This window comes from Candidatus Poribacteria bacterium, assembly GCA_028820845.1.
Taxonomy (GTDB): Bacteria; Poribacteria; WGA-4E; order WGA-4E; family WGA-3G; genus WGA-3G.
In genome coordinates this window covers 7,647-50,088 of sequence record JAPPII010000040.1, presented here as the reverse complement: position 1 = coordinate 50,088, position 42,442 = coordinate 7,647, and the positions used below count along the sequence as shown (strand labels likewise).

The 42,442-nt window shown below is 46.9% G+C and carries 39 protein-coding genes and 1 pseudogene; 28 read left to right on the top strand and 12 right to left on the bottom strand.

Translation table 11 applies throughout. From position 1 onward, the window contains the following. Window positions 1-76: 76 nt before the first annotated feature. From OXN25_10105 to OXN25_10000, 22 genes are all read left to right on the top strand, one after another. Window positions 77-889, top strand: coding sequence for a DUF5694 domain-containing protein (locus tag OXN25_10105; protein MDE0425210.1), 813 nt, complete (start codon window positions 77-79; stop codon window positions 887-889). A 170-nt stretch (window positions 890-1,059) separates the two neighbouring features. After that, window positions 1,060-1,278: a DUF433 domain-containing protein gene (locus OXN25_10100; GenBank protein MDE0425209.1), complete on the top strand. Its 219-nt coding sequence runs from the start codon at window positions 1,060-1,062 to the stop codon at window positions 1,276-1,278. A gap of 105 nt (window positions 1,279-1,383) precedes the next feature. Beyond that, window positions 1,384-1,710, top strand: a complete 327-nt coding sequence (locus tag OXN25_10095; GenBank protein MDE0425208.1) for a DUF5615 family PIN-like protein — start codon at window positions 1,384-1,386, stop codon at window positions 1,708-1,710. A 145-nt stretch (window positions 1,711-1,855) separates the two neighbouring features. Beyond that, window positions 1,856-3,061 (top strand): sigma-70 family RNA polymerase sigma factor, encoded by a 1,206-nt coding sequence (locus tag OXN25_10090; GenBank protein MDE0425207.1) that lies wholly within the window; start codon window positions 1,856-1,858, stop codon window positions 3,059-3,061. A 207-nt stretch (window positions 3,062-3,268) separates the two neighbouring features. Continuing rightward, the gene (locus OXN25_10085; GenBank protein MDE0425206.1) at window positions 3,269-5,239 is read left to right on the top strand and encodes a DUF5916 domain-containing protein; all 1,971 of its coding nucleotides are present in this window, start codon (window positions 3,269-3,271) and stop codon (window positions 5,237-5,239) included. Between the two features lie 433 nt (window positions 5,240-5,672). After that, on the top strand, window positions 5,673-5,867 hold the full coding sequence (locus OXN25_10080; protein ID MDE0425205.1) for a hypothetical protein: 195 nt from the start codon (window positions 5,673-5,675) through the stop codon (window positions 5,865-5,867). Window positions 5,868-5,958: 91 nt separating this feature from the next. Further along, entirely contained in the window at window positions 5,959-6,300 is a 342-nt protein-coding gene (locus tag OXN25_10075) for an STAS domain-containing protein (GenBank protein ID MDE0425204.1), read from the top strand. A 264-nt stretch (window positions 6,301-6,564) separates the two neighbouring features. Beyond that, window positions 6,565-8,262 (top strand): RNA polymerase sigma factor, encoded by a 1,698-nt coding sequence (locus tag OXN25_10070; GenBank protein MDE0425203.1) that lies wholly within the window; start codon window positions 6,565-6,567, stop codon window positions 8,260-8,262. Between the two features lie 25 nt (window positions 8,263-8,287). After that, complete coding sequence (locus OXN25_10065) at window positions 8,288-9,553, top strand: ABC transporter permease (protein MDE0425202.1); 1,266 nt, start codon at window positions 8,288-8,290, stop codon at window positions 9,551-9,553. A 93-nt stretch (window positions 9,554-9,646) separates the two neighbouring features. Further along, the gene (locus OXN25_10060) at window positions 9,647-10,447 is read left to right on the top strand and encodes a LamG domain-containing protein (GenBank protein MDE0425201.1); all 801 of its coding nucleotides are present in this window, start codon (window positions 9,647-9,649) and stop codon (window positions 10,445-10,447) included. A gap of 168 nt (window positions 10,448-10,615) precedes the next feature. Beyond that, a complete protein-coding gene (locus tag OXN25_10055; GenBank protein ID MDE0425200.1) occupies window positions 10,616-10,906 on the top strand; it encodes an AtpZ/AtpI family protein in 291 nt (96 codons plus the stop codon). A gap of 198 nt (window positions 10,907-11,104) precedes the next feature. After that, a complete protein-coding gene (locus OXN25_10050; protein MDE0425199.1) occupies window positions 11,105-11,512 on the top strand; it encodes an ATP synthase subunit I in 408 nt (135 codons plus the stop codon). A gap of 74 nt (window positions 11,513-11,586) precedes the next feature. Then, window positions 11,587-12,417, top strand: a complete 831-nt coding sequence (gene atpB, locus OXN25_10045; protein MDE0425198.1) for a F0F1 ATP synthase subunit A — start codon at window positions 11,587-11,589, stop codon at window positions 12,415-12,417. A 51-nt stretch (window positions 12,418-12,468) separates the two neighbouring features. Beyond that, entirely contained in the window at window positions 12,469-12,774 is a 306-nt protein-coding gene (gene atpE / locus OXN25_10040) for an ATP synthase F0 subunit C (protein MDE0425197.1), read from the top strand. 131 nt (window positions 12,775-12,905) lie between these two features. Then, window positions 12,906-13,514 (top strand): F0F1 ATP synthase subunit B, encoded by a 609-nt coding sequence (gene atpF, locus OXN25_10035; protein ID MDE0425196.1) that lies wholly within the window; start codon window positions 12,906-12,908, stop codon window positions 13,512-13,514. A 165-nt stretch (window positions 13,515-13,679) separates the two neighbouring features. Next, a complete protein-coding gene (atpH, locus tag OXN25_10030; protein MDE0425195.1) occupies window positions 13,680-14,222 on the top strand; it encodes an ATP synthase F1 subunit delta in 543 nt (180 codons plus the stop codon). 156 nt (window positions 14,223-14,378) lie between these two features. Further along, the gene (gene atpA, locus OXN25_10025; GenBank protein ID MDE0425194.1) at window positions 14,379-15,902 is read left to right on the top strand and encodes a F0F1 ATP synthase subunit alpha; all 1,524 of its coding nucleotides are present in this window, start codon (window positions 14,379-14,381) and stop codon (window positions 15,900-15,902) included. A 20-nt stretch (window positions 15,903-15,922) separates the two neighbouring features. Further along, window positions 15,923-16,801, top strand: a complete 879-nt coding sequence (gene atpG / locus OXN25_10020) for an ATP synthase F1 subunit gamma (GenBank protein ID MDE0425193.1) — start codon at window positions 15,923-15,925, stop codon at window positions 16,799-16,801. Window positions 16,802-16,842: 41 nt separating this feature from the next. Continuing rightward, window positions 16,843-17,316 carry a DUF1992 domain-containing protein gene (locus OXN25_10015; protein MDE0425192.1) on the top strand — a complete coding sequence of 158 codons (474 nt, stop codon included), beginning with the start codon at window positions 16,843-16,845 and terminating at the stop codon, window positions 17,314-17,316. A gap of 119 nt (window positions 17,317-17,435) precedes the next feature. Further along, window positions 17,436-18,842: a F0F1 ATP synthase subunit beta gene (gene atpD / locus OXN25_10010; protein ID MDE0425191.1), complete on the top strand. Its 1,407-nt coding sequence runs from the start codon at window positions 17,436-17,438 to the stop codon at window positions 18,840-18,842. A 216-nt stretch (window positions 18,843-19,058) separates the two neighbouring features. Further along, window positions 19,059-19,466, top strand: coding sequence for a F0F1 ATP synthase subunit epsilon (locus tag OXN25_10005; GenBank protein ID MDE0425190.1), 408 nt, complete (start codon window positions 19,059-19,061; stop codon window positions 19,464-19,466). A 130-nt stretch (window positions 19,467-19,596) separates the two neighbouring features. After that, window positions 19,597-21,204: an AAA-like domain-containing protein gene (locus tag OXN25_10000; protein ID MDE0425189.1), complete on the top strand. Its 1,608-nt coding sequence runs from the start codon at window positions 19,597-19,599 to the stop codon at window positions 21,202-21,204. A 7-nt stretch (window positions 21,205-21,211) separates the two neighbouring features. Here the strand turns inward: OXN25_10000 and OXN25_09995 are convergent, their stop codons facing one another. Together OXN25_09995 and OXN25_09990 are read right to left on the bottom strand one after the other, a co-directional pair. After that, entirely contained in the window at window positions 21,212-21,427 is a 216-nt protein-coding gene (locus OXN25_09995) for a DUF433 domain-containing protein (GenBank protein MDE0425188.1), read from the bottom strand. 101 nt (window positions 21,428-21,528) lie between these two features. Then, window positions 21,529-22,410 (bottom strand): phytanoyl-CoA dioxygenase family protein, encoded by an 882-nt coding sequence (locus OXN25_09990; GenBank protein ID MDE0425187.1) that lies wholly within the window; start codon window positions 22,408-22,410, stop codon window positions 21,529-21,531. Window positions 22,411-22,539: 129 nt separating this feature from the next. On the opposite strand from OXN25_09990, the gene OXN25_09985 reads away from it, so the two are divergent. Then, the gene (locus OXN25_09985; GenBank protein ID MDE0425186.1) at window positions 22,540-23,544 is read left to right on the top strand and encodes a zinc-binding alcohol dehydrogenase; all 1,005 of its coding nucleotides are present in this window, start codon (window positions 22,540-22,542) and stop codon (window positions 23,542-23,544) included. 106 nt (window positions 23,545-23,650) lie between these two features. Here OXN25_09985 and OXN25_09980 read toward each other — a convergent pair whose 3' ends face one another. The 4 genes from OXN25_09980 to OXN25_09965 form a co-directional block, all read right to left on the bottom strand. Further along, the gene (locus OXN25_09980) at window positions 23,651-25,009 is read right to left on the bottom strand and encodes a sulfatase (GenBank protein MDE0425185.1); all 1,359 of its coding nucleotides are present in this window, start codon (window positions 25,007-25,009) and stop codon (window positions 23,651-23,653) included. A gap of 112 nt (window positions 25,010-25,121) precedes the next feature. Beyond that, window positions 25,122-26,546 (bottom strand): O-antigen ligase family protein, encoded by a 1,425-nt coding sequence (locus OXN25_09975; protein MDE0425184.1) that lies wholly within the window; start codon window positions 26,544-26,546, stop codon window positions 25,122-25,124. A 23-nt stretch (window positions 26,547-26,569) separates the two neighbouring features. Continuing rightward, complete coding sequence (locus OXN25_09970; protein MDE0425183.1) at window positions 26,570-27,253, bottom strand: hypothetical protein; 684 nt, start codon at window positions 27,251-27,253, stop codon at window positions 26,570-26,572. 152 nt (window positions 27,254-27,405) lie between these two features. Further along, the gene (locus OXN25_09965; GenBank protein ID MDE0425182.1) at window positions 27,406-28,290 is read right to left on the bottom strand and encodes an OmpA family protein; all 885 of its coding nucleotides are present in this window, start codon (window positions 28,288-28,290) and stop codon (window positions 27,406-27,408) included. 482 nt (window positions 28,291-28,772) lie between these two features. Here OXN25_09965 and OXN25_09960 point away from each other — a divergent pair, with 482 nt between their 5' ends. After that, window positions 28,773-30,125, top strand: coding sequence for a M48 family metallopeptidase (locus OXN25_09960; protein ID MDE0425181.1), 1,353 nt, complete (start codon window positions 28,773-28,775; stop codon window positions 30,123-30,125). 70 nt (window positions 30,126-30,195) lie between these two features. Here OXN25_09960 and OXN25_09955 read toward each other — a convergent pair whose 3' ends face one another. The 6 genes from OXN25_09955 to OXN25_09930 all read right to left on the bottom strand — a co-directional run bounded on the left by OXN25_09955 (window position 30,196) and on the right by OXN25_09930 (window position 38,893). Further along, window positions 30,196-30,489, bottom strand: a complete 294-nt coding sequence (locus OXN25_09955) for a cell division protein ZapA (GenBank protein ID MDE0425180.1) — start codon at window positions 30,487-30,489, stop codon at window positions 30,196-30,198. Window positions 30,490-30,558: 69 nt separating this feature from the next. After that, window positions 30,559-31,425 carry a shikimate dehydrogenase gene (locus tag OXN25_09950; protein ID MDE0425179.1) on the bottom strand — a complete coding sequence of 289 codons (867 nt, stop codon included), beginning with the start codon at window positions 31,423-31,425 and terminating at the stop codon, window positions 30,559-30,561. Window positions 31,426-31,446: 21 nt separating this feature from the next. Beyond that, window positions 31,447-35,028: a thiamine pyrophosphate-dependent enzyme gene (locus OXN25_09945; protein ID MDE0425178.1), complete on the bottom strand. Its 3,582-nt coding sequence runs from the start codon at window positions 35,026-35,028 to the stop codon at window positions 31,447-31,449. Window positions 35,029-35,161: 133 nt separating this feature from the next. Further along, window positions 35,162-36,880 carry a DNA repair protein RecN gene (recN, locus tag OXN25_09940; protein ID MDE0425177.1) on the bottom strand — a complete coding sequence of 573 codons (1,719 nt, stop codon included), beginning with the start codon at window positions 36,878-36,880 and terminating at the stop codon, window positions 35,162-35,164. 66 nt (window positions 36,881-36,946) lie between these two features. Beyond that, window positions 36,947-37,831 carry an NAD(+)/NADH kinase gene (locus OXN25_09935; protein MDE0425176.1) on the bottom strand — a complete coding sequence of 295 codons (885 nt, stop codon included), beginning with the start codon at window positions 37,829-37,831 and terminating at the stop codon, window positions 36,947-36,949. A 36-nt stretch (window positions 37,832-37,867) separates the two neighbouring features. Continuing rightward, window positions 37,868-38,893 (bottom strand): DUF368 domain-containing protein, encoded by a 1,026-nt coding sequence (locus OXN25_09930; protein MDE0425175.1) that lies wholly within the window; start codon window positions 38,891-38,893, stop codon window positions 37,868-37,870. A 355-nt stretch (window positions 38,894-39,248) separates the two neighbouring features. On the opposite strand from OXN25_09930, the gene OXN25_09925 reads away from it, so the two are divergent. The 4 genes and pseudogenes from OXN25_09925 to OXN25_09910 all read left to right on the top strand — a co-directional run. Next, window positions 39,249-40,403 carry a tetratricopeptide repeat protein gene (locus OXN25_09925; GenBank protein MDE0425174.1) on the top strand — a complete coding sequence of 385 codons (1,155 nt, stop codon included), beginning with the start codon at window positions 39,249-39,251 and terminating at the stop codon, window positions 40,401-40,403. 114 nt (window positions 40,404-40,517) lie between these two features. After that, a complete protein-coding gene (locus tag OXN25_09920) occupies window positions 40,518-40,700 on the top strand; it encodes a hypothetical protein (GenBank protein MDE0425173.1) in 183 nt (60 codons plus the stop codon). A gap of 56 nt (window positions 40,701-40,756) precedes the next feature. Next, window positions 40,757-41,254, top strand: a pseudogene (locus OXN25_09915) (DNA helicase). Further along, window positions 41,254-42,442: tetratricopeptide repeat protein (locus OXN25_09910; protein MDE0425172.1), on the top strand; the 1,189-nt coding region annotated here is incomplete at its 3' end. The pseudogene OXN25_09915 and the gene OXN25_09910, both read left to right, overlap by 1 nt.

The window sequence follows — 42,442 nt, the reverse complement described above, 5'->3', positions numbered from 1 at the left end:
TTTATTTCGCAGCTATATTGATCACTGCTAACAAAATGTAAACACTACGTAGTATTGTTAAGGAGGAGACACTCGAATGAAACCGACAATTATGATTCTTGGTACTACACACTTATCGAATCCGGGAATGGATGGTATCAATACTAAAATGGATGATGTCCTCGCGCCCAAACGTCAACGTGAGATTAAGCAATTAATCAAACAACTCAAGGCGTTTAGTCCTACCAAGATAGCAATGGAAGTGGATTTCTCACGGGATGCTGAAATCAATGCAGATTACCAAGGTTATCTGAATGGAACATATCAACTTAAACGCAACGAAGGGCACCAGATTGGCTTTCGGTTAGCAAAACAGCTGGGACATTCAAAGATATACTGCGTGGATTATTTCCGAAGCAGTAAAGACAATCCAATCTTTAGAGGCGGTATTGATAGTAATTTGATAAACACGATTGACTTTGCAAAGAAACACAATCAGGAACACCTCTTCGGATCCCATCCCAGAGATCCAGGAAAAGTTATAGTGGATGAGGATGGAACAGTCTGGATTGAACCGGAGAAATATGAGCCAATAATTGACATGCTTATACGTCTCAATCAGCCAGCATGGAGCCGGGCAAGTCAGCGAGCATATTTACATGATGCACGTGTTGGGTTAGGAGACGAATATCCAGGGGTGAATTGGCTCGCCCATATTTGGTATGTCCGGAATCTCAAAATCTTTGTGAATCTGACGCGCATCACGGAGTCTACCGATGATCGCATTCTACTGATTATCGGTGTCGGACATGTCTATCTGGTGCAGCAGTTTCTTGAGGAGTCGGGGGATTATATCGTCGAAAGTCCTCTGAAGTACTTAAAGGCAGAGGATGAAGTTCGTGAAGATTGATTTGATTGGCATCCTCGCTGCGGAAAATGGTATAATTTACCAAAGTTTTTGGATAAAGATGCCCCTGACGCTTGAGACTAAAGCAAGCACAACTTAATAGGTCGCCACAAGGTAGTAACTCAGGTAGATCAAAGATTTATCTGCAAAAAATAACAAGGAGGACCCTAAAAATGAAACCAGAGCAAGTGATAAATCAGGATCCTGAGATTCATGGAGGGACGCCCGTGTTTACCGGCACCCGTGTTCCCGTAAAGACACTCATTGATCACCTAAAAGCTGGTGAGAGTCTCGACTATTTTCTTGAAGGATTCCCTTCTGTCTCTCGGGAACAAGCAATCGCTTTTTTAGAACTCGCGCTGACCCAAGCAATTGGATCACACCCACAATAAGATCGATTCGCGTTGTGCTGTGTTGTTCCAAGGTTTACGCATTTGTGAGCCCACAATGCTATAAGGATCGCAACGAGCCAACAACATTCAGAGATTCAAAATAACATGCGCGTTCTACTTGATGAAAACTTAGACTGGCGATTGGTCCGATATTTTGATGCTGATTTTCAAGTTACGACGGTTTCTCGGCAAGGGTGGAAAGGGATGCGAAATGGCGAACTCCTTGAGCAAGCCGCAGCAGCATTTGACGCACTGGTGACAATGGACAAAGGTATCGAACATCAGCAGAACTTCCGCAAATACGCGATCGGTGTCATTCTCATCTCCGCCAGAAGCAATCGGCTTCAAGACATCCAACCTGCTATGTTGCAAGTCAATGCAGTGTTAAGAAAAATCCAACCCCGAAACATCATTCACGTAACAGTCAGTTAAAGTTCCCCAGATGCTTGTTCCCTCATTTCTTACACAAGAGGTTTCTGAGAAACCTGCTCTACCTCAAAATGCAATTTCTTGCTTTTTTTAAACCACTTACCGAAAAATCTCCCTCTTTAATTCAAAACCCAATTGGGAAATGCCTATGCGATACGATCTATTAACATACATCAATCTGACAGATGAAGACCTCATTCGGCTTACACAAGCCGGTGATGAGTTGGCGTTTACAGAACTGATGTCGCGTTATAGTCCGCGCATAGAGAAAGTTATTATCGCGAATTCGAGACAACGCCGGGACGCTGAAGAAATCCTCATGGACATCTGGAGAGCCGTCTGGGAAAATATCGGCGGACTGCGGCGCACCGAAAGTTTTGGTGGCTGGTTGCAGCGTATCGCTTACAACGCTTGTAAGAGATACTACACTTCCGGGCATCATTCGAGAAGTGAAATTCCGCACCCTGACTTAACTAATTATATTGATCAGAATGCGGTTGCACGTTTCCGAGAAACAGAACTTCTCGAAGATGTTAGAGAAGTCGTGCATCACCTACCAGATAAAGTACGCAGTGTTGCTGTGCTATACTATCTGGAATCGTGGAATATCAAAGAGATCCACGCTGAACTTGGATTGGCGATAGGGACAATCAAGACCAAATTAAGACAGACCCGTGAACTCCTGCGCAAGGAGTTCGGTGTCGAATCTGAAAGAGGGAGAACTATGTCATATAGACGTGAAGAATCCAAGCGTCTCCGACACAAAATCAAGGTTGTGGGTGTTGGCGGTGCAGGCGGAAACGCTGTCAAATGGATGATTGAAGCAGGTTTGACAGATGTTGACTTTTACGCTGTGGACGTAGTCAAGGAAGCACTTGACAAACACAATGACGCAACACCTGTGCGGATCGGTATGAACAGCACGCCAGGATATTGCGGAGCGGATCCAGAGATGGGTAAAAAGGCTGCTGAGGAGGATCGCGAGAAACTTCATTCCATCGTTGCAGATGCCGACCTCGTTTTTATTATAGCGGGTATGGGCGGGGGAACGGGTGCAGGGGCTGCGCCGCTGATTGCCTCGCTCGCTCGAAACCAAGGGGCTTTAGCAGTAGGCGTTGTGACGTGTCCCTTCAATTTTGAAGGTGAACGTCGCGCCGAAAAAGCAGAACAGGGACTGCAGGAATTTCGAGAAAATGCGGACACCGTCCATGTCGTACTAAATCAACGATTGCTTGATTCGATAGAAAACAAGCAAAAACTGAAAATACGCGAGGCGTTTCGCTTGAGTGATGAAGCACTTCTTCGCGGCGTTGAAAGCATCTCGGAATTTTATGCCAGCACGGCGCGGCATTAACACTGACATCGGTGCAGATACAGGGAGCGAAACCCAACACGCCAAAAATTATCGGAAGTTGGGTTTCGCTATCAATTTTTATAAAATGCGATTCGATTTATAGCAGATTCCGCTATTTATCACGCGATCGGTGCGGTTGGGAAACCGCACCTACCACGGAATTGCGTAAGTCGTGAGAAAAAAGATTAGTAGCCTTAGAGGAAGCGCATGAAAATAAATTTGTTAATGATTGCAGTTTTGGTATTCACGATAGGTTCTCAACCAAGAATTGCCTTAAGCGACATGACGGTAAAAAAAGAACTCACTGCCCTAAGAACAGAGCAGCCACCCACCCTTGATGGTGTTCTCAACGATACTTGCTGGCAAGATGCACCGCAAGCTACCGGTTTCACCGACGAACGCACCGAAAAACCGGCAAGGAACCAATCGGTGGGTCGGGTCGTTTATACGGACACAGCCATCTATGTCGGACTTCATCTCTACGACGATATGCCCGCTAAAATTGTGGCGCGCCAGACGAAGGACCAGACGCGCATCCGTGGAGAAGACTGGGTCTCCTTCAGTCTCGACCCGTTTCATACACATCAGTTTTCCGACAGAAATTTCTTTATTGTAAATCCGCTCGGCACAAAATACGCCCATCTTGCCACTGGACGTGCGGAGAAAAGCGAATGGATCGGGTTGTGGAAAGCCGCTGCACAGATTGTAGAAGATGGCTGGATCGTGGAGATGGAGATCCCGTGGCAGATGCTTGATTATCCAGACACAACTCAACCCGTTCGGATGGGTATCAATGTCGATAGATTCCAACAACGCACTGGGGAGCGTTCATGGTGGTGTAATTTGGGGGTCAATGAGTTTAGGGAAAACGATGGACACTGGATTGACGTACTTCCGCCGCCTCGGAAACGTGAACTTAAGTTATTACCCTATCTAATTGGGGGTATTAGTGAAACGGAAACCGATGAACGCGCGTATACCGCCCGCGCGGGAGCCGACCTCCGCTATGAAGTTACGCCACAACTGCGACTCATCGGCACAGCAAACCCTGATTTTGACAACATTGAACAAGCCGTGGAGGGTATTGATTTTTCTTATGGTGAACGCTTCGTTGCGGATCGGAGACCTTTCTTTTCGGAAGGCGGCAATGTCTATCGCCTCGGCAGTTTTTTCCATTCGCGGCGAATAATGGATATGGATGGCGGGCTTAAAGTCTTTGGAAAGATTGGCAAAAAAACTTCGGTTGGCACCCTTGGCACATATCACCGAAACAATCAAAACGTTATCCTGCAAGCTTCACAATCGCTAACAACAACATCCAATATCAGAGCAGCGTTCCTTTCAAATCATCACCGTGACACCGCAGCGAACAATGTAGGTTACTTGTCAGGCGATGTAAGATTTGACAAGTTTTCAGTACGGTCTGGCTTCGCCCAAAGCTGGGCAGACGAATCGACCGGAAGGAACGGGTACACCAATGTAATCCACCAAGGGCAACTCGTTCAGCCATATTTATCCGTATTTTTTGCGGATTCAGATTTCGTCAATCGACTCGGATACCATCCATTTACGGGTTATCGCGGTGTAAGTTTAGGGAGTTATTTCCGTAACGAGTGGCGTGAAGGATTCTTCCGTAGAGTATTCGCTTCTATCCAAAGCGAGATTTCTAATACTTACGAAGGCGAGGTCTTTCGGCGTGATCTGTCCATATCTTCACTGATCCTAACACATAGTGACTACGCGCTCGCCGCTGGCTGGAAGGGTGGGCAATTTGAAGAATTCAGCGATAGTGTTTTCAGCATCGGATTACGTGCGCGTGCTTCTGATAGATTCAATAATGTCGGTATTACCTACAATTGGGGTGAACAGGCAGGCGAAACGATTCAGCGCATCAGCGGAAATCTGAATCTCCGTGCCTATAACTTCACTGTGGGGTTGTCCTCGCAAATCCAATGGCATTTCGAGACACGCTATCAACAGATTTTAACACTCACCTATGACTTCAGTCCGGCTCTTAGCCTTGGGAGCCGGTTAATATGGCAGGCAGAGGGCGTTAATATTTACTTTGCACTGCGTCGTTCGGGTTATGCTGGCACCGACTTTTTCATCATCCTCGGTGACCCAAACGCCCAGGAATTTAAACAGCGTTTCGTTGCCAAGGTAATCCGCGCATTTTAGATTCTTTAATATTCCCACCACCTAATCTTCCATAGGGCATTTTATGAAAAAAATGCAACTGTTTTGGAACTCATTTGTAGTAACGACAACCTCACTTTATTAATAGCAAGTTTTGGTTTGCAAGCTGCGCCAAAAGAGCGGAGTTGAAACATAAAAAAAGATAAATGCCTTTGATAAATTTTTTACTATCTTTTTTATCTGAACGAACTCTATATAAGCGAAAGGGAAAACGCAAGGGTTGAGAGGTTCGGAGAATGTATCTTCTATCTCTCCATTCTCTCAAATTGGGTTCATTTGGTTTCAACACCCTTTTTCAAAATAATGCAACCTTTCGACATCTAAGGTGCGTCACTTAAATCAACGGATGTAAAATTTTAGCAAAATTGCCACTTGCAAATTCAAATGCAAGTCCTATTCTAATAAGGAGAAAAAAATGCGCTTCCTAATGATTAATCTAATCCTCGTCTGTTTGTTGCTCTTCGGCATCGGTTACCTCGCTTTCGGCTACGATGAGACTGTCGTGTCTGCTGAACCGCGCGACCCTCACACAGAGGAGAAACCTTGGGGAGCGTCTTTTGAAACATCCTACAAACGCCTCAAAACGGACACCGACTTGGATTTGAGATAAAAAGAGGTTTTTTAATAGAATTCGGGTTAAGTCAACACATCCTAAAAATAATTAACAGTGACAAATTTCAAAATAAAAAAAGGAGAAAAAAATGAAAACGCAAATTCGCCAGCAAAATGGCATCTCGATTTTGAAACCCACTGGAAAGGTGGGCGGACGTTCCGTATCAGACTTACGGGAAGTTATCTTGCCACAAATAGAGGCTTCTGATACCCCACGTATCCTCATCAATTTTGAGCAGGTCAATCGGATCGATAGTTCAGGTCTTGGCACCTTGATGGAGGCATACGCTGCTGCGTCACGAAAACAAGGACGCGTGGGGGTCATCAATGTCGGGAAACATATCAAAAATCTCATTGTTCTGAGTCGTTTGGTTAATGTGTTTGAACATTTCGACAGTGAGGACGCTGCTGTTGCTGGATTGTCAGCTTAGCTGCCGAAGTCCAGTAGAATATCCACAGGGAACTGGTTTTTTTACCGGTTCCCTTTTTTGTTGCCTGACACTCACAAAATAACCTCTAAAAAATACAGTTTTTTAATTTTTTGTCCATGATGCACGTTTTCTCATCAAACTTTCGTCTTTAATAATAGAGTGTGTAAATCGAACCGAACGGCCTAATTTTACAACACTCGGCGTTTGATTAAATCTCTCGGCGAAGGCATATATGATTCAATCTGTTCGTGAGGAGGAAGTTTCGTGGAAAGAGAAGACGATGTTCAGCTGATCCATAAAATCCTATCAGGCGATGACACTGCGTTTGGTATCTTGGTCGAAAAGTACCAAAAGAGTGTGCATGCCCTGGCATGGCGGAAGACCCAAGATTTTCACTATGCGGAAGATATTATGCAAGATACCTTCCTGAGGGCATATAACAAACTTTCGACCCTCAAGAATCCCACTCAATTTGCGGGATGGCTCCATGTCATCGCAAATCGGCTTTGCATTGATTGGATGCGAACCCAAAAGTCTGGAATGCAGTCCCTGGAGGACACACCTATTGAAGAAATCGAGAAATCCTCCTACACCCATCACATATCGGAACAGCGGATGACAGAGAGAACCGAGCGTTACCATGAACTTGTGAAAAGACTTTTGGAAAAACTGCCTGAGAATGAACGCGCCGTTGTAACACTCTTCTATCTTGACGAAATGTCAACGAAGGAGATCGGCAGATTCATGGGCGTGTCGGTGAACACAATTACGAGTCGACTCCAGCGAGCGCGAAAGCGTCTGCAAACAGATCCAGAATTCTTGAATCAAGAATTCTTTGGCCATTTAGAACTATCAGATAATATCAAGGAGAACATCATGAGTCAATTAGAAGAAATTCGCAGCAGGTTCAATGCATTCATGGAAAATGTGAAATCTGATCCTGCATCAAGAGCGGCCATTCTTACAGAAGCCTGCAACGAGATTGAAGCTGCGCTTAAGGGTGAAATTACGCCCGAATTGGTGCATCTTGCCGTCGATGAGATATACCCGTATATGGGCAAACTTGGCATGGAAAAACGGCTATCTCTACTCCGTAGGTATATGAATGATACGCTGGATAATACCGAGCGTTTCTGGGCACATAATGAGTTAATCGATAGTCTCGCTTTTCTTGGGAGAAATCGAGAAACCGCTGAAGAACACTCTCTGCTTTACCGTTGGACGTGCCGGCACTTGTCAGATAAATATGTGTTGGAGGCTGTTAAGCTGAGTGTGCATAATTGTTGGACGGCGGAAGGTCGTATTGATGACTGGATTCAACTTTATAATGAAGCCTCTGAACGTTTGGAAAGCCCTGAAGTGAGTTACTACAGTCGTGGCGAGTTCCTGCAAGTCGGAGCAGATGTCTTACGGGGCAACAACCGGTTTGATGAAGCACTCCTTGAAATAGAAAAGTTAGAACGTGCTAACAACGATCTCAGTTCGGAGCACTATTTTCAATTCTGGTTGATCGCAAAAGAAAATCGACTCCTCGTCTACGGTAGACAGGAAGATTGGGATCGTTTCGATCAAGTCTTTACGGAAGTGAATGCGTATCTGGAAGGAGAGTTGAAGAAACGGGATGCAGGTCAACCTGTAAATCTTGACCATCTTTGGTGGTTTGCTCACGATGTCGGTTGTTGTCTGTTGTGGTTGAAGAAGTATGACGAGGCGAAACGGTTCCTACAGATCGCCATTGATTTGGAAGATAGCAACCATTACGGGCACTTCCAACTTGCTGTGAGTACCTGGGCTTCTGAGAAGGATCGAGAGAAGACTTTACATCATTTAAAAATCGCTCAGGACTATTATGTGGTAACTCCCTATAATCGGGATACATACTATCCGACTTTCCTTGAGACCCCTGAATTTTCAGATGTAAAGGATGATGAAGCGTTTCTGAAGGCTCTGGGACAGAAATAAGGCAACACTAATTCGGGTGATCCTTATGAACTTTCGTGATGCTATCACGGTGGGTGTAAAGCCCCTGGTGCAAAATAGACTCCGGGCAGGATTGTCCATTCTCGGCATCTTCATCGGGATTGCAGGTGTACTGTGCATGATCGCTATCGGCGATGGCGGGAAACTTATCATCGCTCAAAACCTTGAAATGATGGGCGGTGCCAATCAGATTGCATTTTGGACACGGACTTCTATTTGGAAGGGACCGCGGCTCGTCCGGCGCACTACAGAACGATATACCCTTGAGGATGCCTCTGCAGTTGAGGCAGAATGCCCCGATGTACTGTACGTCTTGCCTAAAGTAGAAGACTTCAACACCTTTGTTAGCAACCGAAACGGGTATCAGGCGAAAGCACGTTTAGAAGGTATTACAGCAGACTACGCTCCCGGCATGGGTTGGGAAGTTCACGCCGGTAGATTCCTCTCCGACAGCGATATCGAAAACGCAAAGCAGGTCTGTGTCCTCGGCGCTAACACTGCCAGAGAGCTTTTTGGTGAGGCATCGCCCATCGGACAAGAGGTGAAACTTCGGTATCATTGGCGGCAATCGCAGATCAGGTTACGGGTTATCGGAGTGATGGCAACAAAAGGCATGAGCCTCAGCGACGCGTATTCTTTAGATGATGCGATTTCTGTGCCGTTGACAACCTATCAACAACGGGTAAAAGGCTTTCGTTATGTTGACTATCTGCTCGTCTTTTTTAGAAAAGGTGCAGAAATTGATAGTATTATTGATTCGGTTAAAAACACGCTGCGTAAAAGACACCGAGGGAAAGATGAGTTTATCGGGGTTTGGATAGCGAAACTGACGGCTCGACGACTTTTCCACATTCAAAAAGTGATGAAAATCACGTTAGGGAGCCTTGCAGGTTTCTCGCTGTTCGTCAGCGGTGTCGGCATCATGAATATCTGCCTCGTTTCTGTCGGCGAAAAGACACGGGAGATAGGTTTGCGGAAATCGGTCGGTGCGAAACGGGTAGATATCTTCTATCAGTTCTTGACAGAATCCATTTGTCTCTGTCTCTGCGGCGGGGTGCTGGGCATCGCAGGTGGTTGGGTGGCGGCGCATGGGATGGCACGGCTCGCGGTGCGGATCGTGCCAGTTGTGGATGCGTGGCCCGTCGTGTTATCCTTACCGTGGATACTCACCTCTGTTATCTTCTCAATCGTCATGGGTGTAGGTTTTGGGGTCTATCCTGCAATGCGTGCGGCACGGTTTTCACCTACTGACGCACTCCGAACTGAAGATTAATATTTATAAAGGTAGACGGAGAAATCTTTTCTTGACCGCTTTTACTAAATCTGCTATCATCCCTACAATTATTAACTAAGGAGGAGTAACCAAATGAAAACCAGAGCGTTATCAATCAGCGCGCTCGTCCTATTTATTGTAGGGACGTTAGCTGTTTCAAGCTATGCGATATTAGACCCTGATACCATTGTGGGTATATGGAAATTTGATGAAGGTAAAGGAGATACGACCAAAGATAGTTCAGAAAACGGAAATGATGGCGAGCTCAAGAATAAACCCAAATGGGTAGATGGCAAATTCGGTAAGGCACTTGAATTCGACGGCTCATCTTTTGTGGATATGGGAAACGATGAATCGCTCCAATTCGATGGGAATGTGACAATCGTTTTCTGGGTTAAACCTGAAAGCGTCAGTGCCGGTCGCCAAAACTTAGTTTGCAAGTCTTATGGCGGCGAAGGTTGCTTGACATTGGAACCAGACGGTCGATTGAGTTTTTATTGGGGTGATTGTGGTGCGAATTGTCAGCCGTATGTAGAGGTTAGAAGACCGGTCGCTGGGACTTTCGTAGATGACGAATGGATTCATGTCGCCGAGACGAGAAATGTTGACGACCGTGAATACAAGATGTACAAAGACGGTGAAGTTACTGCCGAGGATAAATGGGCGAAATGTGGGGCACACCCGTGTGGAGATTCCAGCCCCAGCAACCTTAATTTGCTCATCGGTTTCGGTTATGCCGGTCACTTCAGGGGCATCATTGATGATGTTGCTATCTTTAATGTAGTTCTCAGTGAGGATGAGATTACACAGATTATGGAGGATGGATTGGAAGAGGCGTTTGATGTCTCTCCTGCCGACAAACTCGCCACGACATGGGCACATATCAAGCGATAACGGGGCTGTACGTAAACGCATTGTTAAAGGCAAGAACACACCGTTCTTGCCTTTTTACTGTTTTCGTGTTTTTTTTTGCATTCTCATAATTCGCGTGTTATAATATATAGCGTTGCTTCGCGAGAAAGTCTGTTCTGACCGTATTTTCATTTTATGAGGGCAACCGTCATGTTTAAACGTCAATTAGACCCATTCAAACATGAAAATGTGGGGATGTTTGACCTCGCTTCCATTGGTATAACACTTGCGCTCGCTATTTGCATTGGCTATTTTGGCGGTAAGTGGATCGGTGGCAAATTAGGCAACGCAGCAATTGGATCATACATCGGTTTCGGAATAGGGGTTGCTGCTGGATTCATGGAAATGTTTCGTTCGGTTGCGCGCTGGAACCGGCGACTTTACGGTCAAAAGAAACAGGATCACTCTACCTCAGAAGAGACGCAAAATTCTGAAGGATAATACTTAACAATCCCAATCCTTTAGGTAAATCGAAAGAACCCTCGCGGTCGGGCATACCGAGAGTCTAAACGCTTGTGGAGCAGAAGTAAGACCCGAAATCACGCCAAACACTTCGGTGGGTATGGCAGGCGGGCATACTGCGACGAAGCAAGAATCCCACCGCTTTAGCTGTGGGAGCGTCAAAAAGGAGTCACTTAGATGGGGCCCGTTTTGGAAGTTGGCGACCGATTTATCCGCCAAGTCTATATCTTAACAATCTGTCTCACCATAGTCGTTGGAGCAGTGTTGTTAGGATTCAAACGTCCCGCACTCCCCAGTTTTCTTATCGGCAGCATTATCAGCCTTAGCCTCTTCTGGTCAATCGAATTCGTAGTCCGACGCCTTATCCAGCCTGGGAGAACAAATCGCACAAAGTATTTACTGGGTTTCATTGCGTTCGGTAAATATACAGTGTTGGGTGGCATACTCTATTTCCTATTTAAAACGGAGTGGATGAACATTTACGCGCTTGCAGGCGGTATTGCTTTGGTACAAGGTGCTATTATCATCAAGGCGATCGGTTTGGTGATGTCTATTCTTTCCAATAAGGGTTCCAAACCGTCGTAAGGCAGCGTTTACAAATCGACTTTGAACTGAAAAGTGCCAAGACCGCTATATTTAAGAAATACTAACAACAAAACATGAAAAAACTATCGTTTATCTGCTTGGTTGTGGGACTCAGTTTGGCAGGAGTCGCTGGAAGTTTCGCAGCCGACAACGGTCACCGCAGTTTGCTCTATCCGATTTCGCGGCTTTTACCGGATGAAATGATCCCTGAACCGACTCGGTGGCATCAGCCCGATTTAATTCCCAATACATACTTTGCTGTTCTCGTCTTAGTACTATTTTTTATTTTCGCCACCCGAAAGTTGAAACGGATCCCTGAAGGGAAAGGACAAACCCTCTTAGAGGTGTTTGTCGGGGGTATCATGGATTTCTTCGGGGGTATTTTAGGCGATCACGGCAAAAAGTACGTTCCCTTCGTTGGCTCCTTCTTCATCTTCATTCTCTTCCTAAACTATCTCGGCGTTATTCCGGGGCTTCAACCGCCAACAGCAGATTTGAATACAACGCTTGCCCTCGGTATAACGGCTGTATTAGGCGTTCAAATTATCGCTATTAAAGAGAACGGGATAGGCGGTTATCTGAAACATTTAGCGGGTAACCCGCCGTGGTTAGGGGTCTTGATGTTTCCACTTGAAGTTGTTGCACAGTTATCGCGTGCGGGTTCACTTGCTGTCCGGCTTTTCGGAAACATTTTTGGCGAAAAAGCAGTCGTTATTGAATTGACAAAACTCGGACTGATTGTGCTGATCGCAGATGCCATACCGATTATTCCGGTGCAAGTGCCGATGCTGTTCTTCGGGTTGTTTGCTGGCTTCCTGCAGGCATTCGTTTTTACCATTTTAACATCTATCTACATCGTGCTGTTCATAGAACACGGCGACGAAGCGCATGAAGCGCATCACTAATTCTGTGGGACAAGTGTAGACTGTCCCGTATCCGTCCAAGGAGGACATTTCATGATTTATTTAGCAGTGTTGGCGTTCGGTGTAACTTTAGGCTTGCCGATCGCCGTCATCTTCGCCTCAAGAGCACAAGGAAGTGCGACCAGCACGGCTCTTGAGGGTATCGCACGTCAACCCGAATCCGCGCCACAAATTCAAACTGCGATGATTATCGGTTTGGCACTCATCGAATCGCTCGTTATCTACGCGCTTTTAATGTTCTTTATCTTGCAGGCAAAACTCCCAGAAGGCGAAGTGCTTAAAGAGATGATTGATGCAGACGCGAACCGAGTCGCGACAGATGTCAGAGGCGAAAATTAAATAATACATCAGTTATCAGTTGTTAGTTTTCAGTTGATCGCTTGTGGCAGGTAAAACGCTTTTCATATCCACACGCCTTAACTGATAACTGACAACTAATAATCATTTCAAAAACAGAGTACAGTAAACTTATGCGAAACACCAAACAAGGAACTGCAAACCGTGTCCTCTATGCATGCTCGGTTATTCTGACGAGCATCTGTGTCAACAGTGCGTTCGCTGCTGATGTGCCTGCTGATGGTGGATTGTTGAGTCTGCTCGGGATTGACCCGAAGACGATTATCATCCAAGTCATTGGTTTTTTGGTTGTGCTGGCGGTACTGTGGAAGTTCGTATTTGGAAAGGTCGGTGGCCTCTTAGACGAGCGCAGAACCGGAATCGTTACGCAGTTGGAACAATTGCGGACGGATCGCGAAGAGTTGGACAGGCTCACTGCAGAGACACGCCAACGTTTAGCCGAAATTGAGACTGAAGCACAAACGAAAATCCAAGCTGCAATTGAACAAGGAAACACTGAGCGTCAAGAAATTCTTACACAAGCACGGCAAGAAGCAGAAGAGGAAGTCGCAAGAGCCAGGGCAGAGATTCAGCGTGAAAAAGACGATGCTATCTCAGAACTGCGAGGCGTTGTTGCTGAACTCGCGATTGATGCTGCCGGCAAAATCATAAGCGCGGAACTCAGCGCGGAGCGGCATCAGCATATCATTGACGCATCAATCAGTAGGCTGCCAATTTCTTAACTATTAAGTCTGGTCATCGTTCCACTACGTTTCACGATGGTTTTCGGTTAATTCCAACCGTCCCTGGGTTGTCAAGGCCTTCAGCGAATTCAATCCAGCTGCAACTTTACCAGAAACCTGCCCGAAACGAAGTGGAGGGCAGTCCAGAGGGACATAATTAGAAATATGAGAGACATTCGGGTTGCAAAACCTTATGCCCGCGCCCTATACGATGCAGCATTAGAACAGAACGCTTTGGCAGATATTGTCGCAGATATAGATCGCCTGCAAGCGTTGATTGAAGGCTCTGAGGAGTTCGTGCAATTAATTTCAAGCCCCATTCTGTCTCCGCAATTCAAAAGCGAGACGTTTGACCAGATTTTTACCGACGCGATACATCCGCTGACAATCAACTTTCTCAAACTACTTGCCCTGAAGCAACGTGAACGCTATCTCTCGGCGATAATGGATGTCTTTTCAGCAATCGTTGACGAAGCTGCTGGCAGGCTTGTCGCGAAAGTGACGACAGCCGTGGCACTAACACCCGAACAAGAGGCACAACTCATACAACACTTAGGGGCGTATTCGGGAAAACAGGTGCGCTTGGAAAGTACAATAGACGCAGAAATTCAGGGCGGATTTATTGTGCAATTAGACGACACTGTTTTTGATGCCAGTGTTGCGACCCAACTTCAACGCCTGAGACACCAACTTGCACAAGGTTCATAGTTATCGGTTGTCAGTTATCAGCTGAAAGACGGGTTCGCAACAATTTACATTTACTTGGCGTACTTCAGGAGAAGATAGATTGTTACAAGGAAACCTCTTAACTGAAAACCAAGAACTGAAGATTGACAACTATGACTCCCACAGAGGACTGAAAATATGGCAAGAGAAGTCCGACCGGACGAAATATCAAATATCCTAAAACAGCAATTGCAACAGTTTGAACAGGACGTGGATGTCTATGATTCCGGCACAGTTCTGGAGGTAGGCGATGGCATCGCGCGGGTGCATGGACTTGCCAACGCTATGGCAAGTGAAATGATTGAATTCCCGAACGACATTTACGGCATCGCTTTTAATCTCGAAGAAGACAACGTTGGTTGCGTCTTGTTCGGTGAAGACCAACTTATCCACGAAGGCGATACTGCCAAACGGACCGGACGGCTCCCGGAAGTCCCTGTCGGCGAAGCACTTCTCGGACGGATCGTCGATGCGCTTGGTCAACCGATTGACGGCTTGGGTCCCATCGAAACCGAACATCGACTGCCGGTCGAGCAAAAAGGACTCGGTATCGTTCAACGCCAACCGGTCAGTGAACCGCTCTATACAGGCTTAAAAGCCATTGATAGTTTAACACCGATTGGTCGCGGACAGCGTGAACTTATCATCGGTGATCGTCGAACGGGTAAGACGGCTATTGCACTTGACACGATTCTGAGCCAGAGAAACACAGATGTCTATTGTATCTATGTTGCCATTGGGCAAAAAGGCTCGACTTTGGCACAGGTTGCGAGTACACTCCGCGAGCACAACGCGATGGAATATACGACTATCGTTTCCGCACCTGCGAGTGAACCGTCCCCGCTGCAATACATCGCGCCTTATACGGGGACTGCGATGGGCGAATACTTCAGGGATAACGGAAAACATGCTCTGATTATATATGATGACCTGACGAAACACGCGTGGGCATACCGCCAGATGTCCCTACTCTCACGCAGACCACCAGGCAGGGAGGCATACCCGGGTGATGTGTTTTATTTACACTCACGTCTGTTAGAACGCGCAGCGAAACTCAGCGACGAATTGGGTGGTGGGTCTCTCACGGCATTGCCAATCATCGAAATCTTTGAAGGTGATTTGACGACCTACATCCCGACGAACGTTATCTCTATTACTGACGGGCAGATATATCTTACAACAGATCTGTTTAACCAAGGTGTAAGACCCGCAATTGATGTCGGTACATCGGTTTCACGGGTCGATAAAGATGCACAAGTCTCAGCCATGAAATCAGCCGAAGTTGCAGGAACTCTTAAATTAGGTCTCGCGAGTTACCGCGAAGTTGCAGCCTTTGCGCAATTTGGATCGGATTTAGATGCCTCAACGCAATCTTTGCTGCTACGCGGGGCGCGCCTCGTTGAAGTGTTGAAGCAACCGCAATACGAACCAATGCCTGTGGAGCGTGAAGTCGCTGCTATTTTCTGTGGGACGAACGGCTACTTGGACGATGTTCCAGAAGAGGAAGTCGCGCGCTTTGAATCCGAATTCCTGCAATATCTCGATAGGAACCACGCAGACCTGCTCACAGAAATTGCGGAAACAGGTGAGTTGGGTGATGAATTGCTTGAAACCTTACACAATGCAGTGAAAGCGTTCAAAGAAAACTGGGCTACTTCATAATTTGGAGTTAATACGGAGAAATGGCAACCTTACGAGAGATTCGGCGACGCATTGCGAGCATTCAGAATATTGAGCAAGTCACAGATGCGATGCGCGTCGTTGCTGCAGCACGGCTGCGTCGTGCCCAAGAAAACATTAACGCGACGCGTCCTTACGCAGACAAACTTGATACGATTCTGGGACACCTGATATCACGGGTAGACACTGAGGCTGAAGCGTTGACGCATCCGTTGCTGGAGGAACGGGAAGTGAAGCAGGTCTGTATTATTTCCGTCTCTGGCGACCGAGGGTTATGTGGTAGTTTCAATAGCAACGTCATTCGGACAACGACACAACGGGCACAGCACTACCAAGAGAGTGGGGCAGACGTGACGCTTATCTGTATTGGTAGACGGACACACGAACATTTTGCCCGACGCGGTTATGATATCACCGATGCGTACACCAACATTTTCCGCCAACTCGAATTTCAGACGGCTGTTGATGTTGTTCACGAATTTGAACACCTTTATGTTGAGAAAAAAATCGACAAAGTTGAAGTTATCTACAACAACTTTAAATCCGCCATCCTTCAGACAGTGCTCGTTGAACAACTTCTCCCGTTAGTTCCTGAGTTCCCGGAAGGCGACACGCTTTTCTTAGATTATATTTATGAACCGGGGCAAATGGAACTCTTTGAAATGTTGCTCAGTAGACATTTGAACATGCAAATGTGGAAAGTGCTTCTGGACTCGAATGCGGCGGAGCAAGCAGCACGGATGGCAGCGATGGAAAACGCTACGCAAAAGGCAAAAGAACTCATTGACGAGTTAATCCTTCAACGTAACAGAGCGCGTCAGACTCAGATTACGACAGAAATTTCTGAGATTGTAAGCGGTGCAGCTGCACTCGAAGGCTAAAGGTAATAGGCAGACGCCGTGCTATTGTAAGGAGGTTCCAGATGCCGATTAATGTCAGTGAACAGATCGAAAAGGCAATGGAACGCGGTGAATTCAAGGATTTGCCGGGTAAAGGTGAACCGCTGAAGTTGGATACAAACCCGTTCCTGACCCCACAAGCCCGAATGGCGAATCGGCTTTTGAAAGAGAACGGGTTCGCGCCGCGTTGGATTGAATTAGAGAAAGAGATTAAACAGGAAAAGGCACAACTTGAGAGACTCCTCAGAAATCTGAAAGCCCGTCGAGAGCGGTTAGCTACTTTTATAGCGCAGCATCCACACCGGCATGAAGCGGTCAGCCGGAGTTTTGAATACGAGCGTGCCCGCGGTCTTACGCGATACAGCGAGAAACTCGAAAATCTGAATAAGAAGATTCAACGCGTAAACCTCCTGATGCCGACTCGAAATCGCCAATATGGATTGACAAATAAAGAAACGGCACTCGACCGTTTCGAGGAAAACTGTCCGAGTCTATAATCTCTATAGAGATACACACGATTTGGAAATTTCCGACGAAACAAAAGGCATTTAAAGAATACGTCCAGTATTTGGAAACAATTAACAGTCAACTACCTTAGAACAAAAAGGAACATCTCATGAACGAAGGGAAAATCTTAGAAGTTGTCGGTGCACGAGTTGACATAGATTTTTCAGGCGGCACATTGCCAGACATTCTAAACGCTGTTAAAGTTCAACGTTACGACGGAAGCGAGTTGACACTTGAGGTACAACAGCATTTAGGAGAACATCGGGTGCGCGCTGTGGCAATGGACACGACAGACGGTTTAGTGCGTGGCACAGTCGCAATTGATACCGGAGGTCCTATTACTGTTCCCGTCGGTGACGCGGTACTCGGTAGAGTGTTTGACGTAACAGGTCAACCGATCGATGAAAAGGGTCCGACAAGTGAATCAGAACGATACTCAATTCACAAACCGCCGCCGCCGCAAGCAGAACTCAGTACGGTTACGGAAATGTTAGAAACCGGTATCAAAGTTATTGATTTGATTCAACCGGTCGTCCGGGGTGGAAAGGTTGGATTTTTTGGGGGTGCTGGTGTTGGTAAAACAGTTCTTGTCGCTGAATTGATTTACAACATCGCCACACAACACGGGGGCTACTCTGTTTTCTGTGGTGTGGGTGAACGGACGCGTGAAGGGAACCAGTTCTGGATTGAAATGGATGAATACGGCGTGATGGATAAAACAGCGATGGTCTTCGGGCAGATGAACGAGCCACCGGGTGCTCGTCTGCGCGTTGGACTCGCTGGTTTGTCGATGGCGGAATATTTCCGAGATCAACAAGGTCAAGATGTTCTCATTTTTATTGACAACGTCTTCCGTTTTACACTCGCAGGGGGTGAGGTATCAGCACTTCTCGGACGGATGCCGTCTGCTGTCGGATACCAACCGACGCTCGCAACGGAAATGGGTGAACTCCAAGAACGTATCACCTCAACACAACACGGTTCGATTACCTCATTCCAAGCGGTCTACGTTCCGGCTGACGACTATACAGATCCAGCCGTTGTGTCTGTATTCGCACACCTTGACGCTGTAACGCGGTTGGAACGGAACATTACTCAAAAGGGAAGATATCCCGCTGTTGATCCATTAACCTCAAGTTCGCGTATCTTATCAGCGGATATTATCGGTGATGAACACTACCAGACCGCCTTTAACGTCAAACAAGTCTTACAGGAATACCAAAGCCTTCAGGATATTATTGCCATCCTCGGTGTAGATGAGTTGTCGGATGAGCAGAAGTTGGTAGTTAGTAGAGCGAGAAAAATAGAGATGTTCCTGACGCAACCGATGTTCGTCGCAGAACGTTTTACGGGGATACCGGGGAAATATGTCAAGATTGAGGATACCGTCCAAGGCTGCCAAGCGATTCTAAACGGTGATTGCGACGAGCTGCCTGAGCAGGCATTGCGCTATATCGGGACTATCGACGAGGCATTTGAACAGGCGAAAAGCGAAGAATTAGAGGCAGCGGATTAATTTTTAAACTATTAAATCTGGGGCCCCGCTCCACTACGTTTCGCGGTGATTTTCGGTTAATTCTAACCCCTCTGGGTTATAAAAGGTAAAAAATAGAGATAGGTAGATCCAAAACCTACCTCTACAGAATCGCACATCTCTTCAGTCGCGCTGGAATGCACCAAACACCATCGTGAAACGAAGTGGAACGATGCTCAGAGGCAGATAACTAAAAATATGCTAAATAGAAGTTTTCACATTGAGATACGGACACCAGAGCAATTGATCTATGAAGGGGATGTAACGAGTATTCGTGCGCCGGGAGTCGAGGGTAATTTCGAGATTCTGGCGGGTCATCTCCCTTTTCTGACCGCATTAGACATCGGCGAGATCCGTATTCGTGAATCGGAAACGCCACAGCTAATGGCAATAAGCGGAGGGGTCTTTGAGGTCCTGCGTACCGGTGTTACAGCACTGGTAGAGACGGCGGAGTGGGCATCGGAGATTGACGTGGAGCGCGCCGAAAATGCCCGCGAGCGTGCGCAAGCAGAACTCGCGGCAAATGCGCCGGATCTGAACCGTCCACAATCGGAGGCGGCACTCGCGAGAGCGAAAAATCGCATTAAGGTGGCGAATAATTTGTAGATGTTGACTCACGGTATCTCGTAGTCTCAATTCTTAGGGGGGTAGGCGAGGTTTGACACACCACCAGTGGCGTGCGGTTCATCTTGACTGATAAGAAAATTGCATAGGTACTGAACAAGAGGGCGAAAAGATGAGAAATTTTGGAACCCGAGGCCCCGTCAATGCACAAGAGAATTACATTGTCAGCCGTACCGAAGAAACTGCAGATTTCAGCAACCGCGTCAAAGAGGGACGATATATCGTTCTTTTTGCACCTCGCCAGTCGGGAAAAACGACCTTTTTTCAATGCGCCCTGGACACACTCGCAACCGCCACTACAGAAATTGTAGAACCCACCTACTTCCCAATCCGACTGAATTTTGAAGAGTATGAAGACTTTGCTCCTTCTGCTTTTTATGCCTCCTTTTATAGAGAAATTCGCAAAGAAATTGAAGGTGTTTTCCGAAAACGCGGAAGTACGCCGACTGAGACGCTAAACCAATTTTTAGAGAACGCAAGGATAACCGATCACGTTGAAATGAGGGAGTTCTTTGAACGCCTCGCTGATTTTCTTGACAATCAGAAGGTTGTCCTTGTCATAGATGAGTTTGATGGCATTCCCGGAGCTGCAGTAAAAGGTTTTCTGCATTCACTCCGCCACATCTACCTGCCGGGTAAGCCCCGATGTCCCCACAGTATCGGTATCATCGGGGTTAAAAGCATCACACAACTGAGTTACGACCGATCCATCTCGCCCTTCAATATCCAAGATGAGTTCCATCTGTCCAATTTCACGCTGGCGCATGTGCAAGAACTTCTCGTGCAGTACACTGATGAAATCGGGCAAGCCTTCGCGCCAGAGGTTATTGAAAGCCTCCATAAACAAACTGCGGGCCAACCCTTCCTCGTCAATCGATTCGCGCAGATACTCACAGAGGAATTAGACATTCCCAAAACCGAGCCGGTAACGATGGAGCATTTTGCAGCGGCACACGCCCGACTCCTTCGTGAACGAAACACCAACATTGATCATCTAACAACGAACATCCGCAAAAACCGACACTTTGAAAGAATACTCATGGAGATTATGACGTATGAGGAAGGCATACGCTTTAATTTACACGATGAACTCATCAGCGAACTCGCAACCTATGGCGTTATCGGAGAAGGACCTGACGGAAGGTGTGAAATTCTTAATCCGATTTATCTGCATCATATCATGCAGGCATTTACGCCCGCGGTGAACGGCTTGGAACGAGACTACTTTGCAGAAGAAAACATCAACGGATTTCTCAATTATCTCACCCCTGCAGGACAGATTGAGATGGAACCGCTCTTAGATAACTTCCGGGATTTTATTACCCGCGCAGGTTTTAGGATTCTGCAAGTCCCTGAAACCCCGCAAGAATACGTCGGAAGGCACCTGCTCCTGACGTATTTGGATTCGTTTGTCCAGACAGTGGGCGGCATCATGTCATTTGAAGTACCAACTGGGCGCGGGAAGATGGATCTCCTTATCACCCACAACCAGCGAAAATACATCGTCGAAACCAAGATTTGGCGAGGCGATACTCGGTATCAGGCTGGGAAAAAGCAACTCGCCGCGTATCTCAAAATAGAAAACGTGCAAGAGGGATACTATATCGTTTTTGATCACCGGAAAGAACCGGAACCCCGCGTAGAAACCGATTACTTTGACAACTTAACAATTCGGAGTTATGTCATCCCTGTCATTCAAGAAGTCCCTTCACACAGATAGATGTTCATCAAACAACACGCGCATTAGCAAACTCCAGAGTCATCTGTAAGTAAGCCACAACTTGCTCATGTGAGACTGTCGGGAAATCGTCAAGAAATACATCAAGCGAGTCGCCTGCAACAAGGTGCTGAATTAGGCTTTCAACTGGCACGCGAGTGCCAGCAAAAACTAAGGTGCCGTGCATCACGTGTGGATCTTGGGAGACAATTCGTTCTTTCTCCATAACTCACTTCTCTTCCTGCCTATATTATCGGTTATTACAATCCCATGTCAAAGTTCGTGTCGGTTACATTTTTACCGTCGCGAGTCGCGTATAGAAAGCCGTTATTCCGATCGATGTCCTGCGTAGCCACGCGGATTCTCAAAAGCATCTACCCATAGATCACACCACGCTTGATGTTCAGAAAGGACAGATCCGGGGTTCTCTCGGCTGCGGACGATAAAATCGGGATGCGCTGTGCGTCCGGTATGCACGCCAGTGGGTTGATAGCGCAAATCTAACGACCAGCGGCACCTATCAGACGTATTGGGTTGAGAACGATGCGGTGTGAAACGGCTCAACAAGATGAGGTCGCCCCGATAACACTCCAGCATAAGCGGTTCGACATCCGGCATCAAGTCTGGAACAATCATCGTCCCACCCTCTTTCTGATGACGGAGATAGCCTTTCTCCTCGGTAATTCCGGGCAATGCCTGTAGACATCCCATCTCTACGGTACTATCGCCTAACGGAAGCCAGCATGTGACGATATTTGACCCTTCAGCTTCCGGCATCATAACCCCGGCATCCTGATGCCACGGCACCCCACCTGCCCAACTTGCATTTCCGTCTATAACGGGTGGTTTTGCCCGTACATGCTGAATTGGATTACAGGTAATCTCAGGTCCAACAATCCCTTCAATAACATCCAATAAGTTGTCGTTTCTCAAGAATTCAAAGATTGCCTTACCGCGGTAGTGCATGATATCCATCCCGTGGGCCATCTCACCGGATTGTGCCAACAATTTTGCAAATCGGCGATCAAAGGGTTCGTCTCCATAAAGGTCTTCGATTTCGCCTTCTTCTTTCAAGGCGAGGGCGCGTTCGGAAATCCAATCCGAAATCTCGTCAATCACGGGTTGCAGGTCTTCGTCAGTCAACGCATTTTTGACTATTAGGACACCTTGCGTCCAAAAAGTTTCACACTGCTCTGGCGTGAGTTTCATAAGGAAAATATCTCCATTTTCATAAGACTTGTAAACTAAATTCGTCTCTATTTCATATTATCCACTATAAAAAGTTGTGCGTATATGATACCATGCATGTTGAAGAAAATCAATAAGGAGTATTATGAAATGAAAGGCAAACGGATTGTGATGCCAGCGAAACGTTCGGCAACGCTGGAGGATTTTGAACTTGATGAGACGCTTACACCGAACCAAATCTTACTGAAAACGCACTATAGCCTGATTAGCCCCGGCACCGAAGGCGCAGGATACACTGGACTTCAAGAGGGGACGCGTTTTCCACACGGTTCTGGTTACACGGCAATCGGTGAAGTCCTTAAAGTCGGTGAAAATGTGACAAAATGTGTTGAGGGGGATCTCGCCTTCTGTTACGGTCCACACGCCTCCATTGCTAAAACAGAGTCAGTGCTTCTGGCATTTAAATCACCTCTGGATATAGATGAGAAATTGGTTCCCTTTGTCCGAATGGCAACGGTAGCGATGACCTCTCTGCGGGTATCATCTGCTGAATTTGGGGATACTGTCGCGATTATTGGCTTGGGGTTAGTTGGTAACTCTGCATCCCAACTCTTCAATTTGGCAGGTATGAAGGTTATCAGTATTGAACGCGTGCCACGCCGCCTCGAAATCGCTCGACAGTGCGGCATTCAACATCTGATTAACCCTGATGAAGAAGATGCCCTGGAACGCGTCATTGCGCTGACAAACGGTGAAAAAACGGCTGTCACGGTTGAAGCGATCGGAAATCCACGGCTCGTCGAAACGGCTTACCAATTGACTGGCAGAAAAGGTGAAGTTATACTGCTCGGTTCGCCGCGCGGCGAGTATGTAACGAATGCTACGGATATCTTGAACTACAGTCATCGCGCCAGTTTAGGAGCGATTACGCTCAAAAGCGCGCACGAGTGGGTCTATCCGACGATGCACACAGGCGAATCGAAACACTCGCTTGAACGCAACTCGCACTTGGCGTATTCACTGATGTGTGAAGGTAAATTCAAGGTAGAAGAGTTACTGACACACGTCATCGACCCTGAAGATGCCCAGTCTGCTTACGATGGGTTGACAGATAGGAAAGATGAATACTTAGGCGTAATTATGGATTGGACGTAGCATCAGAAGTCGGGCTTCGGAGATCCCAACTACATGGCAGAGATTTGAAGAGAAAAAGGCGAGGTTAGAAACCTCGCCTACAAGGGGTGGCGTATTTTAACAACGATTATTCGAGCCACCGACTCTGAAATTCCGCTACCATCGCTTCAGGTGCGCCGTGTTGTGCTAAGAACTCCAAAAACGCTTGGTAGAGCCGACGCGCTTCCCCTGTATCCGATTCAAATCGATTCTGCTCCTGTTCCGGATCAGAGGGCAAATGGAACAAAGACTTCGGGCCGCCCTGATTCTCTAAAAGCAGAGACCAAGTGCCATCAGTAATGCTCCCATGTGGACTCCCCCCATCAGGACTCCATCCGCCGACCCAAGCACCGTGCGTCACTGCATATTCACGCCCCGTATCGGTGTCGCCCATGATAGCAGGGAGGAGACTATTGCCTTCCACTTGCGCGCCGCCTGCTGCACCGAACAAGTCAACAACAGTCGCAGGAATATCGGCGATACTCGTGAGTGCCTCCGTATGGCGTGGTGCTGCATCCGGGTGATAAACCAGAAGCGGGATATGGATGACCTCTTCATACATACTCAGATTCTTTGCGAGCAGCCCGTGTTCACCCAATAGGAAGCCGTGGTCTGCCATGAAAATTATCATTGTATTTTCCATCAAACCCATGTAGTCAATCTTTCGTAGGAGCTGCCCAATCCAATTGTCAACCAGCGAGGCTTCGGCGCGATAGAGAGCGTTGAGACGTTCCGTCTCACGTTCGTTCATAGGATTGGGACCGTAAGGCGGATAGATCGGTTCTGGTCCATCGTAGTCACTTGAATCGAAACGCCTCAGATACCATTCTGGAGCATCCCACGGTTCGTGTGGATCGAAGGTGTCTACCATGAGGTAGAAGTTTTCATGTTGGTGATTACGCTCCAACCAGTCGCAAGCCGTTTGCATAGTCTTCGCAACGAAAGTATCTGCTTCGGTCTGTCGAAAGGAGATATTCCTGAGATGATTGCCGAGACCGCCAGGTAACCTATTTGGATGTGTTCGGGTATACGTGCGATACTGCAGTGCTTCCTTCGATTCATAATCGTAGGGCTGTGTCTCTAAACAGTCGCCTTCTTGCCCGCGAATCCACTTCCATCCTGTAAACCCACGATTGTAAAAGAAGCCGTTGTTGATATGATGCGGTGTATCGGCAATCATCATACTCACAATACCAGCTTTCGTTAAGTCATCAGCGATGACAGGAACATCTCGTTTGAGCGGTTCCCACCCTCTTCGACAGATGCTGACTTGCCCTGTCACGAGTTCACCTCGTATCGGGACAGTCGGAAAGCCACAAACGTACGCTTTATCAAAAACGACACATTTCTCCGCGAGGGCATTTAGGGATGGCGTGTATCCTTTACCGCCAAAAATCGCAAGATTGTCGCGTCGAAATGTGTCTGAAATAATGTGAATAATGTTCATATTTATGCCTCTATTGGTTATTGGTTATTGATTATTGATTGTTAGTTAAGAGGAGTCTCGTAACAACCGACCCCTCTTAACCATTAACCATTAACTAACTGCTAATTGCTAATTATAGCGTGTTTTCGGTTTCCAATGTTGACAATTTAGCTGCCCCTTGCGCGTCAATATGAAGCCTCTTTTCGCGATCAGCCATTTGCACGACAGCCGGTAATAGCCCATAAATTCCCCAAAAAGGCACACCAATAGCGTCGCCGTTCAGGAGATTGTTCACAGTAAAATGCACCATCAATGACAGTTCAGCGGCCATCAGTCCAATAACGACAGCGCGGTAAAAGCCGTCTTCTAACCTTCGGAGGGCACGAAAGCCGTAGCGTAAGAACGCAACATTAAGCCATATCCACACGCCTAACCCGACAATCCCTAATTCCGCCAGAACTTGAAGATATTCACTGTGTGCGCCGAGTTGATACTGTGCCGTGTAACTCCCAACGAGTGCGACATCTTCCTCGTAAAGCATCGCAAACGCGCCATAGCCCTTCCCCAAAATCGGGTTTTCAAGGAACATCACTGCTGCCTGTCCCCATCGCAAGAGCCGTGCTCGGTTTGAAGCATAAGAGATGTCCACTGCAGATGTAATTCTCTCAATAATAATGTTATAGACTCCCGGTAGATTCAGACAGACGAATAAGATAAGACATGCGGCACCGATAAACAGAATCTTTTTATGCGTAACGCCTCTTCCGAGTTGCATCAGCATAAATCCAACTGCTACGACCACGGAAAGCCAGACACCACGTGAAAAACATAAAAGGAGTCCAACACTAAAACAGACGAACCACGCCGTCCAGAGCACTTTATCGTAGGTACCATCGTCAAAGAGAAGGCGACTGAGACAGATGAGAAAAAAGATGGCGGTGAAAGAGCCGTAAACGGAGTAGTTCGTAAAGGGTGCGCTCCGATATGCACTCGTCCACTGCCAAGCATCAATATGGTAGATGAGGACAACAACTGTCCAGATAACGGCAACGGCTGCAGACGGAAAGATAGCAATAAAAAGCCGTTTCAGTGCAGTTCTGTTTTGGATAACGGCATACACTATCACACTAAATAGCATGTAAACAACCGCACGGAACGCGCCTTTAAGGGTAACAAAAAGATCTGGTGTATTGATTGCGGAAAGGAATGTAACGAGGATGTAGCAGCAGAGCGGCCGGCAAAAAGGAAACTTGTTTTCGGACTTCGGCTTCTGAAGGGCGCGGTTAACTATCTTTTGAACACCATAAACGGCAACGAGCATGCCTAACAGCGGCTCTGTCGGTGTTTGAATCTCAAAACTACCCGGGACAATATAGCGGAACGAAAAGGGTAGAGCAATTAGCAGCAAATAGACGGCGATCTCCATGCCCAGAAAAATAAAGACAGCCGTTGCAGCCAATAAACTCAGGAGCGGGAGTGGGGTCTCTGAGTAGCCGCCAATAATACCGCCGAATACCAGACAGACAACAAGTGGGATAATTCGTTTGCCATACTTCAAGGATATCCACTGAACGCGGACAACTAAAACCGCATTTCAATGCCCAGACCGATTGCGGTGCCATCCAAAATTAGATTGAGCGGTGTAGTGCCGGTCGTCTCTATTGTTTTCAGTATCCGTTTCAATTCAAAGTTGAGTGAGAAGTTCTGTTCCCATTGAAACAGTTCCGCTCCGATGAGAACATATCCGGTTGGACCAGAAGAACCGTCATCAAAACTAATGCCCTGTTGTTCAAGTAGATCGAGTGCGCTCCCACTAAAACTTGCTCCCAAGAAACCGACCCCGCCGCCGACATAGATCGGAATAAATTCAGATAGAAGCACTGGACGATAGATAAACTGGTAGGAAGCCGGAATGAGAGTAGTGGAGAGTTCCACTGAGATTGGCGGTGGAATGTCAAGTTGCATCTGCCAATAACCGAACTCAAAACGTGAGTTTAACTCCGGTGTATGTTCAAATACGACTGAAAACATAGGGAGCAGTGCACTGGGAACCTGTTCGACGCCGACGCTCTGGAGGAGGTCCGTGAGTCCGCCCAATTGAGGCTTGTAGGAGAACAGTGAGAGTTGAAACGATGGAGATTGGAGGTATTCGGCTAAAAACGCTCGGACGGGTGACGGTCGTAATGGAGTGACATCAGTAGTCTCCGCGAGGGTTACGCAATGAAGCAAAAGGAATAGCAAAAGACAAGCAAGTGCCAAACGCATAAACGACAAAGCCCTTATCTGAAGTATATCAGTAGAGGAAAGCGATACAGAAACGGTGGGCGGGCACGGGCCCCGCCCCACGTTGATAAGAAAAAATTAGGCTACGTCATTGGCTCCAAACAACCAGAATGACTTCAACCGAAGGAGAAAGTTTAGAATGGCTGGTCAAGCGCACCAGCTGGAACCAGAATGACTTCGACTCTGCGATTCATCGCTCTGCCAGCGGAAGTGTTCTGGGGTGCGATGGGATCGGTATGTGCTTTACCAATTGCCTCAATTCTGCTGGTATCAATTCCTTTGGATTCAAGGTATTTTGCAGCTGAGTTGGCGCGGGCTTGAGAGAGATCCCAATTGCTTCTATAGCTGCCCCGTAAGACCGGCGTGCCATCCGCATGTCCAACGACCATGATTTTTGCATCCGAATCTGCCTTGAGTTGCTCAACAACACCGTTAAGCATTTCTTGGCCTTCCGTGGATAAACGGGTTTGTCCACTCCCAAAACGGACAGTCGCCACAAGCGTAGGTTTCGCGGCGACCTCTGCTTCTACCATAGCAAGTCCTTCTTTCAAGGACATTACTTCGGATTCAAGCTTTTTAATCGCATCGTCCTGGGCTGCATCAGCTGTATCGTGTGCGTCAAGTCGCTGTTGCAGTTTTGCGTCTTCACCTTGGGCAAATTCCATCGCTTTTTGCCCTTGCATATCAATAGCCTTGGTCAAGTCGGCGCGGAGTTGTGCGTCCTGTTCCATTGAGGCTTGATTTGCAGCAGCGATAGTGTCGGCATCACCTTGCTGAGATGCGGCAATCGCCTCATTCTTTGCGGCAGCGATTGTATCCTCAGTATCTTTCGCCTGCTGATCAACTTTTGCCTCTAACATAGTGACTTTGTTTGTAATGTCAGCATCAGCTTGTTCCATCTGTGAGACATGTTCATTCTTCCACATTTCAAACTCTTCTTGGTCCAGCTTCCCGCAGCTACTAACAATAAGTGCAACTCCCAAAAGAGCGATAATCGTGAAAGCGGTTCTACTTATCATGGATTCCTCCTAAGTTATTTACAACAATTTAGAGCGTTGTTCGCCAGCTGATATCTAAGAAGCAGGCGTTCAAGTTAAGCCCAAAAATCAATTTTCACAGTATCTTGGAATTCTGCTCAAATTCCGCCTGAATGTGCGTATATGGACAGGACAATCCCCTTTCCTACACAGACAAAAGTTTTCAATGCCCGAAACTGCACTCCGAACTCACAATGTAAGACACCCGCAAGCAATTCTCCCCGACAGGCACTTTTAATATAAATTATACCACCTTTTCTAAAAAAAAGTCAAAAGTTTTTTCACGCTTAACAGAAAGCCAAGGTTAAGCGTAAAAAGAGGCTTGATTTTTGATGCAGGATAGAGTAAAATTTTGTCACCTATGGGCACAGAAAATCTTGGTCTGGAAGCCCTCTTCGGTAGTTACGCTTCGTAAACACGCTGCGTCTATTTCCCATAATACAGTAAGGAAGGTCGTTGACAGAATGGGACAGATAAGTATCATTTTAATCGCCGGGCTCATCTCCCTTTTTCACTTTGAACCACCGGAAACACGGATGAACATCAGTGATATGCAGGTGGTCCTTTGGACAATTGTGTTGACGGGCTACCCTATTCTTATAGCGTATTTCGTGACAGCGTATGTTGCGCGAACTTTTCCTGCCCATAAAGAGGAAAACCTACCGAAACTCCATCGGCTGCGCCGCTATATGATTGCCTTTGAATGCCTCAGCTTAGCGGGTTATCTGTGCAACCTATATCTATTGAATCTGCCGGTATTGATTGATAAATATTTCGCATTTTTTCCGATGGAAAATTTGCGTCAGATGCTTGCATTGTTTCCGCTTTTGGTCGGGTTAATTTGCATTCGGCTTGCGTTTTACCAAGTAAATCAACTCCAACCGGGACACTACCGAGAAGTCCTGAGTCTTCAATTTAAGTTTCTACTTTTCCCACTGCTGCCGATGTTCATTTACCTCATAACAATAGACGCACTTCATTGGCTCCCATACTCGGCGAAGGTGTTCATCGTTGAACATCCATACATTTTAATCGGACTCATCCTACCAGTGATTGTCTCGGCGTATATCCTTGTGCCGTTACTAATGCAGTTTCTGTGGAAAACAGAACCGTTGGCTCCAAATTCAGGACTAAAGACCCGGTTAGAACAGTTAACAAAACAGAGCGGGGCAAAACATAAAGATATTATGGTCTGGCAGACGGGTTCACTGTTGATAGCAAATGCAGCTGTTGCGGGGACCCTCCCGTGGAATCGGCGTATTTTTTTGACAGATGCGCTCCTGGAATACTTTACAGATGACGAAATTGAGACCGTTGTCGCGCACGAACTTGGCCATATTCGTTACAAACACATTCAAACTTATATGCTCTTTTCACTCTTCTACCTGTTGAGTTATCCGTTCTTTTATGTCCTTGTTGAAGAACCGCTGGTGATACATTTTGGGGAATCACAAATTTTGCCAACGCTCTGCTCAATGACTTTTCTGATTACCTATTTCGTGTTAATATTCCGATATTTGTCAAGACGCTGTGAACATCAAGCGGATCTGTATGCGGTCAGGCTCACAGAAAAACCGGAAGCCTTCAAAACGGCATTAATGAAACTGGCAGTACTGAATTCAGCACCGAAATCAATTCGGCGGTTATTTGAAATGTTCAACACCCATCCATCCATCCATCGGCGAATTGGCTTCATCAATCAGTGGATCGCCCGCAGTTCGCAGATTCAACGTTACAAAAACTACCTAATTGAAGTTAAAATTCTGATTGTCTTACTCCCGATATTCTGTGTGCTTGCGGTACTATTGCTCCGCTAAGATAAGCATGCCAATTAAGAGCATCCTTCTGCCCTGAACAAACACTTTAATCGAGAGCTTCTGTGGAGAGTTACTGTGGTGCTTCCTTTTCAATTGCAAACTGTAGCCTTTCGACTATCCGGTACAATGGCAATTCATATTTTTCTTGAAGGCGACGTTTTTCATCAGCAATATGGAACGCAACAAGCAGTGGAACCCTTTGTTCGTCAAAGCCCTTTCTGAGATAAGATTCAACCAAACTTTTGACATATTCAACAAGTTCGTTGATATTGTCGGAGGTTAGGTCTTCAGTTGGCTTGATGGTATAGGGCGTTCCGAGTATGACAAATCGAATCGGCTTAAAGTCGTGTTCTTGCTCTTGCATTATGTTGTTATTGACCCCTTTCGTATTTCTTAGTGAACTGTATGAGATTCTCAGATTGCGCTACAACACCTATATAGAAAGTGCTTGTTGCATCGTCTGGGTACAGGGGGGAACACCCGTCCATTTTTCAAAAGCGATAGCCCCTTGATGAATTAGCATTCCGATGCCACCAAGCGTTTGACATCCGTGTTCAGCGGCTGCCCTCATGAGAGGCGTCACCGGCGGTGTATAGACAATGTCGTAAACGATAGCATGCGGTTGAAGCCAGTCAACAGAAATCAGCAGTGGTTGTGTCAGATCCATACTCGCCGTAGCAGTATTGACAAGAAGCGTGCTTTGGCGAACAGCATCCGCCACCCGCGCATCTGTAAGTCCCATCCCATGCATCGACACACCTGTTTTTTGCTGCATTTCTTCTGCTAATGCGATAGCCTTCTCGGTTGTGCGATTGGCAATTGTTATAGATGCAACGCCTGCAAGGGCGAATGCAACGACAATGGCTCTTGCTGCGCCCCCTGCCCCCAAGACGACGACATTTTCACCGACGGGTATAGACAGGTTTCCGTCCTCTTCTAAAGCTCTTAAAACACCCGGTGCGTCCGTATTATCACCGTGTATCCCATCCTCAAGAAAAGTGAGTGTATTGACAGCTCCGATAAGCTCGGCTTCCCTTGAAATCGATGTAAGATATGGAATAACAGCCTGTTTATGTGGGAGTGTCACGTTAATGCCAACGACGTTAAGTGCCTTGAATCCTGCGATCGCCTGCGCCAAATCATCCGGTCGGACATGAAAGGGCACATAGACATAATCAAGACCCGCTTTCGCAAAGGCGGCATTCTGCATTTGCGGTGAACGGCTGTGTTCAATCGGATCACCGATAACGCCAACAACGCGAGTGTGTCCTGTCACTGTCAGCATGGATCGTGTCTGCATTGTAGTGCGCTTCTCCGAAAACTATTTGTGTGCAAGTAAGTCCTCAACTGTCTGTTTCGCCGTTTCCATTTTGGGGTAACGGATCCCCCGATAACCGCGGACCTCTTCAGCACATTCCAATGCTTGGAGATGCTTTTCATAAGCCTCTTCACCGTTGGGTGCAAAAGTGTCAATCACACGGGTGATATACCACTCCCGGAACGCTTTCTCCTTTGCGTGCCACTGCGGCAGCCATCGCCTGAGAAATTTCATACGTCTCATCAGGTTTAATTGCCAATTTCGTGTATCAATATCTCCTTCGATGTCAAGTCCCATCACAGTGAAATGAGGCCGGTTGAGATGAATATACTGAATTCTATCACCGTTCGCGGTATCAACCTTATACAATTCCTTGTCACGCTGCAATTTCTCTTCGCTCGTCAAGAGGTGTGCGACGTAAACTTCATCTTTAATCAGCATGACTTTGTGCAGGTACCTGATCGCGGCTTTTGTGGCGCGATAGTCGTAATCAGCCGTATCGTATGCGTAAACCTGCTTAATCTTCTCAACATATCTACGTGCGTAGTCGATATCCGCAAACTGAACGAGGTCGTAGATATAGAGTGCCAACATTCGGTTGACGCTCTCCGAGCTGATGTCCAATGTTTTCACTACATTCTCGACGAGGGTCACGTATTCCCGCGCTAAACGCTTCCCGCGCCATTTCCGCGCCAAGATCCGCTGTTTTGCTTCAAGCATCTCATTATAAGTTACTAACGTCTTTATTGACGGTGCGTTAACAGAAGATTCAGATGATTCCAAGGCAAGACGACGTCCGACGGTAAACGCTCTCATGTTAGTATCCAAATCGGCATGCGGAACCATTTGCTTGAGTGCAAGTTGCAAAGGTCCCAATTCAAGGGGTATCAACTGGCGTTGGAAGGCAGTACCGAGGAGCATCATGTTAGCATATAATTTACTCCCAAACAATTGTTCAGAAACCGCAAAGAGATCTATGCCGAAATACGCGTCGGTATTGGTATACGCCTGAAGGTCATCTTCAAGTGTCTCTGGATCAAAATGGTCCTTGCCGATAAGCGTGGATATAGTTTCAGTTTTGGCTGTATTTACCACGGCAGCGGTGCGTGATGGCGATGCGATACGGAAAAGGGAATTGGCAGTAATGCCACGAACGGCTTCCAAAATGTCGAGTCCTAATAGAAGATCCGCCTTGCCATACGGAATCATCGGTGAGGCGTGAACGTCGGACCGCGTATACGCGATATGAGTATAGACACCTCCATTGCGAATCGCTAAGCCTTTCCTGTCGCAAAATGTCACGTCGTAGCCTTGGAGATATCCCGCAACGACGAGGACCTTAGAAATCGTGCCAATACCCATACCACCGACCCCTGCGGCGTAGATGTTCCAATTTCTCTCAAAATTCAGTGGAGGCGGTGGAGGTAAAGGGTCATCACTCAAAAGCCCGCGATAACCAGATGCTACATCCGTCTCTTGAGGCGGACGTTTCCGTGTGACGATAACCTCTTCAAAGGCTGGACAGGCATATTTAATCCGCGCGCATGCCCCATCGGAGACACAATTCGAGCGATCAATCGCAATTTTCTCACCGTAATCGGTATCAATAATTTTCAAACCCGGACACCCTGTAGCAGTTGTGCATTCCCGACAAAATTCGCAGACTTCAGGGGTAATATTGATATGTTTTTCGTATTTAAGGAAACCGTCCTTGACTATAGTTTTTCGTTGCTCTCGGCGTACCCGGCGATGATAGGTGATTGCGCACTCCTTATCAGCAATGACAATTTTGACACCGGATTTGAGAATGGTTTTTTCAAGGTATTTTTTATAGTTGACCCGATCTTCAGGGTTAGTGCGGACAATTTCTATCCCAGAGTCGCCAGCGAGTCCTTGTGCGACTTGCTCAATGTCTTGTGCGAAGGTGGGATTACCAAGCAGATCACGTTCATCAGCGGGTGTCGGTTGATGCCCCGTCATTGCCGTTGTCTGGTTGTCTAAAATGATGTAGGCGATGTCTTGGTCGTTTTTAATTGAATCCGAAATCGCTGACATACCGCCGTGAAAAAAGGTCGAATCCCCCATGAAAACGATCTGTTTGTTTTGAATAAATGGATCAATCCCGGCACCAGCACCGCCCCCTAATGCCATCGCAGAGAGATTGTGCATCAACCTCGGAAAGGGTTCATATTTGAGCATAGAATAACAACCGATATCACCGTGAAAGACAAGATCCACCGGTCCCGAACCGTGATATTTTTTCATGTAATCGGGATCCATAAATTGATCTGTGATTTCAAGAAAAACGCTTGAAGAGTCGCGATGTGGACAGCCTGGACAGAAGGTAGGCGTGCGTTGCGGAATATCAATCTGTTGTTCGGAGACCTGTTTTTGGAGTGCTTCTTCACGTGCAAAGTGCTCAGTATCAATAGTTGTGTCTGCTGTACCGAGACGGTCTCTAAGAAGTGGAATAAGTTTCTGAATGAGAATAGAGGCATCCAAGCCAGAGGCTACCGGCACACCCGCCAAACCGTTAGGGAATTGCTTGCCCCAGACATTTACGTACCGTTTGATGTCGCCACCTTGATACATTTGCGTGAGAAGTGCTTTGATTTCGTTTTCTAAGAGCGGACGTTTCTCTTCAACAACATAAATTTCGTCTACCTGCTCGGCAAATTCCCGGACGATGTCCGAATCAATCGGGTGGGTCATACCGAGCTTGAGGATTGGGATATCGCCATGCAGGTTCAACTCTTCAAGTGCGTGGAGGAGGCAGCTATACGCCAAGCCTGCGCTGACAAATCCGAGAGGGTGTCTCTTTGTAGTTGAAGCCTTCTCAAGAAACTGGATCTTGTTGAGTTCTAAAGCGCGTGCGGTCTCAAGCGCGGCAGGCAACCTTTCTCGTAACGTTTCGACCTCAATTCGAGCGGTATGGGGTGGTAAGACGACCCGCTTATCAGCATCAATGAGTTGCGTATCAAGATTAATTCGCTTTAAATCGCTAATATCGGGGTAAATGTTAGGACGCAGTTCAACGTTACCGCCACCACTCGCTTGATTCTCAGTTGTTAGATAGCAGACATAGAGATTTGCAGCAGCGGAAATTTGGAAGGCGCAATCAATCCAGTCTTTAAGTTCCTGAAATGTGCCGGGTTCAAGCAGGGGGGTGTAGACATGCCGCACCAAAAACCGAGAATCCGCTGGGACCTGGGTACTGTGCGACCAAGTATCATCACCGATAACAACGACAGCCCCCCCGGTTGTGCCAGCGAGATTGCTAATTGCAAGCGCATCGGAAGCAACATGTAAACCGACGCTTTTCATAAACGTGATTGCGCGAAGGTCTGCCATTTGCGAACCGTTGAGTCGAGCGATACTCAATGCCTCGTTGTTGGCTATCTGGGCAACAATGCCATTGGTCTTCAACAATTCAGCATTCCGCTCAATAACGTCAAACACTTCAGCAAGTGGGGAACCGGGATAGCCTGTAAGGAGGCTAACCCCGCTCTCCAAAGCCCCTTTGACTAACAATTCGCAACCCGTATAAACATGTGCAGCACTGGCTTGTGTAAACCTTTCATCCATTTTTTTACGGCTGTCGGCTGTCGGCTTTCAGCCCTCAGTATAGAGTTCTCTGATGAAGTCGTCTCCTCTTGCTAACCGCTACGCAAGTCGCGTGTGGACTTGCGCGACAGTGCTGACCGCTGACGGCTCCCCCCTATTTTTCAAACAATAATTCACGTGCATGGGCAAGTCCAATCTCAGTCTCTTCACCTCCATGCATTCGGGCAATTTCGTTAATCTGTTCCTCCGGTGTCAGGGATTTTGCTGTAATCAGTGTGCGTTCTCCATCAACGACCTTCTTTTCTACGCGGAAATGTCTGTCTGCGAAACGAGCAATCTGAGGGAGGTGGGTAATACAGATTACCTGTGCGAATTCAGAAAGCTCCTTCAACTTCCTACCGACCACGTTCGCCACTTTGCCACCAATTCCGCTATCAATTTCATCGAAAAGAAGCGTTGGGATTTCATCTACTTGCACCAATACCGTCTTCAAAGCGAGCATAATGCGTGAGATTTCGCCGCCTGATGCAATTTTGGAAATCGGACGCGCCTCAGAACCGACATTCGGTGCGATTAAGAACTCGACATCATCCATTCCGTGAGAGCGGAAGGCGTAGTGCTTACCGTCTATCTGAAATGGCCCCCGTTCGTCGGCTATGTGCTGGACAGATGCTTGAAATTCTGCCTTGTCCATGCCGAGCGTTCGCAATTCCTTCTCAATCTGCTTTGAAAGCTGCTTGGCAACGTGCTGACGTTTCACAGAAAGCGAACGACACAGATGTCGCGCCTCTTGAACGGTTTTGTCGATTTCTACCTGAAGTGATTTTTGCTTTTCTGAACCGAGTTCTAACGTCTGCAATTTCTGCGCTGCTTCGGCGTGGTAGGCTAATATCTCAGCGATCGTATTGCCGTAACGCCGTTTGAGTTTCGAGATCAGTGCCAAACGGTCGGTAACCTCGTCCAAGCGCATAGGATTGTATTCCACGGTATCCCTATATTGGCGGACGTGTAAGGCGACATCTTCGAGTTCGTAGAGGGATGTTTCCAAGCGTTCTTGGACTTCCGAGAGGCTGTTATCTAACTCGGACAATTTCGCAAGCGTCTTTGCGCCATCTTTGAGTCGTTCGAGCACCGATGCGTTGCTGCTATTAGAAGTATCACTATCCAGTAAGGCATACAGGCGGCTGGCAGCGTTAGCCAATTCTTCGGCATTGCTAAGTATACGGGCTTCAGCGGCCAATTCTTCGTCTTCACCCTCCTCAAGACTCGCTGCGTCGAGTTCTTTAATCTCAAATTCAAGGAGGTCTTTTTCCCGTTCTGATGCCCGCAAAGTTTGTGTCAGGTCGGCTGCTTCTTGTTGTAAGGCTTGTAAGTGGGCATGAACCTTGCTAATATGCTGTCTCGCCTCACTACATCCCCCGAAATCATCTAAAAGCCTGAGATGGGTTTGTGTTCTAAACAAGGATTGATGTTCATGTTGGCCGTGGATATCAACGAGCAAAGCCCCAATCGCTTGAAGCTGGCTCAAGTTCACCAACCGTCCATTAACATGACAACGGCTTCTACCGGCGGCACTAATCCTTCTGGAGAGAATTGTGGCATCTGACGGGTCCAAAACATCGCTAAAAGCGAAATCTGTGTGCCACATTGGATGCTGCGCGTGAGGTGCGACCCCTGCTTCTACTTTTGCGAAATCGGTACCTTCGCGTACAATATCGGCAGAGACCCTCTCACCTAAGACCAGTCCAATTGATCTGAGAATAACGGATTTACCAGCACCCGTCTCACCGGTAAAAATATTTAGCCCAGGTGCGAGTTCCAAGTCAAGTTCGTCTATGAGTGCAATGTTGCGGATAGAGAGTGTTTCTATCATTTCGACGGTATACGGTTATCGGTTAACTAAACGCTGATAACCATTCCTCTAAGGACATCTGACCCTTTACCTAACATTTCTGACACTTTCACCTAACATTAGTTTTTCACGTAAGGCTTTGTAATAACTATGATGCTGAGAACGGATGAGTTGAATTGTACGTTCTGCTTTTTCTACTTTTATGACTGCCCCTGCAGTGAGGCTGTGTGTCTCACGCTGTCCATCGACAAAAACATCAACGCTCTGATATGCAGCGCGCATTTTGACGGTGATCTCCGCCTCACCATGGGCAATGAACGGACGCACTGTCAAACTGTGCGGTGCGATAGGTGTCAAAAGGATTGCTTCCAATTGCGGCTCGACAATAGTGCCTGCGCAAGAGAGCGAATATCCCGTTGACCCACTTGGCGTTGCGATAATTAAGCCGTCAGCATTATACGGAATAAAGAGCTCACCATCAATATACGCATCCAACTCGATGAGACGCGTGTAATGCCGAATAACAACATCGTTGAGCGCGAAAGCCCGAAATGGTTCTGGAAACCCTTGGCTGTCGACAACAACCTCCAACATCATCCGATGTTCTATACGATAATCCCCGGTCAAAAGACTTTCCAAAGTTGGATAGAGTTCATCAAGCGACGCATCCGTCAGAAACCCGAGCGTTCCAATATTGATCGCAAGGATTGGAACATTTTCAATCTTCGGTGTATGTGCTGCGCTTAGGAGCGTACCATCTCCACCAAGGACGAGCATCACATCGGCTTGTTGTACGACTTCGGTTCTGGAGATTGGTGTATCGCTGGTTCGCCCCAACGCCGATGCCTGTTCGTCTGGCAGGAGGGGTATAATCCCGCGCGTCTCAAGCCACGTGTATACGCCTTCAACGACACTTGCCGCATTCGCTTTGGTTGTATTGACGAAAAAACCGACGCTTTTTATCTTTTTCATTTAATGGCTAATCGCGGTTCGCGGTTCGCTATTCCTCTAATTCTCCAAACGGGTAAAGAGAAAAATCACACCACAACCGACGAGAAAAGCCCCTGTCGTGATAAGCAGGTTCACATCCAGCTGAGGGAGAATATGAGCCGTGTCTATCCGTTCCCCATCAGCCATTGCGAACTTACGAAAGGGCCATAATCCATAAAGCGATCCCACCATTAATCCGATAAGAAAGGCAATTGTCAAGTTGCGATAGCGTTCCAAGAGGTAGTTAAGTAATCGTGTAAAAGCGAGCAGCCCGAACAGACACCCGATTGTGGTAACTCCGATTATCAGTAAACTCGCTAACATCACCTCGTCGAAAACCCCGTTGAGCAATTTCGGAACGCCTTCTATTAAGGTGTTTATTGCGGTTAAGAGCCGAAAGTAGACACCGAGAGCAATCATCAGAAAGGAGCCGCTGATGCCGGGCAGAATCATCGCCGAAATAGCCAATGCCCCGCTTCCAAAAAAGATCCCAAAGTCCCAATAGGTCGGAAAAGCGGTTCGCTGGACATTGGTATCCACCGCAATCTCACTTCCAGATTTATAGGCGACCCGCTCTAACTGCTTTTCACTCGTACCGACAGACAGACTTAGCACAAGCACGACAGCAACCAGTAACACAAGTAATTCTCTCACCCCACATCGTTTTAGCATTCGTGCCGGGACCAGAATAGATGTTAAAATGAGTCCACTAAAGAAGCCGTAAGTTGGATCATGATGGTCGTTCAGCAGATAGACAATCAGCTTCGATGTGAGCAGGATTGACGCTATCGCGCCAGTGCCTAACAGTGCGAGAAAACCGAAGTCAATACGATGCAGTTCTGTTTCTGCTGCTGCGAAGGCATCCTTTTTTAACCTTACCACGCCGAGTAAGTTTTTTACTGTTGAAAGTCCGATGTTTCGTAAGGCTCCAATGAGCCGCTCATAGATACCTAAAACAAGTGCGAGCGTTCCGCCGCTCATGCCGGGAATGATGTTGGCGATGCCTATCAAAAACCCGTTAATAAAAAACCGGAGTGAATTCATATTTTTATAGTTACCAGTTAGAATCAATAGCCTGCCTACAGCACCTTTTCAAGTGATACACATAAGTATATCAAAGTTCCGTAAAAATTGTCAAGAAAAATGCGCCTGTCTACCAGAGGCGTTTAATTTTCAGTTGTCTGAATGCACATCGCATTTATCGGGATTATGAACCGTTCTACAACAGAAGGAGGATTGCGCAAAAGAATGAAATTATTGGAAAACTGAATAGTCTTGCAGATTTAATTTGGCTTGCAAGGCAAATTATGATACGATTTTTCATGGAAAAACATAAATAATAATAATTACAGAAATTAAGGGGTCTATCGGCATCCGAAATTGGTAAGGAGGTATTAGGATGCAAATGAAAATTGGGATTATGGTAACTGTCCTGCTGGTGTTGGGTTTGACGTTTGTGGTGACGTTGGTACTACTGTCAAATAAAACCCCATCGGAATCTACAACCCAAAGAACGCAAGTATCCAATGACACAAATAATGCGGATGCCTCCAGTGGTATCTCCTTATTCGGTTTCATTGCCGTCAAGCCTGTGATTAGTCTTGATACATGCCTGTTCCTTTTAGCTGCTATCCTTGCGTTTATTTTCGCGCGTAGAGCACGATCTAACACGACACCAGAACTCACCAGCGAAGACGTAAGTAAATCTGAAAACGACAATAAGGTTAATGATAGCATAGAAGCAGTCAAGCGAAACCCGAATGCCCATCACATAGATCGGGCTATAGTTGATGCCTATGCTTTACAACGGAGTGGTGATATTGCTGGCGCAATTGAAAAATGGGACTCTATCGCCAATGTCCTGGAAGATAACGATAAGAATCTCGCTGCCCAAGCCTTGGTTTCGGTGGGTTATCTATATGTCGCAGAAGGTAAGGGAGAGGATGGACTTTCAGCCTTAGACAAGGCAATTGCGTTGAAGCCCGATTTGGCGGAAGCGTATAACAATCGCGGTATGGCGAAAAATGCCCTTGGAGAACATCGGGGCGCACTTGCCGACTTTGATGTAGCGATTCTACTCAACCCAAACTATGCAGAAGCGTATAACAATCGCGGTGTGGCGAAAAGTGCCCTTGGAGAACATCAGGACGCACTTGCTGACTTTGACGAAGCAATTCGGCTGAAACCTGATTATACTGAGGCGTACATCGGTCGCGGCAGTGTCAGAAGTTTAATCGGTCAAGGGGAAGCAGCGATCAACGACTATACTGAAGCAATTCGGCTCAAACCTGATTACGCCGAAGCATATTACGATAGAGGCAGTTTAAAAAGAAAATACGAACAGTACACCGACGCTCAGGAAGCCCTCTCTGACTACAATGAGGCGATTCAGATAAAGCCAGATTACGCGCTCGCTTACGCTAACCGAGGAATCTTAAGAAGCGATCTGGGGCAGGTCAATGAGGCAAAAACGGATTGCGAAACAGCGTTGGAATTAGCAGACGAACACGAAATAGAAGCTTTGAAACCCTGGTTGCTAACCGATCAATCGTGACATCGCCGGAAAACTGAATTGCCTTCATCTATGCAGCTAATTTCACTTGAAATCTACCGCGAACGGGTCTATAATACTTCACATAAATGTATACATTAGGAGGGCAACACAGGAGTGCGAGACATCAAACCAACGCATAAGCCGATCAAAACCTTTTACGCAGAACTCAAACAATACGAAAATCTCGGTGCAACAAATGAAACCGAAATCCGACTCGCCTTCGCAACGCTCCTCCAACACTACGCTCGTCAAAACAATCTAACGCTTATCTGTGAAAAACCCCTCCGAACACCTTAGCATACTACAATTTACGTCGATGGTATGCTTACGGATAACGACTTCGGTTTACCGCCCTGCATCACCCTTCGTATCGGGAACGGTATCAGATGAACCTCAAGCGGGACTTGCCCCACATTCCGTTTGCTAAAGACTTCTGGAAGTTTGTCGAGGCGGGGAAACGCTTAGCACATATCCATGTCCACTATGAAGACCAGCCTCCGTATAAGTTAGACCTGAGCGAAACACCGGATATGCCACTGGATTGGCGTGTGGAGCAGATGAAATTCTCTAAAGACAAAACACAGATAAAATACAACGATTTCTTGACCTTGGCGGGTATCCCTGCCGAGGCGTTTCAGTATCGGTTAGGGAACCGCGCAGCGTTAGAGTGGGTGGTAGATCAGTATCGTGTGAAGACAGATAGACGGAGTGGCATCGTGAACGACCCGAACCGCGCAGATGATGAGACGTATATCGTGGATTTGATTCGGAAGGTTATCAGTGTGAGTTTGGAGACGGTGGGGATTGTTGAAAAGTTGTCGGGATTAGACATTAACAAGGAGGAATCATAATGTGTAGGAAAATTGGGATTATGGCGGTTGTATTGGTATTAGGTGTGATGTGTGCCGGAGAGTTGATGATATTGTCTGCGCAGGATTCAACGGGATCTGCAACCCAGCAAACGCAAACTCCAAATGACACATCAAAAGAACAAGCATCAACCCAAACGCCGCGTGATCCCGCTACTCAGCAAACACAAACTCCAAATGATACAATAGGGGAAAGCCCATCTACTGGTATCCGTATATTTGGTATCCATTTCGATCCTATAATCAGATTGGACATGTCCCTCAGTATCCTTATTGCGGTCCTTGTTTTTGTTTTCGGTAGTAAGACGCGATCCAAACCCCCTCCGGAATTGACGAGTGAAGAAGTAAGCAAACCAGAGAATGCCAGTGAGGTCGAGGAGTACATTAAAGCAATTGAGCGGAATCCTAAAGCCACTCTTGTAGAAAAAGCTATTGCTGACGCTTATGCATTGCAACGGAGCGAAAAAATTGAAGAGGCAATTGAGAAATGGCGTTCCATTGCTAACATAGCAGAAGGACACGATAAAGCCTGGGCATTTCGAGCCTGGGCATCAGTAGGTTTTCTCTATATTAATGAAGGTATAGGACAGGAGGCACTCGCTGCCTTAGACAAGGCACTTAATTTGAAACCGGATTCCGCTGAAATTTACAATGGTAGAGGTGGGGCTAAGCTCATGCTTAAGAATTATCATAACGCGCTTGCTGACTGTGACGAGGCGATCCGACTGAAACCTGATTATGTCGAGACTTACAATACTCGTGCTCTGGTAAAACAGGATCTTGAAAGGTATCAAGATGCCCTTGCTGACTGTGACGAGGCGATCCGACTGAAACCTGATTTTACTCGAGCTTACAATACCCGCGGAACTGTAAAGTTACTCCTCAAGAACTATCAAGATGCGATTGCAGATTTTGACGAAGCAATCCGATTAGAACCGAACGATGCACAATTCTACAATAATCGCGGGATTACAAACGGAGATTCTGGCAACTATGAGGCTGCACTTGAGGATTTTAATAAGGCAATTGAGTTGAAACCAGATGATGCTGGTGCCTATAATAGCCGGGGGATTGCAAACAGGAAGTCTGGCAATCACGAGGCTGCACTTGAGGACTTTGACGAAGCAATCCGATTAGAACCGAACGATGCACAATTCTACAATAATCGCG

What these genes read in the sequence shown, in the direction of transcription:
- OXN25_09925 (MDE0425174.1), top strand. Translation starts at nt 39,249, where the DNA reads ATGCAAATGAAAATTGGGATTATGGTAACTGTCCTGCTGGTGTTGGGT.
- atpG (MDE0425193.1), top strand. Translation starts at nt 15,923, where the DNA reads ATGGCAACCTTACGAGAGATTCGGCGACGCATTGCGAGCATTCAGAAT.
- OXN25_10015 (MDE0425192.1), top strand. Translation starts at nt 16,843, where the DNA reads ATGCCGATTAATGTCAGTGAACAGATCGAAAAGGCAATGGAACGCGGT.
- OXN25_09930 (MDE0425175.1), bottom strand. Translation starts at nt 38,893, where the DNA reads ATGAATTCACTCCGGTTTTTTATTAACGGGTTTTTGATAGGCATCGCC.
- atpF (MDE0425196.1), top strand. Translation starts at nt 12,906, where the DNA reads ATGCGAAACACCAAACAAGGAACTGCAAACCGTGTCCTCTATGCATGC.
- OXN25_10100 (MDE0425209.1), top strand. Translation starts at nt 1,060, where the DNA reads ATGAAACCAGAGCAAGTGATAAATCAGGATCCTGAGATTCATGGAGGG.
- atpB (MDE0425198.1), top strand. Translation starts at nt 11,587, where the DNA reads ATGAAAAAACTATCGTTTATCTGCTTGGTTGTGGGACTCAGTTTGGCA.
- OXN25_10105 (MDE0425210.1), top strand. Translation starts at nt 77, where the DNA reads ATGAAACCGACAATTATGATTCTTGGTACTACACACTTATCGAATCCG.
- recN (MDE0425177.1), bottom strand. Translation starts at nt 36,880, where the DNA reads ATGATAGAAACACTCTCTATCCGCAACATTGCACTCATAGACGAACTT.
- OXN25_10050 (MDE0425199.1), top strand. Translation starts at nt 11,105, where the DNA reads ATGGGGCCCGTTTTGGAAGTTGGCGACCGATTTATCCGCCAAGTCTAT.
- OXN25_09955 (MDE0425180.1), bottom strand. Translation starts at nt 30,489, where the DNA reads ATGCAAGAGCAAGAACACGACTTTAAGCCGATTCGATTTGTCATACTC.
- OXN25_09980 (MDE0425185.1), bottom strand. Translation starts at nt 25,009, where the DNA reads ATGAACATTATTCACATTATTTCAGACACATTTCGACGCGACAATCTT.
- OXN25_10075 (MDE0425204.1), top strand. Translation starts at nt 5,959, where the DNA reads ATGAAAACGCAAATTCGCCAGCAAAATGGCATCTCGATTTTGAAACCC.
- atpE (MDE0425197.1), top strand. Translation starts at nt 12,469, where the DNA reads ATGATTTATTTAGCAGTGTTGGCGTTCGGTGTAACTTTAGGCTTGCCG.
- atpA (MDE0425194.1), top strand. Translation starts at nt 14,379, where the DNA reads ATGGCAAGAGAAGTCCGACCGGACGAAATATCAAATATCCTAAAACAG.
- OXN25_09960 (MDE0425181.1), top strand. Translation starts at nt 28,773, where the DNA reads ATGGGACAGATAAGTATCATTTTAATCGCCGGGCTCATCTCCCTTTTT.
- OXN25_10055 (MDE0425200.1), top strand. Translation starts at nt 10,616, where the DNA reads ATGTTTAAACGTCAATTAGACCCATTCAAACATGAAAATGTGGGGATG.
- OXN25_09935 (MDE0425176.1), bottom strand. Translation starts at nt 37,831, where the DNA reads ATGAAAAAGATAAAAAGCGTCGGTTTTTTCGTCAATACAACCAAAGCG.
- OXN25_09995 (MDE0425188.1), bottom strand. Translation starts at nt 21,427, where the DNA reads ATGGAGAAAGAACGAATTGTCTCCCAAGATCCACACGTGATGCACGGC.
- OXN25_10090 (MDE0425207.1), top strand. Translation starts at nt 1,856, where the DNA reads ATGCGATACGATCTATTAACATACATCAATCTGACAGATGAAGACCTC.
- OXN25_09950 (MDE0425179.1), bottom strand. Translation starts at nt 31,425, where the DNA reads ATGCAGACACGATCCATGCTGACAGTGACAGGACACACTCGCGTTGTT.
- OXN25_10085 (MDE0425206.1), top strand. Translation starts at nt 3,269, where the DNA reads ATGAAAATAAATTTGTTAATGATTGCAGTTTTGGTATTCACGATAGGT.
- OXN25_09965 (MDE0425182.1), bottom strand. Translation starts at nt 28,290, where the DNA reads ATGATAAGTAGAACCGCTTTCACGATTATCGCTCTTTTGGGAGTTGCA.
- OXN25_10065 (MDE0425202.1), top strand. Translation starts at nt 8,288, where the DNA reads ATGAACTTTCGTGATGCTATCACGGTGGGTGTAAAGCCCCTGGTGCAA.
- OXN25_10060 (MDE0425201.1), top strand. Translation starts at nt 9,647, where the DNA reads ATGAAAACCAGAGCGTTATCAATCAGCGCGCTCGTCCTATTTATTGTA.
- atpD (MDE0425191.1), top strand. Translation starts at nt 17,436, where the DNA reads ATGAACGAAGGGAAAATCTTAGAAGTTGTCGGTGCACGAGTTGACATA.
- atpH (MDE0425195.1), top strand. Translation starts at nt 13,680, where the DNA reads ATGAGAGACATTCGGGTTGCAAAACCTTATGCCCGCGCCCTATACGAT.
- OXN25_10095 (MDE0425208.1), top strand. Translation starts at nt 1,384, where the DNA reads ATGCGCGTTCTACTTGATGAAAACTTAGACTGGCGATTGGTCCGATAT.
- OXN25_09990 (MDE0425187.1), bottom strand. Translation starts at nt 22,410, where the DNA reads ATGAAACTCACGCCAGAGCAGTGTGAAACTTTTTGGACGCAAGGTGTC.
- OXN25_10000 (MDE0425189.1), top strand. Translation starts at nt 19,597, where the DNA reads ATGAGAAATTTTGGAACCCGAGGCCCCGTCAATGCACAAGAGAATTAC.
- OXN25_10080 (MDE0425205.1), top strand. Translation starts at nt 5,673, where the DNA reads ATGCGCTTCCTAATGATTAATCTAATCCTCGTCTGTTTGTTGCTCTTC.
- OXN25_09945 (MDE0425178.1), bottom strand. Translation starts at nt 35,028, where the DNA reads ATGGATGAAAGGTTTACACAAGCCAGTGCTGCACATGTTTATACGGGT.
- OXN25_10005 (MDE0425190.1), top strand. Translation starts at nt 19,059, where the DNA reads ATGCTAAATAGAAGTTTTCACATTGAGATACGGACACCAGAGCAATTG.
- OXN25_09985 (MDE0425186.1), top strand. Translation starts at nt 22,540, where the DNA reads ATGAAAGGCAAACGGATTGTGATGCCAGCGAAACGTTCGGCAACGCTG.
- OXN25_09970 (MDE0425183.1), bottom strand. Translation starts at nt 27,253, where the DNA reads ATGCGTTTGGCACTTGCTTGTCTTTTGCTATTCCTTTTGCTTCATTGC.